This is a genomic window from Paenibacillus sp. cl130 (assembly GCF_900116035.1).
Classification (GTDB): domain Bacteria; phylum Bacillota; class Bacilli; order Paenibacillales; family Paenibacillaceae; genus Paenibacillus; species Paenibacillus polymyxa_B.
The window spans coordinates 363,618-421,288 of sequence record NZ_FOYG01000003.1; the positions used below are offsets into that span (position 1 = coordinate 363,618).

The window sequence follows — 57,671 nt, forward strand, 5'->3', positions numbered from 1 at the left end:
CGGACGAAGTCGAGCGCCATTGATTTTCATTCCGATTTCACAGCAATACACAAGGCCCCTATGAAGCCAGAGCATGGACGGGTACAACTGAGTATTTACGTGGATTGGTCAAGTGTCGAGGTCTTCGGAAATCATGGAGAAACAATCATTTCAGACATGATTTTCCCGGACCTGGAAAGCAGGGGGCTGGAACTCTATGCCATTGGCGGAGAACTAAGGGTCGTATCGCTTCAAATCAATGATCTAGTAAGCATTTGGGGAAATGAGAATGTTTAGACGTTAACTATTGATATCATTCAAATTTTAATTATCTCACGACGGAACTCGTTAAGCATTGGCTTGATTCGACGAAGTGGTTACAGCCCGGTTGCGTGCATCCGTATCTGAAACTTGGTCCTCAAAACCAATTAAAGTAACATTTTTCTGCCTGGACACGTAACACCCGGTCGGCTCACAACCGTATCGGGTGTTTTCATATCCTTGGAAAGTTAGCAGAACTCGAAAGACGACCACGGAGCAATCTCATTAAAAGTGAATAAGGGCGATTGCTCTGCAGTGGTGAAAGGCGTAAGAATCTGTCCGTGCATGCCCTGGTCAATTATCCTCAATTATAATTTCCATAAGAGAGAGAAGATTATAATTGATGGTCTTGAGTTCTTTGAACTTAATAAGAGATACGATATGTTAGAAATCAAGTTTTCATTTCTTGAATATACTCTAGCTGATAGAACGGGAAAGAAAAAGAACGATATTTAGAAGTGATTTCGAGTGTATCAAATGAAGATCAAACATGGAAATTAATAAAACATGATTTTATAAGGTTATATGTTTATAGGATATGGGGTGGCAATACAGTCTCCCAAGTTAGAATAATTCGCCACGTTTAAAATCCCCATTACTGCAAGTTGAAAATGCATCTCATCCATAAGGCTGCTTAGGAAATGGCTTAGCAGTTAATACAGATAATTAACCCTTCCGTATGACCTAGCTCAGGCAAATTGTGCTCCAATATGTGTTATTCCATATCTATTACCTCTATTAGGTAGTATCACCTAAATAAGAGATATTAATTTCTAAGTAGTGTTAGTAGAGCATGTTTTTATGTTTAGATTTTCTAAGAGCAGTATTGGTGATTTGAAGGAGATAAATTAATAGGTTTTCTAATTTAAAAGTGACTTTTCAAGGGGGATAACAGCTTTGGAAGAGATGCTGTACGCAATTAAATAATGGTCAAGAAACATCCAGACAGAATTAGACTTATTTTAAATTTATATACTATATACTATATACAGTATACAAAATATATATAAACACATTATATAGGGTATTTAGGAACGTATTTTTTATTTTGCAATTGGCTTTTACTATAAATCGGACTAAGCTTGAAATAAAAAAGGGCTTATAGCTATGTTTTTTATAGTCTATCTATAAAGAAGAGTTAAACTTGGGGAAACTAACAGAAAGTAACAGACAATTGCATAGTGTTGGAAAAATTTAAACACCTTCAAGATAATACCCTATTTATGAGAGAGATCGGGAATAATCTTGGAGGTGTTGTAGATTAATCACACTGATTCGCTATATATAAAATTTCTCTGAGTGGAAGCACCGCCAAGTAAGGGCTGTGGGAAAGCATCCCTGGCCATACTCGTGATGCCTCGCTCGAACTAACTATGACTTTCAGAGGATGATATTAAGAGTGGTAAAGGTTAGTGGAAAAATCTGGCGTTGACGTAATCCTCGCCAGGTGGCATGGAAAGTTGCAACATATGGTTTGTAGGACGCCTATTAATTGTCTCTTACTTGTCTGAGAAGTCTTATTTTAGCTAAAAAAATCATGTCCGTAGTAAGTGCAGCACAACAAAAATGTTGATGGCTACACAGCCTTACATTGAATTTGATAATTGACGTTCATTTGAGCAAAATGTTAGAATCACATACAATTCAGACAAGCGTAGTGATCAATGGAGACTTGTCTTTTTTTGATGCTTTTTGAACATTGGGGGGATATTCATGTTGATTTCAAGAGTGATCAACAATAATGTGATCACGGCGATGAATGAAGACAACAAGGAATTGGTGATTATGGGTTTAGGGATTGCTTTTCAAAAGAAAAAAGGCGACACCGTTGATAAGTCCAAAATTGAAAAAGTATTTAGCCTTGAGAATAAGGAACTTACCGATAGACTAAAGACGTTATTAAACAAAATATCGTTGGAGGTTATGTCGCTTACAGAAGATATTATTAACTATGCTATGCAGAAAACGAATCGAAAACTGAATGAAAGCATATATATTTCGCTTCCCGATCATATTAATTTTACAATCGAACGTCATCAACAAGGGATAGATATTCATAATGCACTCCTTTGGGAAATAAAACGATTCTATAGATTGGAATTTGGAATCGGCATGGAAGCTCTGTCCATAATTAAAGAGCGTCTTGGTGTGGAACTCCCTGAAGATGAGGCTGGCTTTATTGCCCTCCATATCGTTAATGCTCAAATGAACGAAAATGTACCTGAAGCGGCAAATATCACAAGATTAATTAAAGAAATCCTAAACATTGTTCAATATACATTCAGAATTGATTTGGATGAAGAATCGCTTAACTATTTCAGATTCGTAACTCATCTCAAATTTTTTTCCCAGCGGATGTTTAATAAAATTATGACGGAAAGTAAAGATGAGGAATTGCTAAATATCGTGAAAGAAAAGTATAAGCCATCTTATGAATGTGCCTGGAAAATCAAAGAATACATCAAGCTAAGCTATGATTATCTCTTAAACAAGGACGAATTACTCTATTTGACGATCCATATTGAAAGAGTGGTCAACAGGAGTTGAGATCTTTACACCTGATGTAAGCGTTGACAGATTCCAAAGTACGTGCTAAATTATGTTCATATTCACAAACCGAATAATTCTTTAGGATAAGTAGGATTGTAACTGCTTCGAGCAGGCAAGACCTAAATTCTAACGAACTTACGACTACCGCGGGGCGTAAGTTGGTTGAATTTGGGTCTTTTTTTGTTTCCGTTTTTCATTAAAATCCCGGGGGGATCAGCATGAGCAATCAGAAAATTGCACGAGAAATACTGCCTTTATTAGGTGGAGAAGAAAACGTAAAAGATGTAACTCACTGTGTAACTCGATTGCGTCTTACCCTTAAAGACAATGAGAAAGCAGACAAAGCTGGTATTCAGGCTATACAGGGTGTTATGGGAGCGACAGCCAATGGGGGGCAATTTCAAATTATTGTTGGGGATAAGGTATCCGATGTTCACAGCGAATTTATAAAATTACTGGGTAACCGTCAAGTTGCGGATGATAGTAGTTCTGCATCAGGTTCGAAAGGCTTCAAAGGGATTCTCAATTCCTTCTTTAATGTCATCTCAAGTATTTTTGCTCCAATCATTCCAGCAATCATCGGGGCGGGATTACTTAAAGGGATTATCACATTACTCTCGTCTTTTGAACTCGTATCTTTGGAAAGTAGCACATATAAGTTGCTATCTGTATTCGCTGATGCGGCTTTTTATTTCTTGCCTATCCTTCTTGCTTTTAGTACGGCGAAAAAGTTTAATGCTAACCAATATGTCGCTGGGGCGATTGCGGGTGTTTTGATTCATCCTAACTTAGGTGCTCTTTTGAACGGTGAATCACCTGTCACCCTACTTGGCATCCCGATTACTTCAGTCATATACGCATCGTCTGTATTACCCATTATTCTGGGCGTGTGGTTTATGTCTTATGTGGAAAAGGTTTTAAAACGTATCATTCCTAAGGTTCTTCAGTCTATCTTTTTGCCACTGCTTACATTGTTGATTGTTTCTTCTATCATTCTTATTGCGCTTGGACCTGCTGGTACACTCATAGGAAATGGAATCGCCGTCGGATTTATTTCACTATACATGAACTATGGATGGCTAGCGGGGCTTCTTCTCGGAGGATTTTATCCGCTGATTGTCATCACAGGTATGCATTACGGGTTCTTGCCAGTCATGTTCCAATCCCTTTCTAAGTATGGTGTTGACTATATAATGGGGATTGCAGTTGCAGCCAATTCGGGTCAGGCAGGGGCGACTCTTGCGGTATATTTGAAAACCAAAAACAAAGAATTCAAGGCTGTAGCTGGAACAGCAGCACTGAATGCCATTATCGGGATTACCGAACCTGCTCTTTACGGTGTAACCGTTAAGTTAAAAAAACCGTTGATCGCAGCTGCCATTGCTGGAGGCCTGGGCAGTGCAGTAATGGGATGGTTTAAAGTTGGTGCCACGGGAATTGGTACCGGGCCGATTGCAGGGTTACCATTTTTCTTCGGTTCCACATTCCTGTATTTCTTGATCGGCTGTGCAGTTAGTTTTGTTGTTGGTTTTGTTCTGACACTCATTATTGGATTCGAAGATATTCCAGAGAGAAAAGAAGCTGTAGCCGTCTCTTCGAATAATACAATTACAGGGACGATAGAGAGTGATCCTAGAGCACCCGTAACGGTACAATTTAATAATCCAGATCGTGTTCAACCTATTCTTAGTCCTATTAATGGAGAAGTGGTAGAACTCTCGCAAGTCAGTGATCCTGCCTTTGCAGCTGGTATGATGGGCAAAGGAATTGCAATTAGACCCACTACAGGAAGAGCGGTGTCACCTGTGAAAGGTACGGTCGCGACTGTTTTCAAGAAGAAACACGCCATTGTTGTTGTGGCTGACAGTGGAGCAGAAATATTGATTCATATTGGCATAGATACCGTTAAACTGAATGGTCAACATTTTGAGACTCACGTTGAAGTAGGTCAACATGTTGAGGCTGGCGATCTGTTGGTTGAGTTCGACATAGAACAGATTAAAAAAGCTGGCTATGACACGGTAACTCCTATTATTGTAGCTAATTATAATGACTATGTCGATGTTAATGCAGAATCAATCGGAAGTATTGATGAAAAAGATCCTTTAATGAAGGTAATCGGATAAAGAAAATTTGGAGGGTGAAAAACAATGGATTTTACAAAAAAATCGGTGAATGAAATTAAAACGTCGGGGGATTTATTCCCCCCTGACTTTCTCTGGGGCGGAGCCGTGGCTGCGAATCAGATCGAAGGTGCATATCTGGAGGATGGTAAGGGATTATCTGTCTCAGATGTGTTGTCGGACGGAATATTCGGTCAGATCCTGGATAAGCCTGATGGTGAATATCTCAAACACCAGGCCATTGATTTTTACCATCGTTACCCCGAGGATATCGCATTGTTCGCAGAAATGGGGTTCCGAACACTAAGAACTTCTATAGCGTGGACCCGGATTTTTCCGAATGGAGATGAAGCCATTCCTAACGAAGCAGGTCTGGAATTTTATGATCGGTTATTTGATGAACTGCTCAAATACGGAATTCAACCATTAGTTACACTTTCTCATTATGAAATGCCTCTTGGACTCGTCCATAAGTACGGTGGCTGGTCTAATCGAGAAGTGATTACTCTTTTTGAACGTTTTTCGAGAGTTGTTTTCGATCGGTATGGGGACAAAGTAAAGTATTGGCTGACATTCAACGAAATTAATATGATGCTTCATGGTCCTTTTATTGCAGGAGGAATTTATCCTGATCAGGCAACTGAGCAAGTAACTTATCAGGCTATCCATCACCAATTCGTTGCAAGTGCTTTAGCAGTGAAGGCTTGTCATGAAATTATTCCCGATGCTCAGATCGGGTGCATGATAGCGGGTGGCCCAATGTATCCTCTTACACCTAAACCAGAGGATGTGTTGGAAGCCATGCGTAAAGACAGGGAGAATTTCTTCTTTGCAGATGTGCAAGTCAAAGGTAAATATCCTGGGTATATACTGCGTTATTTCAGAGAATCCAATATTGATCTCGATATCACAGAAGAGGATCTGAAGACACTTAAACACACGGTCGATTTCATTTCTTTTAGCTATTACATGAGTTACTGTGCAACGACAGATCCTGAACTTAATGAGCAATCCAGAGGCAATATTATGAGCGCGGTTAAAAATCCGTACCTTTCAGCTTCCGAGTGGGGTTGGTCAATCGATCCAAAGGGATTGCGCTACACGTTAAATCAGTTCTATGACAGATATGAAAAACCTTTGTTTATTGTCGAGAATGGCCTAGGCGCAATAGATGTCCCGAATGAGAAGGGGATTGTTGAGGATTCCTATCGGATTGATTATATCCGCGAGCATCTTGTGCAAGTCGCAGAAGCGATTCAAGATGGAGTCGAGGTCATGGGATACACTAGTTGGGGATGCATAGACATCGTAAGCAACTCCACCGGAGAGATGCGTAAACGTTATGGCTTCATTTATGTCGATCGTCACGATGATTTATCGGGAACTTTTGAGAGAACACGAAAGAAGAGTTTCAATTGGTACAAAGAAGTCATCGCTACCAATGGAAAAATCATTACAGAGTAGAGGTAAAACAGCCGAAACATGTTCCATAACGAATGGAGGTGTTTCGGCTGTTTCAAATTTAATGTTATGAACATGAATTTAGAGGACTTGCCGAGGGATAACAGGCAAACTAATCATGGTCTCAGTATCTATAAATTTTAGTGTATCTTCATCCACTAACAAACCTTGCGGCGAAACCCAAGCTGCCTCTGCTACGGCTGCATTTTCGAAGATGTATAACGAAACAGCATCATAGGGTGCTTCGTCGGGGACGTAGGCTCCATCTCCCTTCCCCGGTTTTCGAGTAGGATGCTGCCGATAAGAAATAAGCCCCGGAAGCTTGGTAGCAAGAGCTCCATGAGTGAATTCATAATGATAGCGAAACTCTTCAAGTGACATCCCTGGTTTTCTTCGGAACACAAACATGATGCTATGTCCTTTTTCAGGATATACATTTAACTCTTTTATACTTTCCATTATGGTTTAGCCTCCTCGAGTTAGTTTATTTAACATATGGTTATTATAGCAATGGAAATGAACATCCTAATAGTGTCTTAATCTAGAGTTTTATGGTGCAAATCAAGTTTTGTTTAGAATGTGTACTGTTTCACGTTATGTTTTATTCCATAAAACTATTCGTATACTTCGAGCATAAAAGGGGGAAGGAACTCATGGGTGTTCTTCTTATACAAATAGACGAGAATGATTTCATGGAAGTGAAGGAGCTGATCACAAGGAATTATGCAGGAGCTAAAGTCATTACTGTGAATCAGTTGCCCGGGGATACGGATTGGCTTCTAAGTATGACAGAAATACCTGATCTTTTGGATAGACTTATCAATACAGCTGGGGAACCTGCGGTGCAACGCGTTTTACATTATATAAACTGTCACTTTAGAAGATCATTAACGTTGGAGGAGGTATCTTCTGAAGTCCATTTGAATCCAGTCTATTTCAGTCAGTGGTTTAAGCAGAAGACCGATTGTGGGTTTAAAGAATACATTACACATATTAGACTTCAGGAGGTACGACACTGGCTGCTAAATAGCGATCACACCATCAACTGGATCGCTGAGTATGTGGGGTATCAGGATACAGCACATCTATCTAAACTATTCCGAAAACATTTTGGTTTGGCTCCAGGGATGTATAGACAAAAGATAAGAAATGAACGCCAAGCATCAAGATAGTCCATTTTCAAAAAAGTATTTGAGGAAAAGGGTCACCAAGCTCAGGATTCGGCATGGGTCCTCTAACATATTTCATTAAGCATATAGGTGTTCAAGGAAAATAAAGTATTCTTTGGGAGAAGAAGGACGATTAGTAACTATGCAGAATTGTGATACCTCATTTTTCATACTCGTTGAGAACATCGTGTAATACATGATGTTCTCAAATAACTTGTTTTCGCTAATCTTTAAGTTAAAGAACGGGTTATCTCGCTTATGAAGGGTACACCTGATTCCTTTTAAACAATCCCCATACCTGTTCGGCCATGTATTTCGGTGAATGTGGCATGTTATTTATAATCCACCATTCGATTACCCCAATGAATGCAAAGGCCATAAATTGCGTTATCAATAGCTTGTCATACCCCTTATTAAGGTCCTCCATATTGACTTGGTCTTTTATGTTCCCCGTCACGATCTCTAACATATGCTCCCGAAATGCAGGGATTCCTTTATTCGAAAGCATGGAAGCGAAAAACGTATGGTTCTGCTCAAAGTATTGAAAAACAGGTAACAAAGAATGAATAAAATCAACCTTTTCCTGATTTGGATCGGTTGAGATGCAAACGGAGATCATTCTGCTCAAATGCTCATCGATGCATTTGTTAAGAAGATCGTATTTATCGGTGTAGTGAAAATAAATGGTTCCCCTGTTAACATTCGCTCGATCCGCAATCTCATTAATAGTTATTTCTTCAAAATCCTTCTCCGAGATCAAACCTATAAATGCATTAAATATGGCTGCCTTTGTTTTTAGGATTCTACGATCGATTTTAACTCCCATAATGTATAGCCTCCAGAAGATATTTAACAAATTATTCGAATCCGTTGAATATAAAACAAAAATCACTTTTTTAGCGATTGAAGAAATCAACATAATCCATATAATAATAACCAACGGACGTTATATATTCAACAAAAGTTCGATAAAGTTTTGCTGTAACCTAAATGTTCATTGGGTCAAAAGAGCAATCTAACAATAAAATATCGAGGTGATCGACTAATGAACATAACGCTTTTTGGTGGTAGTGGTGCAATTGGGAAAATTTTGACTGAGGTAGCAATTCAAAACGGGGATAACGTTACCCTTTATGCTAGAAATGCGGGGAAAATTGGACAGAAACATGAGAAGCTAAATGTTGTCGAGGGTCAATTATCTAATCAAGACTTGGTGGAACAAGCACTGTCGAATGCCGATGTCGTCATTAGCACATTGGGACCCGCACTTGATACGTCCAGAAAATTAAAAGGTACCCCTGTTGCGGATGGTCATGAGGTTATTGTAAATGCGATGAGAAAGTTAAATAAGAAACGACTCATTACACTTGCTACTCCAACCTTGAAATCTGATAAGGATCGGAATTCGATTGCCACAATTGTACCGGGAATTATGGCCAAGGTGATGTTTCCGAATGGTTATTACGAAATGAAAAAGCTTGAGGAAATCATCAAGCGATCTTCTTTAGACTGGACAGTAGTTCGGATTATTAATCCAAATGTAAGGCATAAGGAAAACGTTCATTATGCTTACTCGCTAGGCGATCAGCCAGCCAAAATGGGGGTATCCCGAGAAAATATCGCTAAATTTATGTATCATGCAGCTTCCGAGCCATCCTTAATTCATCAAATGCCGATTGTATACAACAGTTGAGAAAGGATTCGATCTGTTTATCAAGTGAAGGGAGAGGAACGAAATGAAAGTAGAGATTTGGTCGGATATTGGCTGCCCATTTTGTTATATCGGAAAACAGCGTTTCGAGGACGGGCTGGGGCTGTTTGCATCCAAAGATAAAGTGAATGTGGAGTACCGGAGCTTCCAGCTAGATCCTTATGCCGAGAAATACCCAGCTTACGATGTACACGACTTGTATGTTTCAAAGCATGGTGGCAGCAGAGAAGAAGCCAAGGCCATGCATAAACAATTTGCCCAACAAGCGAAGGGTGATGGAGTGGATTTTCAATTTGACCGAATAATCCCTACTCATTCGCTCGATGCGCATCGATTGATCAAGTTTGCGGGTACCTATGGCAAGAGTGCGGAAGTGTTGGAGCTTCTGTATAAAGCATATTTCACAGATTCCAAGCATATCGGTGACGCGGACACACTGGCTGACATAGCGGCGGAAGCTGGTATGGATCGCGAGAAAACGCTCAACGTGCTGGAAAGCACGCAATATGTGGATGAAGTTCGTGCAGATGGGCGTGAAGCAAGCAGCCTTGGAGCTACAGGTGTACCTTTCTTTGTCATCAACCGCAAATATGCGATTTCAGGCGCACAATCAAGTGAAGTGTTTCTGGAGACGCTGCAAAAAGTATGGGACGAGGAACATCCGCTGATGACGTTAGATACGACTCTAAACCAAGAATCAGGCAATGTTTGCGAGGATGGTTATTGTACGCCAAAAAACAGCTGACGGAGGCGCCATTAAAGTAATCGTAAAACAGCGGCAGTCTAGGACTTTATTTTCTCGTCCATAGCTACCGCTGTTTCTTTTATTGGAGCTCTTTGGGTTTTAAAGCTTGGCGAATCAGTTGATTGAATTGACTCATATGGTGATCAAAACTGAAATGTTCGTCAGTGGCTGTACGTGCAATAAGGCCGTCAATCAGCGCATACAACCAGAGAGAAAGGGTCTCCACATCATAATCTGGATCTACTTGTTTTTCATGAATAGCACTTGTAAGCAGATTTTTGAATGATTCACGCATGATGATATCACTTTGATTGAAGACATGTCGCACGCCCTTATTGCGTGAAGCTTCAGCCAAAATTTCGATCCATAATCTCTGGTCCATAGGATATACGGGATTACTGACACAACTAGTTATAATCGTCAGAATCTGTCCGAGAGGATCTTTTTCGGTTTCTTTAAATTCCATTTTGGCCAAGGCATGGCGCTGTTCTTCTTCCACCAGTGCAATAATAAATGCATCTTTACTTGGAAAGTGGCGGTACAGATTCCCTGCACTCATTCCTGCTTCTTTTGCAATTTCGACAATGCCTGTTTTGTGAAATCCATTGCGTGAAAAACATCGAACAGCAGCCTCGATGAGCAAGCGTCTGCTATCGTCTTTTTGTTTCATTCGTTTCGATTTAGGCGGTTCAGAGTTATTCATTGTACTTCAAATGTACAGGGATACCTTCTTGGCTCTTATCCCTGCAACCTCCTTGTTTCGCGAAATAATGTACATCCATCATACCATGTACATTACCATAGTCTGCATTTGGATTAAAGTGTATTAAAGACTGGACGCTCTTTATTATCAATATCTCCAAGCAGAGGTAAACGAGACAGCATGTTCGCCAAGAAATAAGAGTCCCAAGGGAAATGTTCAGTGATCCCTAGACCGACTACATCATGGGATTTGGCTACATCTTGCAAAACTCGGATAATGGTTTCCATACTTGATCCTTGTGGGAAGCTCTTGGTGTATTCTTCGTATGTTCCCGGATAAGCAACCAGAAGAGAACGGAATTCTTTCATATCCAGAACATCCAGATCAAAATGAATAATAATCTTGGACGGTTTTTTCTCAGCTAGCCATTGGAGCACTTTAGAACTATCCTGCTTAATTTCATCGGGACCTACAATATCTAATTTCATGTTTTTCATGGGCTCTGAGTGAAGAGCATCGATCATGTCGTTCAATCCTACATATAGGATTTGTTCAGGTTTAAAAAGATGAGGCACCTCTGCAACAAATTCCTGATCACCTACCCCAAGCAAATTGGCAAGAACATGAGCATGATGATTTTCAAAGTCTTCAGGGATCGAGACATCAGGGTGAGCATCTACCCATAACAGAGCAACATCTCCATCATATTTCTCATTCAAATAAGAAAAAGGAGCAAGTTCTACACTGCAATCCCCTCCAAGGACAACGATACGTTCAGGGTTATGTTTATGAATTAGACTTTTGGCTGATCTAGCTTGTTGCAATACGGTACTTTTGGCAATTATACCTTGTTCTTTTTCTACATTAGGGTTCAGATCGACGGGTACTTCTTCAAAAGGACCATTAGACTTGGGAGCAAGCCAGTTTAACAAGTGAGCTCCCAGAACGTAAGGAGGGTTGTTCCCTCCTTGCCATTGAGGGAATAACAAACGCAGTGTACGGCTTGTATCCATTTCATTCATAAGATATTTCTCCTTTTATTTAAGTTAGTGATCGTTCATTCACTGAAAATGATACAAGATTACTTTTTATATTGCAAACCCTAAATAACAGGGAATGCCTATTTGAAATTATGCTGATTATACAATGACAATCATTGAGCTTATAAAAGGCAGGCGTTGATGACGGCCATTGCACAGAATGTGAAGAAAATGGCCCGACACCTACATGTCTTTTGTGGCTTAGAAATAGGCTTTCTCAACTTAAAAATTATTCCACATTGGTTGATGATTTTTTGTGACGTTTAATGGGTGAACCAGAGTTATCTTTAATAAATTTTCCACTAAACAGCTTTGTGAAAGATATCTTTCATGATACAGTGGAAAAACGGTGTAGTTTTACCGCCGCCATTTATTTGAAAGTGGAATTATGTACTATAATAAGTAAGCATTTTAAAAACTTTCTTGAATTAAACTGAGGTGCTCAATGAATCGAATTTTACTGGTTGAAGATGATGATAATTTGGTGTTCGGTATTGAATATACTTTAACAAGTGAAGGATATGGCGTTGTTCTTGCGGGTAGCTTGGAAGAAGCCAGAAAGGCATTAAAGACCGACGACGTCGATTTAATTTTGTTGGATATAAATTTACCTGATGGTTCAGGGTATGACCTGTGTAGGGAAATCCGTGCATTATCCCAGGTTCCCATCATTTTTTTGACAGCTTTGGATGAGGAGACAAATGTTGTTGCTGGTCTTGATTTGGGAGCAGATGATTATATGACCAAACCGCTCCGTACCAAAGAACTTCTCTCTAGAATGAAAGCCGTATTAAGGCGCAATCATAAGCCCAAGGATGAACCGAATAGATGGATATCCGACGATATTGAAGTTCGAGTTCTAGAAGGAATTGTTCTTAAAAACAATCAGGAACTTTTATTGACGGGGCTGGAATATCGATTGCTATTGATGTTAATGACTCACCCCAAGCAAATTTGCAGCAGAAGTATCATCCTTAACAGTCTGTGGGATATGTCAGGAGAATTCATTGATAACAACACCCTTTCAGTTCATATCAGAAGGTTAAGAGAGAAGATCGAGGATGTTCCTGCAGTACCGAGATACATCATTACCGTTCGAGGAGTCGGATATAAATGGAATGCAGATATTGTAGGGAGATAAACCATGAATGAATTCGTCCGTAATCCAGAGTGGAAGTCTATTACTGTTAAAGCGATCGTATTACAAGTTATGTTAGCGGTAATCATATTCTTTTATATGAGTTATCAAGTCAGTCAGATCAATAAGGCCGTGGTTAATCAAAATGCTGCATTGATTGGTTATGTTTTGAAGCAAGCTCCTCAACTAGAAAATGAAATTATCCACTTTATCACTCAGGGTGCACAAGAAAATGAAATCGTAGAGGGAAAACGCAGCCTGGCTCAATATGCATATAAGGAAGATATGCCCGTAAACGATCAACCTGTACTCTCGGATAACGCCTTACCCATGAAAACGGCGGCTCAGGTTTTGCTTTATAGTATTCCATTACTGCTGTTATTGGGATGGGAATACCGCAAAATATTTAACAAGATTCGAACCATAACCTTTGCAGCGGAGCAAGTTGTTGAACATCAGTTTGATCAACCGCTTCCGGAGAATGATGAAGGGGACTTTGGCGCATTAGGACGAAACTTTAACGCGATGGCCGAAAGGTTACACAACAGTCTTCGGCAACTCCAACAAGAGAAAATGTTTCTACGCAACTTGCTTTCCGATATTTCGCATCAGCTCAAAACGCCACTAGCAATCCTCATCGTTTTTAATGAAAATTTGCTAAATGATCCTCATATGAAAGAAGAAATGAGAACGAAATTTCTGGATCGAGGCCGTCAACAACTAGAGCGAATGGAATGGCTGATTATCAGTTTGCTGAAGCTGGCACGGGTCGAAGCCGGAGCAATAACGTTCCTGATAGAACGCGTTCGAGTAAGAGAAATGATCGATCATGCTGTACATTCGTTGCGAATGTTATCCGAGCAAAGGAAGCAGAAGATTCACATTCATGGTGGAGAAGATATGTATGTTTGGGCGGATGAAGAATGGCTAACAGAAGCCTTGATTAACTTGATTAAAAATGCACTGGAACATACGCCACTAGAGGGAGGAATTGATGTTATTTTAGAAAAAAATTCATTATTCCAGACAGTAATCATTCGAGATCAAGGAGAAGGCATTTCCCCAGAAGATTTGCCTCACATTTTTGAACGATTCTATAGAGGGAGAAGAACGACAAAGCCGCAAAGTCTTGGCATTGGCTTGTCTTTATCCAAGTCCATTATTGAAGAGCAAGGCGGTATGATCACCGTTGTAAGTCAGTTAGGGCTAGGAACAGAATTTAGAGTTTCGTTTAATAAATGGGATAGTGGAGGAAGCTTACAATAACGTAAGCTTCCTCTTCACTTTATTGTAAGCTTCGATCTTTATAATAACAAACATACAAAGTGAAACATTAGCTCAGGAGGTAAACAGGTGGAAATACTAAAAACTATTAATTTGTGTAAAACCTATGGAAGTGCAGAGGCAAAGGTTGAAGCTTTAAAAAATGTCAATTTCTCTGTTCAACATGGAGAATTTGTTGCCATCGTAGGAGCCAGTGGATCAGGAAAAAGTACCTTAATGCATCTTCTAGGTGGAGTGGACCGCCCGGCTAGTGGACAGGTCATCATCGATGGTACGGATCTTTACTCCAGAAGTGAAGAGGAGCTCGCTGTATTCCGAAGACGGAAAATTGGATTTATTTTTCAATCATACAATCTGATCCCGGTCCTATCTACAGAGGAAAATATCAAGTTACCGATGCTATTAGAGAACAAAAGGGTAGATGAAAATTATGTTCAGGAATTAATGGGTATATTAGGTCTGACCGAGCGGAGACATCATCTTCCATCCGAATTGTCAGGCGGACAACAGCAAAGAACGGCGATTGGCCGTGCGTTAATTAATAAACCGTCGATTATCTTGGCGGATGAACCTACCGGAAATCTGGATAGTAAAAACAGCAGGGATATTATGGACTTACTTATGTTTTCAGTTAAAAAATATAATCAGACGTTAATCATGATCACGCACGATTTGAATATTGCTAAAATCGCAGATCGAGTCGTAAGAATCGAAGACGGAGTCCTTCTACAGGCAAATGAGGTGAGTGAAAGTTGAAAAGCTACACAGATCTTACTGGAAAATATTTAAAGGGACAGAAAAAAAGATCGATGCTTACAATCTTAGGTATAATCTTGTCGGTTACACTGTTTACTTCCATTGGAACAATCGGGATGAGCTATTGGGATAAGTCAGTCAGACAAACCATGCAGGACTTCGGAGATTACCACGTCTCTTTCAATGGTATTTCAGGAGAAGCAATCCCGAAAGTCAAAAACAATGCAGCCGTAAAAAGTGCCGGCGTCATCAGTAGAGAAGGATATGCTGTCCTTAGGGAAACAAAAGAGAAGGAAAAGAAGGAAGATCCGTTTGCCGCACCCTACCGGTACTTGAATGTCAAGGGATATAATGCGAATGCAATGAACATGCTTCAGTCACAGCTAGACTCGGGCAGGTACCCGGAAAATTCGAATGAAATTATCCTTTCATCTTCGAGTCTGAGTTATTTTTTAAAAAAACCAAAGCTTGGCGAAACAATTACGCTAAACCTTGGAATCCGGAAGGTGGCGTCAACTGGTGAAGACAAAAAGATTAACGGACTTGGCGATTATGGTTGGGATCTTGACGAAGCCTTCCAAGCTCAATCCCAAAGAGAATATACTGTTGTAGGCTTTATGAAGCCGTCAAGCAAAGAGAATTGGTCTTCCGGATACATCTTTCCTGCAATTACTTTCAATGATAACAAGAGTATCGATAACTACAAAAATTACTTTATTTACGTCAAAATGAAATCTTTGAAGAACATCAAAGAAAAGACGGAAGCCTTGATGTCCTCTTTACAGCTGAGTAATGTCGAACAAGGTTCCGCTATGCAACTGGATAGGGATAACTTTATTGAAAATGTAAGAATTGAGTACAATAATGAACTGCTTAAATTGTATGGCAAAAGCATTTATGAAGGTGTGAATAACAGCTTAATCCTAACTTTCGCTGCTGTCATTGCGATTATAATGATTTGTACGATTGCAATGATTTATAATATTTTTCATATTTCTGTACTGGAGCGGATTTCACAATTCGGTATGTTAAGATGCATTGGAGCTACACCAGCCCAAATTCGCAAAATTGTGATGCAAGAAGCAACCCTGATAAGCTTGATCGGCATACCCATCGGGATTCTCACAGGAACCCTTTTTATGAAGGTATTGTTTTACAATATCAGCTTGTTAACGTTAGGTTTCTTAAATGATATGAGAATGGTCATTTCCCTACCGATTCTAATCTCTGCCGGTTTATTGGGCTTGCTGAGCGTATACCTTTCCGCTATTGGACCAGCAAAACAAGCAGCTCGCGTATATCCTCTTGAAGCGCTGAAAAATGCGGGAAGCTCGAAGGTTGAAAATATCACAAAGGTCAAAAAGTCTCTGTTTGTTAAAAAGCTGTTTGGCGTCGTAGGGCAATTCGCCAGCAGAAACTTGCAACGGAACAAGAAACGTTTCCGGATTACAGCCTTTTCCATGATTATTAGTATTATTTTATTTATTGTCTTTAGTGGTTTGGTTGATTTCATGCAGCAAATAACACAGCTCTCGGGTGCGCAGTATTCTTATTCGCTTTCCTATGATGGTCCTTCAAGTCGAATAGACGATACTGTGTATCGGGATGTTTCTAAGCTTGATGCTGTTCAACAAGCCTACAAATTTTACAGTAATCAAGTAGATGCAATCATCCCTAAGGATAAGATCAATCCCATATATTATGGATTTCATAAGGATCGATACATCGTTGCCGAAGGGGAAGGGTATCGAACAGATAATAATTTCCTTGTGTCCTACGGAGACAATGGCTTGGATGCTCTGCAATCCAAACTCACGGCCGGGAAGATTGACAAAGAGAAAATGAACCAAGAGAATGGCGTTATCGTCCTACAAAAAATAATGATGATGACAGAAGAAGGCAAACGACTAATTCTCGATCAAACCCAATTTAAGGTTGGAGATCACATCAAAATCCGAACAATTGACGAAAATCATAATGAATATCAAACCGTGACTGTGGTCGGAATTGTCGATCAAGATTTGTTATCGAAGAAATATAGTACAGGTCAAGATCTTTCATTTATTACGACGCCGAAAGTATACTCCAAGATTATGGGTAGCGACACTTATTCCAGAATATTTATCCTCGCTAATCCCGATATATCAAATCATCCTATAACGGACTATCTTAAATCATTAACTGATAAAAACGCTGGTTTTAACTACCATGATCGAGTGGCAGAGGTCGCTCAAGCTAAAAACGATGCAAAGACTTTTAGTATCTTGCTTTACGGTTTTATCGGTGTCATTGTTCTAATTGCTTTCTTGAACATTGTAAATACAGTAAGTACGAATCTAATTCTTCGTACGAAAGAATTTGCAACCCTCAAGGCCATCGGCATGACCCAGAAGGAAGTGAGAAAAATGATTATTTTAGAAGGCGTATTTTATGGACTATTTGCCGCCGTGATCGGAATTATCCTAGGGACGACGCTGAATTATGGAATACAAGTTCTCTTTGCGAGTGCTTTGGATGCAGATTGGGTGTTCCCGTGGTACAGTATCGGCATCGCTTTCGCAGGTTCGATGATTACGACGATCGTCGCAACGATTGGGCCGATGTACAGGTTGAATAAAGTTAGTATCGTAGATGCTCTCCGGAGTGAGAACTAGGATCGGTTGGTTAAAAAGTGTAACACAAAGCCAGCTAAAAATAATGAATTTAAAACAGGCACCCTTTAATCATATGGGGTGCCTGTTAAATCGTTCTTTAAATATTTCAGTAGTGATTCAGCGGGGGACGGTACGGCTATGAGCTGCTAACATCTGCTATAACTAATTAATATGCAAACGTTATGCAACAGTTTTTGGTTCCTGATTGCAACTGGTTTTGCTTCAACGTACAAGAACGGCAAAAACCTTATAAACAAGGGGTAAAACCGATTTATATACATATGTACAAAATACGAGTTTTGTGAATATGTATATAGAGAAACGCATAACAGTACGATTTTCCTGTCGGATGACAAGTGTACATTGACACAAAATCCCCTACTAAAATGACACAAAGTTCCCTACTTTAGTAGTTAAATCATACTTTTGAGTGACTTAGTTCTTTTTCTTCAAGCGAATGAGGTAATTTTTTTTATTTATCAAGCTAAGTAGGTAACTTTGTGTCACTCACCCAGTCAAGTAGGTAACTTTGTGTCACTCACCCAGTCAAGTAGGTAACTTTGTGTCATTCTCCCAGTCAGGTAGGCAATTTAGTGTCACTTACTTGACGCGCTCTACATTACTTATCCATATTATTGACTGCCTTCCTCATTTCCTCATCTGTTAAATGTGTATAGATCATGGTTGTTTGTATTGAGGAATGTCCTAATTGGTTTTTCAATCTAGGCACATCATTGTTCTCTAAATGATAGCGCGTTGCAAATGAATGTCTTAGAGAATGCACGGTTAATGCTGGTTTTCCAAAAGCTGAAGCATACTTTTCGATTAGTTTTTCAATAGATCGCTGCGTTAAACGTCGGCTTTTTCCTTTACGACCTATGGAAGCTGCAATAAACAAAAAGCTTTCGTTTTTTTCTGGGATATATCTGGATTCTCTAATCTGCAGATAATTTTCTAAATCTAGTAACGCTTGCTTGCTGAAATACACGTATTGTTCTTTATTGCCTTTTCGTATAACACGCACCAAAGCTTTGTTCATATCTAAATCTTCAATGTTAATACCTGCTACCTCAGAGAGCCTAAGACCAGAACCTAAAATGAGGGAAACAATAGCTGTATCTCGTTCACGGTTAAATTGATGGAAATTGAAAATACGTTTATTCTCTTTATTGATTTCTCCGAAATCATGAGCTATAAACTGCCTAAATGACTCAAAATCGTCTTCTCTAAGAATTTTCCCATCAATACGATTGGCAATGGTTTCTTGGCTTTCTTTAATCACGTTTAAATCCATTTTGGCCATAACATTGCGCTGGATATATGGTTTTAAGTCATTTGTTTCAGCTTTGTTCTGTAAGTAATCAAATAAGGATTTTAGTGAGGACAATTTACGGTTGATGGTTAGCTTGGCATTGCCTAGTTGATACTCCAAAAAAGATAGGAAATTTTCCACTTCACGAATCGTTAGTTTCTCCAAAGTAGCTAATTTAATGTTTTTACGGCTATCTTCAGTAAAATTTTCTGCAACTAACCAATCAAAAAAAATAATATAGTCATGGCAATAGTTCAGAAGCGTTGTGGGAGAAAGTTTTCGTTTTCTACTATCAATAAATTCCGTAATAAACCACGGAAGATCAGACAATTTTTCATCGATTCGATTCATGTAATGCATTTTCATTTGTTTATCCATATATGTATAACCTCCGTAAATTATTATACTTCAGTTATAAATATTCGTCAAAATTATATTTTACGTAATTATCAAATGAGGTCACAGTAGGTCGAAATACTTCCAAGTAATTAAACTGGTCTCTTCCTTGGTTTAGGTACATTATTATTTTCCTTATGATGTCGCGTTGCAAACGAATACCTAAGAGAATGTACTGTTAGAGACCACCCAGCACCTTAAGTCCACAAACATCTTTGCTTATGGCTATTAACAAATTAATCCCTGACTCGAAAAAATGTTTTTTTGAATATTGTCGCGCCCACATATTCCAGTTCTTAGCATGTAAGCCTAGCCACCATAAATGACGGGCAAAAATTAAGAAACGTATTAGGCCTTCCTCCTCCTGGTTTAAAAAGCGTATAGAGGAGTACCCTGAAATAAGCTCTTTCCAAATTTCAGGGGTCCCCCCTCTCCCAAAAGTGCCCCAGATTGCAGTCGCTAGATCATATATTCTCCACTGCCAACCAACATCTTCAAAATCGATTATCACAGTTTGTCCAAGAGTTGTTTGTATTGCATTTAAGTGGTGTGCATCCCCATGTGAGCATCCAAATAAAGATTCATCGTTATACTTTTCTAATATTACAGCTATTGTGCTTGTTAGTCGTTCAGTCAATAAGAGACTTTCACAATCATTGTAAGAATTTCTTATTGCGTCCAATGAGTTATATAGTAACTCATTAATTGTAATATCTCGGAGCCAACTCGGCTTCTTCATCTTATCCCAAATATTGTGTATATGACCAATTGAAGTGCCTAGTGAGAAGAAATTGGATTTATTAATTTGTAGTGCATGACCTTCAACAAACTCATAAGCCCTTGCCATAAATGCCACTTCATTAATTTGTATTATATTATTCTCTTCTTTGAGGGGACGTGGTACGGGAGCTCCTTCGCGAAATAGTGTTTGTATAGCAAGATATTCACGTTGTAATCTATCCAAAGAGTTGATAGGAAGAATCTTCAAAAGAAAATCTTCACGCGCTGTGATGGCTTTATATACATAACTTCTATTTAATGATAGTGGGAGTAATTCTTGAATTTTCATGTGTGGAAATATAGAATCAAGGTGAAATAACAATGTTTGAGTATTTGAATGATACTTCAATCCATTAACAACTCCATTCTATGACGTTCACAAATCCAAGGAAGTGTTGATAATCGTTGTAGCTGATTTGTACTTTCATGTAGCTTCGGTCCATTTCTCTTTAACTCTAATAAATCTAAATCGTAATTATCTGTTACAAAAGTTGAATTCTCAAAACCATCTTTAATGTTACCCAAAGAAAACTCTCTCAGCCCCACTAGTCCATAGCAAGGATAAATATAACCATCACCATCAATATATAATCTTAAATGATTTGCACACTGGTTAATTGGATTTTCTGGAATTGTGTTCCCAAAATTGCTTGTTTCACTTTTAATCGGATATATCGTAATGTCCATTGAATTAACAGATTCATAACTGAGAAACCCGTATTCCCGTAAAGTTGAAATCGAACCAATAATTCCGATTGGTCGGCGTAAATTTATTAATAATCTCATAAAGTCTTTAATTGATGTTAACTTTGCTAATACAAAGAGATTGTCTGTAGTTACTCCAACTGATGAGAGCAGCGAATCATCGCAAAGTGATTTTAGGTGAGTGTAGTTATGAAATAGCTCGACTATATCTAAGGTTATTGAAAATGCGAAACCATTATTAATACGACCCAACTGCGGTCCGCTTAAGCGAATTCCCTCTTTGCAGAAGCGCAAGTTGTCGCGGGTTCGATAGATCTGGTCGGCCAGCACCGCTTTGGGATAATAACCAAATCTGGCGCGGTAACGCTCTACGGCGTCCTGCAATGTCTGCCCTTCGTTGTAGCTATCCCACGACAGATGCTCGCGGAAAGCGTAGCCGTTCACCACGCTAATCGCCAGCTTCTCTCCGAACTCGACGTTTGCCCTGGCTTTGCCGCGCACGATCGGTCTGACATGTGGCTGTGCGATACTGACAATCCGATCCGATATGCTGTGTGTCCGCTTGTCATACATCGTTTGCTGCTGACGATAAAGCTCTTGAATGACCAGCAGTTCCTTGTACAAACGCCGCGGCAGGCCGCTCGTCATATCGGCGAGTTCGGCGATCATGCGCAGATCACGGGAAACGAACCTGAGCTGCTTGCCGATCGCTTTTCGTATCGCGCGCGGCTTCACGCGCCGCTGCTTGGCAACCGCCAGATAGGCTTTGCGGGCACGCTCTCGGTATGTTCTGGGCTTGCGGGTCTTTCCACGTTCCGGTTCGTGCAGGATGTCGATGATCTTCTCCAGCTTTTCTCTGGCCTGATTCAGTAACGACAAATCCGTCGGGTAGGCGATATCCGCCGGCGCGCAGGTAGCGTCCAGCAGCAGTTCGCCCTCGTTCGTCAGTTCCATCTGCTGTGGCTGCGTTTCTGAAGGCTTACCGGACGCTGCGTCAGTTCCGCTGCCAGGTTCATCGTCGTCCGATGAATCATCCGACACTTGCGCGCTTCTTCCAGAGCGATCCATTCATTCACTTCATCCAGAATTTCGCCACCCAATCGCTTGCGGAAATGCGTCATGAGAGAATGATGAAACGGACGGCGGTACCGATATTCCGGCAGACCGAGGAAGTACTGCAGATACGGGTTCTCCAGAATCTGACGAAGTGTCTCCCGATCATCGGTGCCAAGCCGCTCCTGGATGATGAGTGCGCCGAGCGCGATACGGATCGAAACGGCTTTTTGGCCCTTGAGGCTTTTCTTGAAGTTTTTCGCATACTTCTCTTCGAGCATCCACCACGGAATCATCTGGGCCAGCAGCACCCAGCGGTTATCTTCTGCGAGCTTTCCGCCGAACGGCAGAAAAAAGTCGACGGGCAGGTTCATCTGGTTCTCGGTTCGCTGATACAATCCTGACGCCTCCAAGTGCACGGTTTTTCACGGGGCTGCCCCGTTTTCCTTCGACATAAGAGGCCCTAAACCCTTGTGCCTGTTGGAGTTTTGATTCGTTCAGCAAGCCCTAGGTAAACCGTGTCCTATGGGCATCGGCGCACGTGTTTAGACTCCGATGCCGCGAGGCTCATTGTCAAGGCGAATACGTTGTTTACATGTCTTCGATGTACACGCCCTTGATAATCAAGGATTTTCTAAAAGCGAGTTGAGATAATTAACGAAAATATACGCTAAGTATTAAACGGATTAATGACCCTTTGGCGGCTCAAACATCATATTGTTTAACTGGTTCACAAAAATACCTTCGTTCGGGCCCGGGTTGTTTCGAAATACTTTCGCTTCTTCCACTAGAACCTCGTCCGCATCCGTACCAAGTACCTTCATCGTTTCATCAATGAATGATGCTAGTAGCATAGAGCTCGGATCGTTATTGAAATACGTTTGAACCCCTGGCGGCGCAATTTCCAGGATTTTCACCGATGTGTCTTTAAGCATGTACCGTTGGGATAGCGTATAGGAATGGAGCGCTGCTTTCGTCGTAATACAGAAACATGAAAATAATTCCAATAGGACGTAGGTTCTACTTTCTTGAAATTTTTGATTAGACTGGAAAGAGGCTAAGTCTACAGGTCATTAAAGTCAACCTAAAAACTTAGCCTCTTGATTTCATATTAAATTTTAAATAAACTTCAGTCTTCACATACCATTGTCTGCAAAGTCGATGAGACTACTATTTATTATTGCTGCTACATCCTTTTTGTAATCGTGTATAAAAAAATGATCCCCGTCAAACATATGAATTTTACAACTTTTGGACGTATAATCATGCCATTTTGCAACGTCAAAAATAGTGGCTCCCTTTTCTCTTTTTCCCCACAATACACTTATATCGCAGTCAAGCTTAGCGTTTTTTTCAATGTGCCTGTATGTGTCAGTAATTCTAAAATCCTCTCTGAGTATCGGTAAAAACAACTCCATTAATTCATTGCTTTTCAGAACCTCTTTGGGCGTGCCTCCCAGCTTAAATACCTCATCCACAAACTCCTTATCCGGCAAATCATAGAGTACCTTCTTCTTACTTACAAAACCCGGAGGATATCTGCCGGAAATAAACATATGGACAGGATATGGATGTCCGAGCTCCTTTATTCTATAGGCAAGTTCATATACAAGTACACTGCCCATACTGTGGCCAAACAACGCATAAGGTTGTTCTTCAAGGTTGCTTATGATAATACGGTGTATATCTTCAAGCGCTTCCTCAACACTTCCGTAAAACGGTTCACCAATCCTGCTGCCTCTTCCCGCAAGCTCAATCGGGAAAAGCTCAATCCTATCATGCAAGTATTGTTCCCAATATTTATATACTGCTGCAGAACCTCCTGCATACGGCAGACAAAACAATTTAATCTTATCCATTATATCTACCCCTTATATCTGAACTATTGGTTGATCTCTTCCAATATTTCTTTAATAATAGCCGCATTTTTATCTATATATCCTGTACTTAACATATCAAAATGACTGCCAAATCCGTTATATACTTTGAACTCTCCCGTTGTTGCCTCTCTCCATCCTTCACATAAATCAGCTTCACCTTCATTGTCTTGCTGCTGTGATATAATAAGATGGATATTGGAGTTTATCTGTCCCGAGTTTATAACACTTCTAGTGTATTTATGATAATTTCTCATTCTTTCAATGGCCTTTTCAATAACTGCCTGGTTATCTCCAAACATGCCTTTTATAAGTTTCTCATTTTCTTCTATAAATTCTTTATCCTGTTGCTCAGCAAGTTTCTTAGCATCTTCGCTTTCTTCCTCAATAAGGACAAATGATTTAGCCGAATCCAGAAAGATTATATCGGATACATGATGTCCAGTTTCAATTAATACTTTAGCAACTTCAAATGCCAGATTACCTCCTGCCGAGTAACCAAATAGAATATATGGGCCCTCGGGTTTGACAGAAGTAATTGCCTTCACATACTCCTCCATCCTGCTCTCATTTTCTATAAAGTCAAAGGAATATATGGAATAAGCATTCATTTGTTTTGATAAACTACCATAAGCTATTCCATTTCCTCCTCCTGGAGGGAATGCAAACATAAGACTCTCCATTGCTGAATTAAAATGAATTGCCGGACTTGGTGTAATATAATCATTGGCGTACGTATTGTGTATAAAACGGGCAATTTCCTTTATGGTTGGGGCCATATAAAAGTCTTTTAGTGGTACCTCAACATTTAACTGTTCATAAATTCTGCTTATAAGGGATATTGCCTTCAGTGAGTATCCTCCCAGTTCAAAGAAGTTATCATTCACACCAATTTTTTGTACTCCAAGGGCATCATGCCACAGCAGTGCAAGCTTCTCCTCAACTTCACCGCAAGGCTCTACATACTCTACTGATGTAGCTAAAGTACCGTCATTTTGGGGTAAATTATTCCGATCTATTTTGCCATTGGCTGTCAAAGGCAGCTTTTCCAGCTGAACAAAGTATTGTGGTATCATGTAATCGGGAAGTTCTTTTAAGAGAAGCGCCCTTAAATCTGATATTGTAGATTCACTTTCCCCTGCTATATAAGCACACAAATACTTGTTGCCCTCCTGGTCTGTCTTTGCAATTACCGCAGCTTCTTTTATTGAAGGATGCTTTAATAGCTGCACTTCTATTTCCCCAAGCTCTATCCTAAAGCCCCTAATCTTTACCTGATGGTCTACTCTGCCTATAAATTCGATGTTTCCGTCAGGAAGCCACCTTCCAAGATCACCGGTACGATACATTCTTTCTCCAGAGCTGAAAGGATTAGCTACAAATTTTTCCGTAGTCAATTCAAGTTTGTTCAAATAGCCTTTTGCCAGCCCATCTCCAGATATATATATTTCACCAGTTGTATTAACCGGTAAGATATTCATGTCTTCATTAAGTATATATATCTTATAATTCTGCAATGGCATACCTATAGGTATACTTGTTAGATTTCTCACCTTCTCACGGCTTAAATGGTAATAAGTTGAATCTACGCAGCATTCTGTTGGACCATAAACGTTTGTTATAGTAGGGTTATTATCTTTAAACCGATCATAGAAACCTTGTATACCTTTACATGAAAGTTCTTCCCCTCCGATAATAAACTGCATAACTGAAAGACTTTCGCCAGGCCTGGCAGTATCTGTTAAAAGCTTTATATGTGCTGGTGTTCCGTCTGAAACAGCAATTGAATTCCTGTTATAGTACTTTAGAAGGCCCTCACCATCTAGCCTTGTATCCTCAGGAACTATAAACAGCGTATGGCCAAGGAGAGAAGCCGCAAATATTTGTTTTACAGATGCGTCAAAAAAGTAAGGGGACACAAGGGCAACATTTAAATAATTATCATAATTTTCATAGACAAGCTTTCTTAGTCCATAAACCAAGTTAACTACACTTCGATGCTCTATCATTGAACCCTTCGGAACTCCAGTAGATCCCGATGTATAAATGATATAAGCTAAGTCCTCTGGTTTATTTATTTTATCAAGGTTTTCAGCACTTCCAATGTATATTTCAGGGGAATCAAGCAGTAATATATTACCGTAAAACTCTGCTTTATCCGCTAAATGTGATTGCGTCAACAGCATAGTTGCATTACTATCTTCCAGTAATTTTTTTATTCTTAGTTCAGGAAGTTTGGTTGAAATTGGTAAATAGACACCTCCTGCTTTTAAAATTCCCAGTATTCCAACCTGCATATCTACGGATCTTTCTACCATTATTCCAACTATGCTGTTTTGCTTTACACCATTACTTCTTAGTGCTCTGGCAAGCTGATTTGCCTTTTCATTGAGCTGCCTGTAGGTTAATTGCTTGTCCTCAAACACTACAGCTACATTATCAGGTGTCCTTTCCACTTGGTCTTGGAACAGCTCATGTAGAGTCTTATCCCTAGGGTATTCTGCCTTTGTATCATTAAAACTATTTAGTATTTGCTGTTTTTCATCCTGAGATAGTATATTTATTTCGGACAGCATCTTTTCGGGGTAAGCTGTGATCTCTTCCAGTACATTGATGAAATGGACCCCAAGTTTTTCTATTGTCTCTTTCTTAAACAGACGAGTAGCATACTTTAACCCAAATACAATATTATTCTGGGTCTCTTGGGCGTTTAGGGTCAAATCAAATTTGGACGCCCTGAACTCATTATCATAGGGCATGAACCTTAGCCCATTCATCTTAAATTCTGATGCCTCTTTATTTTGCAAGACAAACATAGTATCAAACAGCGGATTTCTGCTCAAATCCCGCTTAATGCTAAGCTTCTCCACAAGTTCCTCAAATGGGTAATCCTGGTTTTCATAAGCCCTTAGAGCATTTTCTTTTACTACCATCAAAAACTCGCTGAAATTCTTTTTACCTTGAGGGTAATTCCTCATAGCTAGGGTATTGACAAACATGCCTATGATGTCCTGCAAATCTGTATGTGGCCTTCCTGCTATAGGGCTTCCAATTACGACATCTTCCTGTCCGGTGTATTTGAAAAGAAGCACATTGTATGAAGCTAGAAGCACCATATACAGTGTTGCTCCATGATCCACGGCAAGCTTGTTCAGTTTATGTGCAAGTTCCCGGCCTGTTTCAAAACTGACCATATCGCCTTCAAAACTCTGTATAGCCGGCCTTGGGTAGTCTACCGGCATATCAAGTACTGGTATTTCTCCCCTAAATGCCTGGAGCCAGTATTCTTCTTGTTTACTGATTGTGCCGTCAGCAAACAATTTATTCTGCCATACGGAATAGTCCTTGTACTGAATCTGAAGTGCTGGAAGATTCATTCCTTCATACAAGCTTATGAATTCTCTTACCAGTATTTCATCCGACACCCCGTCAGATATGATATGGTGTTTATCAAGCATCATGACATGCCTGTCTTCTCTAATTTTTACGAGCCCTGCTCTTAGTAAAGGAGCCTTGCCAAGGTCAAATGGCCTTATGAATTCATTTGCTGCTTCTGAGGCTTTTTCTTCGCCGGTTTCCATGTACATGATACTAAATTCCACCTCATCATGGACCTTCTGCACCGGTTCACCATCTACCATATGGAAGGAGGTCCGGAAAGCCTCATGCCTTTTTACCAGCTGATCTAAGGCTTTCTCAAAACGTTCTATATCAATACTGCCTTCTAACAACATAAACTCTGGCATATTGTATGCCACCCTTGCTCCTTCAAGCTGATTTAATATATACAGCCTTCTTTGGGAAGACGACATAGGATAGTATTCCATTTCTCCAGTGGGCTGGATAGATTGATAAATACTCTCTTGGGCTTCCTGGATGTACTTGGCAATTTCTGCAATTGTCGGCAGCTTGAATATCTCCTTAAGAGATATATTTACATTGAACTCTTTGTGAATTTTGGCTGCAAAGTTTATTGCTTTTAATGAGTGCCCCCCAAGCACAAAGAAATTATCATTTCTCCCTATTTTCTCAACCCCCAGGATATCCTGCCACAATTGTACAAGCTTCTCTTCCACTTCACCTGAAGGTGCTTCATACTCTACTCCAGTATTTAAATGAGCAGCAGGGTGGGGCAAGTTCTTCCGGTCTATCTTACCATTGGCTGTCAAAGGCATTTCATCCAGCTGCATGAAGTATGCCGGGATCATATACTCGGGCAATTCTTTTGAAAGGCATTCCCTTAGTTCAGTTATTGTCAGTTCATTTTCCCCAACGAAATATGCACACAGATCCTTGTTCTTCTGTTGGTCTTCCTTTACAATAACCACAGCTTCTTTTATTGAAGCATGTCTTAATAGCTGAGCCTCTATTTCTCCAAGTTCTATTCTAAATCCCCTTATCTTTACCTGGTGGTCCATCCTGCCTAAAAATTCTATATTCCCGTCAGGCAGCCATCTTGCCAAGTCCCCAGTACGATACATTCTTTCTCCCTTTATAAACGGGTTAGATACAAATCTTTCTGCAGTAAGCCCCGTCTTGTTTAAATAGCCTTTGGCAAGACCATCCCCAGATATATATAATTCCCCAGCGATACCTATAGGATTTACTTCTAATTTCTTACCAAGTATGCATGCTCTGGTGTTTGGCAAAGGACGGCCTATGGGGATATTATCCAATCTACTAAGCCCCGCCGCAGTAATCAAATATTCCGTAGAATCCACACAGCATTCGGTAGGACCATAAACATTTGTGATGCAAGGTTGCACATCCTCAAATCTGCTTAGGAAGTCTTTTACTGCATCAAATGGAAGAACATCTCCGCCTATAATAAAATGTCTCACTTTTAGGTTATTATCTATAGGAGGAGAATTTAACATCATATTTACGTGTATGGGCGTTCCATCCGAAATATCAATCCTATTTTCACTATAGAAGTCCAGCAGCTTTTTACCGTCTTTCCTTGCTTCCTCCGGTACAATGTACAATGCATGCCCCATTAGCAGTGCTGCGAAAATCTGCTGCACCGAAGCATCAAAAACATAAGGGGCAATGAGGCAAACATTCAACGGTGATTCATATTTGCTATATATTCTCTGGAACAGACCCTCTACCAGGTTTAATACACTCTTATTATCAATGCAAACACCTTTAGGGTTTCCCGTTGAGCCAGAGGTATAGATGATGTACGCTGTATCACCAGGCTTATTTATACATTTTATATTCACATCGTTTATAAAATTATAATCATAATCAGATAAATCAATAATCTCACCATCGAAATCATCACGATCCATAAGATGATTTTGGGTGAGTAAAATTTTGGCCTTGCTGTCCTCCATCATATACCTTTTTCTTTCCAATGGATAATTAGGATCTACAGGAAGGTACGCCCCCCCAGCCTTGATTACTGACATTATACCTATAACCATTTCAGGCGAGCGGTCCACCATTATGCCTACAATATCATCAGGCTTTACTCCCTTTTCTCTTAATGCCCTGGCCAATTGGTTTGCCTTTTGATTCAGTTCTCGGTAGGTTAATTGTTTACCTTCAAAAACCACTGCAATATGATCAGGAGTCTTTTTCACTTGCTCCTCAAACATTTGGTGTATGGTTTTATCCAGGGGATATTCGAGAGCAGTATCGTTAAAGCTGTATAATACTTGCTGTTTTTCTTCCTGTGATAACATTTCGATTTCATAAAGCCTTTTTTCGGGGTATGCTGCAATTTCTTCCAGCAAATTGATGTAATGAGCCCCAAGTCTTTCAACTGTTTCTTTCTTAAACAGTCTTGTACAGTATTCGAGTTCAAAGGCTATACCATCCTCAGTCTCAAATGCATTTAAGGTGATGTCAAATTTTGATATTCTGCCTTCTATCCCTTTGTTGTACGGCTTGAAGCTTAGATCAGACGTTATGAGCTCTGCTTTTCCAACATTGTATATGGCAAACATGGTATCAAAGAGGGGATTCCTGCTCATATCCCTCCTTATGTCCAGCTTATCCACTAATTCTTCAAACTGATAGTCCTGATTGTCGTATGCTTTCAAAGCATTTTCTTTAACTTCTTTCAAGAATTCAATAAAAGTCTTTTCTCCTTGCGGGTGGTTTCTCATGGCCAGAGTGTTTACAAACATACCTATGATGTCTTGAAGGTCAGCATGAGGCCTTCCAGCTATAGGACTTCCCACAATAATATCTTCCTGTCCAGTGTATCTAGATAACAGCACATTGTATGCAGCAAGAAGCGTCATATATAATGTAGCTCCATTGTCTGATCCAAGCTTGTTAAGTCTAACCGCAAGCTCGCTATCAGCTTCAAAGCTGATGTAGTCTCCTTCAAAGCTTTGTACTGCGGGTCTTGGGTAGTCGGTGGATAAATCCAGCACAGGGATCTCTCCCTGAAAGGTCTGGAGCCAGAATTCCTCCTGCTTACTTATGGCAGCTCCTGCAAACAATTCCCTCTGCCAAACTGAGTAGTCCTTGTACTGTATACGCAGTGGAGGAAGTATTTTCCCTTCATATAAGCTTATAAACTCTCTTACCAGTATGTCGTTGGACACTCCATCCGATATGATATGATGCATGTCAAACACCATAATATGTCTGGCTTCTCCAATCTTTACAAGTCCAACTCTTAATAGTGGAGCCTTTCCAAGGTCAAAGGGCCTTATGAATTTCTCCACTATTTCGGGAACCTTCTCTTCACTGGTTTCCAGGTACATGATACTTAGGTCCGCCTTGTCATGGACTTTCTGAGACAGCTCTTCCTCGATCATATGGAAGGAGGTTCGAAAGCTCTCATGCCTTTCTATCAGACTATGAAAAGCCTGCTCAAAACGTGCTTTATCAACAGTACCTTCCAGCAATATTATGCCAGGTATATTGTAGGCGATTCCAGCTCCTTCAAGCTGGTTTAATATATATAGTCTTTTCTGGGCGGATGACATGGGATAATATTCCATATCCCCAGCACGTTGAATGGACTGATATAGGCTCTCCTTTGAGTCTTCAATGTAGCTGGCAATTTCTAAGATGGTTGGTGTCTTGAATATTTCCTTAAGAGGTATGTCTACATTGAACTCTTTGTGAATTCTTGCTACAAGGCTTGTTGCCTTTAACGAGTGTCCTCCGAGCATAAAGAAGTTATCATTTCTTCCTACCTTCTCTATTCCAAGGATGTCCTGCCACAGCAGCGCAAGCCTTTCCTCCACTTCACCTGAAGGCGCTGCATACTCTGTTCCTGTATTTATTCTTCCATCAGGCAGCGGCAGCGCCTTTCTGTCCAATTTTCCATTTATGGTTAACGGTACTTTTGCTATCCTCATAAAATAGGATGGAATCATATAATCGGGCAGCTCTTTAGATATAAGCTCCCTTATTTCGGTCACTGTCACTTCTCGGTCAGACACTATATAAGCGCAAAGATACCTGCCTACACTTGAATCCTCCCGGTCAATGACCACCGCCTCATTTATATCAGCATGCTTCAAAAGGGCTGCTTCTATTTCCTCAAGCTCGATTCTATACCCTCTTATTTTAACCTGGTGGTCTTTTCTGCCGGCAAATGCAATATTCCCGTCAGGAAGCCACTTTGCAAGATCTCCTGTTTTATACATCAGTTCTCCAGGCATAAATGGGTTCGGTACAAACTTTTCCCTGGTAAGTTCCGGTTTTTTCAAGTATCCTCTCGCCAATCCTGCCCCGGAAACACAGAGTTCACCCTCAACACCTATGGGCTTAAGATTATTGTTTTCATCAACTATAAACACCCGGGTATTGGTAATAGGTTTACCAATAGGTACCGACTTATCGGCCGTCTCACAATCATCTGCTTTCCATACCGTTGCACATACGGTTGTCTCAGTAGGTCCATAAGCATTTATATATGAAATCCTGTTGCTCCATTTCTTTAAAAGTTCGGGAGTGGAAGCCGAACCTGCTGCAATTACCTTCTTTAAGGAAGTTACTTTTTCCGGGTCCAGATTTGCCAGATACGGAGGTGGTAAAGTAGCAATAGTTATCTCATTTTCATTTAGGTATTCTTCAAATCTTCGATAGTCATTGATAATATCGCTTGAAGATATATATAGTGTTGCTCCTGCCAATAGTCCCATAAATATTTCCCAAACTGCAGCGTCGAATGAAATTGATGCAAATTGAATAATCCTATCGCTTTCACTTACATTTAAGCGGGTCTTGAAAAACGCCTCCAGATTTGCTACCCCTTTATGTTCTACCATAACCCCTTTAGGTTTTCCTGTAGACCCAGATGTATAAATGATATATGCCAAATTTTGCGGTGAACATACCACTTCCAGGTTCATAGGGTTTCCGGCATAAAGGCTTTCATCTTCTATGTCTATATACTTCCCGTAAAACTCCACTTTCTCCAGGAATTGCTTTTGGGAAATCAGCACCCCTATCTCGCTGTCCTCGAGTAAATATTCGATTCTTGCCTTAGGGTAGTCAGGATCTATAGGCATATATGCCCCTCCGGCTTTAAGTATGCCAAATATACCTATGACCATCTCCAGTGAGCGTTCTACCATAATACCCACTATGCTGTCTGGTTTAACTCCCTTATCCCTCAACACTCTTGCAAGCTGATTTGACTTCTCATTGAGTTCCCTATAGGTTAGCTGCTTACCCTCAAACACCACTGCCGCATTGTCAGGTGTCTTCACCGCTTGTTCCTCAAATAGTTGGTGAATGGTCTTTTCCCTGTGGTATTCCTCCGTTGTATTATTGAAGCAGTGTACTATTTCTTTCTTTTCCACTTCGGTGAGTATATCAATATTCCTAATATGCATATCGGGATTATCGGTTACAATTTCTATTACCGACTGAAAATGTCCCTTGATTTTTTCTATGAAATTACCATCATATACCAGTGAGTTGTAACTGAATTTAATAGATAATTCCTTACCGCCATCAACGAGTATCCCAAAATCATAATTCGTCTGCTCGAATATTTCCATTCCAACTACATTTAAAATGCCATTACTGGATGAAGCATTAACCGCTTCATCCATAGGGTAATTTTCAAAAGCCATGACATGATGTATCAAGGCATCTTTCAAGCATGTTTTTGACTGCACATCCGCCAGAGGATAGAAACTGTACCGGTCAGATTCAAGCACCGATTGCTGCATCTCTTTGATCAGTTCGGTAAAAGTTTTATCCTCATCACAACTCACCCTTACTGCAACGGTATTTATAAATAAACCCACCATGCTCTCAATTCCCTGTATTTCATGAGGCCTTCCCGATACCACCTCACCAAACACCACATCATCGGTATTGTTATACCGCTGTAATAATATCCCCCATATGGTCTTTATAATGGTACTCATGGTTGTATTGTTTTTGGCTGCAAACTTCTCAAGATCGCTAGTTATTTGTTCAGATATTTTAAACTCCGTTTCTTCAATCCTGAAATCATCACTTGCAGACCTGCCGTTTTGGGGAAGGACTGTCTGATGCTCGTAACCTTTAAGATAGGTTTCCCAGTAATCTGCGGCCTCGTTCTGATTTCTGCCTTCCAACCATTTGATATAGCGGCTGTAAGGATATACCTTTCCTGACTCCGGCTCCCGGCTATTCATCAGGGCTTCATAGTTTTCCATAAATTCTCTAAATATATTTGCGAGACTCCACCCATCAATAATGATGTGATGAAAGCTCCATACCATGTTATAAGATTGGTAGCCTGTTTTAATTACACTTAATCTTGTTAAAATATCCCTTGATAAGTCAAAGCCCTTTTTTCTGTCTTTAACCCTGTATTCTTCTATATACCTATCCCTTAGTTCTTCGGCAAGGGAGGTAATATCCTCATAGCTGACAGACAGCTTTCTTTCCTTCATGACTACTTGTAAGGGCTTGGCTACATTTTCATACAAAAAAATTGTTCTCAAAGCGTCATACTTTTCAATAATGATATTAACGCTCTTTTCAACACAATCAATGTCCAGGATGCCTTTTATAGAAAGTGATATCTGCTCAAAGTAGGCGTCTGAATTTTTATCCATCATATAGTGGTACAATATCCCTTGCTGCATAGGAGTGAGCCGGTACATATCTTTTATGTTTTGTTTCTTCAAATCACTCATAAGTACTCCTCCTTAAATACAAACTCTTTTTATTCGAAGTTATTCAATACGTCTTCAAACTCATCCATATTCAGATCGTCTACTGTAAAATCACTGAGTGTAGCTTCTGAATAGTCCATTTCTGCACAATGGGTTATTATGTTTACTAAATGCTTTTTAAAACTCACCGCTACCCCTTCAATAGTACTCTTCTCATACTCGCCCTGGTTGTAGCTAAAGTTTAATTCCAGCTTCCCGCCTTCTACAGTTCCGCCGTTAATATCAATACAATACTCACTTTTATAGTTTGGTCCTGTAGACTCTCCGGCAGGAATATCAGACACTCCAAATAAATTGTCTACATTATCCTGGTTGAATTGACCGAGGTAATTGAAGCTTATTTCAGGGTTTAGATTAAAGTTTAAATCGGCTTTGTTTTCCGGCAAGGTAAGATATTTTAGTATGCCGTAACCTATCCCTTTGTTAGGTATCTGCCTGATGTTTTCTTTTACCGATTTGATCATGCGGGAAATATCGAGTTGTCCGCTGACATCTAACACCACGGGATACTGGGTGGTGAACCATCCCACGGTCCTGCTTATGTCAATGTCTTTAATGATTTCCTCCCTGCCGTGCCCCTCCAGACTGATCAGAACCTTATCATTTCCGGTCCATTCCCTCACTGCTAATCCCAAGGCGGTAAGCAATATGTCGTTTACTTCTGTGTTATAAGCATGGTTTACCCGCTTTAGCATCTTCTCAGTCTCTTCAATACTCAGCTCGATCTTGACGCTATTGTTATTCATATACCTTCTTTCTTCAATCTCTCGGTCTTTTGGAAGCGGTATTGTTTCAGTTTTTTCCAAATTGGTCCAGTAATTTATTTCTTTTAATAGTTCAGGGCTATTGGCATACTCATCAAGCCTCTGTGCCCAATCTTTGAAAGAGTCGGTCTTGTTGCTGAATTTTATTTCATCATTGTTTAGCGCCTGTCTGTATCCTATGTCCAAATCTTCCAGTATGATTCTCCACGATACCCCATCAACTACAAGGTGGTGAATAGCTATTAGCAGGTGGTCCCCTTCTTTAGTCTTAAACAGACCAACCTTAACTAAAGGACCGTTATACAAGTCCATGCTCCTCTGAATCCTCGACGCTTCCAGCTCTATTTTTTCCCGGTAATTATAGCTGTCCCTAAGGTCTACAATTTCCAATGAAAAATGTTCACCTTCAAGGTTTTTGTTGTATTGGAGTATATTTTGATCCTCTATTTTTACCACTGTTCTAAAAATATCGTGGTGCTCTACAAGCTTTGACAATACTTTTCGAATAATAGCTTCTTCAAATCCGTTACGCCCATATATCATTATTTCCTGATTAAAATGATGGATATCCTTGCTGTCTTGTTTATACAACCATCTTTGTATAGGTGTTATCGGTACTATGCCTTCTACCGGGCCTTGATGAATTCTTCGGCTTGTAGATTGTATATATTCGACGAGTTCCTCAATTACAGGATGTTTGAATAAGTCCCGCATTTCAAGCTTTAGCCCATGGACGTTAAGACGCGACATTACCTGTATGGCTTTTATTGAGTCTCCTCCAAGGCTGAAGAAATTATCTTTTACCCCGATGTTTTCAGTTTTTAGTACGTCTTCCCATACTTTGGCCAGTATTTCTTCTCTTTCGTTTCTAGGAACTACATGCTCTACTCCGGTATTAATATTCCCCTGTGGTTCAGGCAATGCTTTCCGATCAATTTTACCGTTGGCATTAAATGGCAGCTGTTCCAGCTGCATGAAATATGCTGGTACCATGTAGTCAGGTAGTTCGTTTAAGAGATGCTCCCTTAGCTCGGAAATGGTCAATTCATTTTCCCCTACAATATATGCACACAGGTACTTCTTCCCTTGCTGCTCTTCCTTTGCAATAACCACTGCTTCCTTAATAGCAGTGTGCTTCACCAGATGTGCTTCAATTTCTCCAAGCTCTATTCTAAAGCCTCTTATCTTTACCTGGTGGTCGATCCTGCCCATGAATTCGATGTTCCCATCAGGAAGCCGCCTTACTAAGTCCCCTGTGCGGTACACTTTTTCGCCGGGAATAAACGGGTTAGGTACAAATTTTTCTGCTGTCAGTTCAGGTCTATTCAAATAGCCCCTTGCAAGACCGCTTCCACCTATCACAAGTTCACCGGCCACTCCTACAGGAGTTAATTGGTTGTGCTTGTCCAGTATATAAAGGTATACATTCTGTAAAGCTTTCCCTATAGGTACTGTTATAAGTTCTTCTGCTATTTTCTTTGTTATACTGTAACCCGCTGCATATATCGTGGACTCTGTAGGCCCATAGATATTTTCCAGAGATGTGTTCTCTGAGACATCGAAAAGCTCATGGACAAGCTTTTTGGGCAGCGCTTCTCCAGCAGCAAAAATATACCTGAGAGTTGATGGCAGTTTTATACCATTATCTTTTAAAGTATGTACCATTATATTCAGCATTGATGGTACAAAGTTTACATGGGTTATCTTATGCTTGTTTATTACCTCTACTAACTCCATAGCTTCCTTTTCCACACCTTGGCGTGATATTACAAGCTTTCCTCCGTTGAGGAACCAGCCAAATATCTCAGCTACGGATACGTCAAAGGTATAAGTTGTTTTAAATAGAAAAGCGTCTTCCGCTTTAAGCGGATACATGGCCTGGAGGGCTGTAATTATGTTTACAACGCTAGTATGCTCAATCATTCCACCTTTGGGCTTCCCTGTCGAACCTGATGTATAAATGACGTACGCAAGGTCCGAGGGTTTGTTTACATTTTCAAGCTTTGAGTTCTCTTCATTTAAATATTCTTCCTCCAGATATATAATATCCGCATCAATCTGCTTATTTTCCATAAAGGTCCTGGAGGTCAAAAGGATCTGGGAACCACTATCGTCCAACAAATACTTTATCCTTGTATCAGGATAATTAGGATCTATCGGCAGATACGCCCCTCCAGCTTTCAATATGGCAAATATCCCCACAATCATCTCAAATGAACGTTCGGCCATAATTCCTACAATACGGTCAGGCTTTACCCCTTTGTTCCTCAATACTCTGGCCAAATGATTTGCCTTTCCGTTCAATTCCCTGTAAGTCAAGTGCTTGTCTTCATATACCACAGCTATGTTGTCAGGTGTCCTTTCCACCTGCTCAGCAAACAGCTCATGTATGGTTTTGTCCTGCGGATAGTCTTTCTTAGTATCATTAAAGTCTATCAGCAACTGCTTTCTTTCTTCATGACTTAATATAATAAGCTTGTCAACTGACCCTTTGGGGTTATGGATAAACATATTTAAAATATTAATAAAATAGTCTATACACTCTTCTGCCTGTTTTCTTTCCAATACTTTGTCCGAGTAGATCAAGCTTATATTAAGATCATCGAATGTATTACTTACTGTAAAGTCAAGACTTGTATTGGTTGCTTCATATTCATCAACTGAAATTCTATCTTTAACATCACCGATTTCTTTGTTTATTATCTCGTTATATATATGAAAATCCACATAATTGAATATGGTATCAAATAAAGGATTTTCCTCTTTGTTTTCTTTTCCGCCCAGGATATTTATGATCTCAAATAAAGGCAGTCTTCCATAAAGCTTTAAGTTTATTAATTTCTTTTCTGCAACTTTTATCAATTCCTCCCATATATCGATTTTATCAAAACACATTTTGACGGGAACCGTATTTAAGAAGCACCCCAGCATCTTATCTCCATCTTCGCATACAGGTCTGTTATTTTCTACCAAACCTACGACAAAGTCATCCTCGTATGAAAGCATATTGAGCATATAAGTGTATGCAGCAAAGCAAAGTGTCTTTAAGCTTACATCATATCTTCTGGCAGTACTTCTTAAATCACCTAAAAATTCCTGACTTAAATGGCGTGTTACATGGTCTACTTTATAAGATTTTTTTGTTTTTCCATGAATATTTGCAGGCATATTCAACCTTTTATATTCACTTAATTCCTCTCTCCAATAATTAATTACTTCCTGGTTGTCCTTAATTGTCATTTGGTCTGCTATATAATCTTTATAGCTGCATTTAAGCCGTGTTGGTATATAATCTTTTTCTTGCTTAAGCTTAGAGTATAGGTTTGAAACTTCCGTAATCAATGAAGCAACACTCCAGCCATCCAGGATAGCATGGTGGAATATCAGAACCAGACAAATATGGTTTGCGTCAAGTTTGAATATTCTTATCCTCCAAAGGGGCTTTGATATATCAAACGGATTCGCTCTGTCATTTTCCAAATATTTGTTTATATACTCAACCTGCCCTGTCCTGCTAAAATTCATGATATCTATCTGCTCAATATCAAGACTACTGCCCTTGTAAACAATTTGCACAGGAGTTTCAAAATCCTCTAAATTAAAAACCGTCCTTAAAATATCATGTTTTGACGTCATTAGAAGCATCGCTTCTTTAAATGCTGGGAAATCAAAGTCTTTGTCATTCAGATGAAATGCAAATTGGTCATGATAAACTGCATTTTCATAGTCTTTTTTGGAATGATAAATCATACCCAGCTCTATGTGACTCATCGGATATATATCTTCCATGTCCGAAGGTAACTTTTCTGAGAGAGTTTCATTCATCAATATTCGCTGTTTAAATAACTCCAGTTCTTCCCTTGCTTTACCCATCTTACTGTTAAAAGCTTCCGTATCTTTTACTTTTAAGAATGCAGACAATCTCTCAATATCAGGATTCATGTATATATCCCTGATTTGGATGTTTATATCCAACTTTTTGCATATTGTGCTGACTAATGATATTGCACGTATAGAATCTCCGCCTATTTTAAAGAAGTTGTCCCTTATTCCTACCTGTTTTGCTCCAAGCACTTCCTGCCATATTTCAACCAGTTTCTCTTCCACTTCATTCCGCGGCGCTACATATTCTGTTCCCGTACTCATACTTCCGTCAGGCTCGGGCAATGCTTTCCTGTCTATTTTTCCATTAGGGGTCAATGGCAGCTTTTCCATCTGCATAAAGTAAGAAGGGATCATGTAGTCCGGGAGCTCTTTTGACAAGTGTTCCCTCATCCCCTGTACGGTTATTTCTTGATCCGGTACGACGTACGCACAAAGATACTTATTTCCGTCAGCTCCTTCTTTGTCCAATACCACTGCTTCTTTTATTGTTTCATGCTTTAATAACCGGTTCTCTATTTCACCCAGTTCTATCCTGTAGCCTCTTATCTTTACCTGATGGTCGATCCTGCCCAGATATTCTAGGTTGCCGTCAGGCAGCCACCTTGCCAGGTCACCTGTCCTGTACATCCTTTCACCCGGTGCGAATGGGTTTGCTGCGAATTTTTCTTCTGTAAGTTCCGGTCTGTTCAAGTACCCTCTTGCCAGTCCATCCCCTGCTATACATAGTTCTCCCGCTACTCCTATCGGCTGCAGGCCCTTTTCCTTACTCACAACATACAACTTAATGTTATCTATGGGCTTTCCTATAGGTACAAGCTCCAATTCTTCTTCCGTAGAGCAGCCAAAGTAGGATACATCTACTGTTGCTTCTGTTGGTCCGTACAGGTTATGCAGGCTTGTTCCTTTTTCTTTGTACAGCAGCTTGTTGAACTTTTCTACTTGCTTCAGGTTCAGTGCTTCTCCACTGGCAAATACCTGCTTTAAGCTTGCTATTTCCTCTATTATCCCCTTTTCCTCTACATACTCTAAAAATACACTCAACATGGATGGTACAAAGTGCATTGTGGTAACTTTATTTTTTTCGATTGCCTTCACGATTTCTTCCGGATTTTTTTCTCCTCCCGGTATCAGCAGGCAGACTTTGGCCCCAGTAAAGCTCCACCACAATAATTCCCATACCGATACGTCAAAGGTATAGGGAGTTTTCTGCAGGATCACATCACCTTCAGCTATCGGGTATTGCTTCTGCATCCAGTTGATCCGGTTGATTACGGAGTAGTTCTCTATCATTACCCCTTTGGGTTTGCCGGTAGAACCGGATGTATATATTACATAAGCCAAGTTTTCAGGTTTACTAATTAACTTTGGATTTGATACATCCCCAGTAAATAGTTCCTGATTTTCTATGCTAATAAATTCAGCATTTCTGTAACTACCTTTAGCATTTATAAATTTATCCTGTATCAGAATAATTTGGCTGCCACTGTCATCAAGCATAAACTGGATCCTGTCTTCAGGGTATTCAGGAGCTATGGGTAAATAAGCCCCCCCAGCTTTTAGGACAGCCATGATCCCTATGATCATTTCCGGGGAACGTTCTACCATAATTCCCACTACACTATCAGGTTTTATTCCCTTTTCTCTTAATTTTCTGGCCAGTTGGTTTGCCTTTTCGTTTACCTCCCTATAAGTCAGCTGTTTATCTTCAAACACTACAGCAATATTATTGGGTGTCTTTTCTACCTGCTCTTCAAACAGTTGATGTATAGTCTTATCCTTAGGATACCGGACCTTTGTATCGTTAAAGTCATATAGTATTTTCTGCTTTTCTTCCTGTGAAAGCATATCAATTTCTGACAACCTTTTTCCAGGATAAACCGTTATCTCTTCCAGAACATTAAGGTAATGGGCTGCAAACCTTTCTACAGTCTCTTTCTTGAACAGCCTTGTGGCATATTCCAAATCAAATGCAATACCTTCCTGGGTTTCCCGAGCATTTAATGTCAAGTCAAATTTGGATATTCTAAATTCATTTGTATAGGGTATAAACTTAAGCCTATCTATCTTCAATTCTGATGAGCCGGTATTTTGCAATACAAACATAGTATCAAAAAGAGGATTCCTGCTCATATCCCTCTTTACATTAAGCTTTTCCACCAGTTCTTCAAACTGGTAGTCCTGATTTTCATAAGCCCTTATAGAGTTTTCCCTTACTTCCTTTAGAAACTCAGCAAAGGTCTTTTCTCCCTGGGGATAGTTCCTCATGGCTAAAGTATTTACAAACATACCTATTATGTCTTGTAAATCTGTATGAGGTCTTCCAGCTATAGGGCTTCCCACTATAATATCTTCCTGCCCCGTATACTTAGACAGCAGTATGTTGTATGAAGCAAGCAATGTCATGTAAAGAGTAGCCCCATTATCCCTTGCAAGCTTAATAAGTTTTCCCGTAAGCTCACTGCCTGCTTCAAAACGGATAAAACCTCCGTCAAAGCTTTGAACCGCAGGCCTTTGGTAATCTACTGGCATATTCAGCACAGGAATTTCTCCATTAAATTCCTGGAGCCAGTATTCCTCCTGCTTCTTTATTTTGTCCCCAGCAAATAGTTCCTTCTGCCAAACAGAATAGTCCTTGTACTGTATACGGAGGGAAGAAGGGTTATTTCCTCCATACATATCCATGAACTCATGTACCAGTATATCCATGGACGTACCGTCAGATATGATATGGTGCATGTCAAACATCATGACATGCTTGTCTTTTCCCGTTTTCACAAGGCCTACTCTTAGCAGCGGAGCAATTCCAAGATCAAACGGCTTTATAAATTCTTTTACGATTTCCCCCACTTTTTCTTCGTCAGATTCTAGATACACTACACTAAAACCCACAGGATCATTGATCTTCTGGACGGGTTCACCCTCTATGAAATGGAAAGATGTTCGAAGGGTCTCATGCCTATTTATAAGCTGTTGGAAGGTCTTCTGAAAAAGCTCCAGATCAATACTGCCTTCAACCAGCAAGCTGCCTGGCATATTGTATGCTGTCCCTGCTCCTTCAAACTGATTTAATATATACAGCCTTCTTTGGGCTGATGACATAGGGTAGTATTCCATCTCTTTAGCAGTTTGGATGGATTGATATATACTCTCCTTTGCTTCCTTCATATACCTTGCTATTACCGCTATAATTGGAGCCTTAAATATTTCCTTAAGAGGCATGTCTATATTGAACTCTTTGTGAATTCTCGCTACAAGGCTTGTAGCCTTTAAAGAGTGTCCACCTAACATAAAGAAGTTGTCATTTCTTCCTATCTTCTTAATTCCAAGGATGTCTTGCCAAATCAGTGCAAGCTTCTCTTCAAATTCGCCTATAGGCGCTTCATACTCTATTCCCGTATTTATATTACCTTCGGGTTCAGGCAATGCCTTCCTGTCTATCTTGCCATTAGCTGTCAATGGCATTTTTTCAAGCTGCACAAAGTATGATGGTACCATGTATTCGGGCAGTTCTTTTAAGAGATGCTCCCTTAGTTCTGATATTGTCAGCTCATTTTCTCCCGCTATATATGCACACAGGTATTTACTGCCCTGATGGTCTTCCTTTGCAATCACCAAAGATTCCTCAATTGAAGGATGCTTTAGCAGTTGTGCTTCTATTTCACCAAGCTCTATCCTAAAGCCTCTTATCTTTACCTGGTGGTCTATTCTACCCAGGTATTCCATTTCTCCATCAGATAATAACCGGACCAGGTCTCCAGATCTATATAACCTCTCTTCCGGCTTGTACGGATTTTGAACGAACTTTTCCTTTGTAAGCTCCGGTCTTCCAAGATATCCTCTGCAAACTCCGTCTCCTCCTACACAAAGCTCTCCGGCTACTCCAATGGGAACAACTTTCATGTTCTTATCCATTACATATGTTGTAAGGGTTGGTATAGGCCTTCCTATGCTGCTCACATTAGATCTAATTTCTTCCTCTTCTATCTCTTTATATGTGACATGCACTGTTGTCTCGGTTATTCCATACATATTGATGAGTCTAGTCTGCGGGTACTTCTTTCTCCATTCCTTCAACAATGCAGGCTTTAATGCTTCCCCTCCGAATATGACATATCTTATCTTAAGTTCTTTTTCTTCATATGATACTTCTTCATTGGCTATATTATAGAAGGCTGAAGGTGTCTGATTTAATACGGTCACCTTCTCATTCCTTAGAAGTCTCAGATACTCTACATTGCTGCGTGCTGTCATTTTAGGAACTACCACCAATCTGCCCCCATATAACAACGCCCCGTACATCTCCCATACGGAAAAATCGAAACTCATAGAATGAAACATAGTCCATACATCATTTTCGTTAAAATCAAACTGCATTTTACTGTTAAATAACAGCCTTACTATGTTTCTATGCTCTATCATTGCCCCTTTGGGTTTACCTGTAGAGCCTGAGGTATATATTAAGTAAGCTAGATCGGAAGGTTTATTTACCTCCGATAAGTTATATTGTTCATCTGAATATTCCTGCTCATCTTCTAAATTTATTACTGTACCTATTGATGTATATTTGTCTATAAAATGTGATTGGGTCAACAGGATCACTGCCCGGCTGTCTTCCAGCATATGACTTATTCTTTCCTCAGGATAATCTGGATCTATGGGAAGATATGCCCCTCCTGCTTTTAATACCCCTAGGATTGCTACTATCATCTCAAGTGAGCGTTCTGCCAGAATACCTACGATACTGTCCGGTTTGACTCCTTTAGCCCTTAATACATGGGCCAACCCATTTGATTTTTTATTGAGTTCACTAAATGTAAGCTTTTTACCCTCAAATACCACAGCTACATGATCAGGGTTCTTCTCTGCCTGCTCTTCAAAAAGCTGATGGATAGTCTTGTTTTTAGGATACTGTGCCTCTGTAGCGTTAAAGGTATATAGGATTTGCTGTTTTTCTTCCTGTAACAGTACATCAATTTCCCACAACCTTTTTTCAGGGCATGCCGTTATCTCTTCAAGAACGGTAATGTAATGGGTTCCAAACCTTTTTATTGTCTCCTTCTTAAACAGCCTGGTACAATATTCAAGGTTAAATGTTATACCTTCTTGACCCTCTACCACTTCAAGCATAAGGTCAAATTTTGCCTTTCTGCCTTCCAGCCAGTTGTTGTATTGTTTGAAGTTTATACCCGATGCTGCAAATTCTGTCTTGTTTGAAGTGCGCAGTGCAAACATAGTGTCAAAAAGAGGATTCCTGCTCATGTCCCTCATGAGATTAAGTTTTTCTACAAGTTCTTCAAACTGGTAGTTCTGATTTTCAAAAGCCAAAAACGCATTTTCCCTTACTTCCTGCAAGAATTGGACGAAGGTCTTTTCTCCCTCAGGATAGTTCCTTATGGCCAAGGTATTTATAAACATACCAATGATACCCTGCAGGTCAGCATGGGGCCTTCCGGCTACAGGACTTCCAACTATGATGTCTTCCTGTCCAGTGTATCTGGACAGGAGTACGTTATATGCAGCCATCAGTACCATGTATAAGGTAGCTCCATTATCTGTTGCAAGCTTATTTAGTTTGACTGAAAGTTCAGGGTTTATTTCAAAGCTTACAGCATCTCCTTCAAAACTTTGTACCGCCGGTCTTGGATAGTCAGTAGGCATATCCAGTACCGGTATATCACCCTTAAATGTCTGGAGCCAGTATTCTTCCTGCTTCTTTATTGAGTCTCCGGCAAACATCTCCTTCTGCCATACAGAAAAATCCTTGTACTGTATCCGTAGTGGCAAAAGGGTCTTCCCTTGGTACAAATCCAAAAACTCACTCATAAGTATATTGACTGATATACCATCTGATACTATGTGGTGCATGTCAAACATCATAACACGCCTGTCTTCGTTCGTTTTTACAAGTCCTACTCTCAGTAATGGAACTTGGCTAAGATCAAAGGGCGTTATGAATTCTTTGACTATTTCTGCTGCTTTTTCTTCATCCAGTTCCAGGTACGTAATACTGAAATCCACGTAATCATGAACCTTTTGTACTGGTTCACCCTCAACCATATGAAATGATGTGCGCAGAGCCTCATGTCTTTTTACTAGCTCCTTGAATGCCTGTTCGAAGCGTACTGCATCAATGTTTCCTTCCAGCAGTACGACGCCTGGCATGTTATATGCAGTACCTGCTCCTTCAAGCTCGTTTAGTATATACAGCCTTTTCTGGGCAGATGACATAGGGTAAAATTCCTGCTCTCTGGCAGAAGGTATTCCAGAAAAGGCATTTGGCGTATATTTTGAAACATCTTTTCCTTTTTCTTTTAGCATCGTCTCAAATAGCTTTCTTTTTTCTGGAGAAAGAGATTCTATTCTTTTCATCAAATTATCCATAACTTCGTCCCTCTTCTCTATTTCATCTCTTTTAATTCCTATTTATAGATTTTCAATCATGCTTAAAATTTCTTCGATTTCCACTGTATCGTTAAGTCTATTTTTAATACTTTTTGCTATTGCCGAAATTGTAGGACCCATAAACACTTCTTTTAATGCAAATTCTATGTCAAATTCTTTATGAACCCTTGATACAAGATTGGTTGCCTTTAATGAGTCTCCTCCTAATTCAAAGAAGTTATCATTTACTCCAATCTTCTGGACTCCAAGGATTTGGCTCCATATCAGTACAAGCTTCTCCTCAATTTCACCGAATGGTGCAGCATAGTCTACCCCTGTATTAATATTTCCATCAGGGGCAGGCAGGGCATTTCTATCTACCTTGCCATTCGCTGATAAAGGCAGTTTTTCCAACTGTACAAAATATGAAGGGATCATGTAGTCTGGCAGATCTTTGGAGAGATACTCCCTTAATTCCGGTATTGTCAATTCACTTTCTCCAACTATATATGCACAGATGTACTTGTTCCCTTGGGGGTCTTCCCTTGTTGCTGCCACAACTTCTTTTATTGAAGAATGTTTTAGAAGCTGAGCTTCTATTTCTCCAAGCTCTATTCGGTATCCGCGGATCTTAACCTGATGGTCTATTCTGCCCAGGAATTCGATATTCCCGTCAGGCAGCCATCTTCCCAGGTCTCCTGTTTTGTACAGCCTTATCCCCTTTTCTTCTCTGAAAGGATCTTCAAGGAATACATGGGCTGTTTTTTCAGGGTCATTTAAATAACCCCTTCCTACACCTGTTCCAGAGACGCAGATCTCTCCTTTTACTCCGATAGGGCACAGGTTCATGTTTTTATCTGTTATATATAGATTCATATTTTGTATAGGCTTGCCTACAGGAATGTTCTCTCCTTCATGAGCAGCTTCCATAGTATATAGAGTAATATCGTCCGCTGCCTCTGCAGGTCCGTAGGCATTAACTACTTTAGTATTTGGACATAGGTCAAACCATTTCCTTACTATGCCGGATTTTACGGTTTCTCCCGTTATCAGCAAGTAATGAAGTTTTTCCGGTTTATTCCCTGTATTTTCCACATACTCAAGCATTAAAGCAAGGTATGAAGGTACCACCTCAAGGACCGTTATGCCATCTTCTATGATCCGATTCGTAAACCTTGCAACATCCTTTACTATTTCATCTGGATAGATGATAATTTGAGCTCCTATGGTTAGGGCTGCAAAGAACTGCCATACAGATACATCAAAGTATTGAGGCGAGTTCTGGGATATTATGCTGTTGTTAGTTATACAAAGTTCCTTTATTTCCGCATGGATGTGGTTTATCATGCCAAGATGCTCTATCATAGCTCCCTTTGGTACACCAGTTGAACCAGATGTATATATAACATAGGCCAAACTATTTATGTCTATATCTAGATCTAGGTTTTCGCCACTTTCAGCCTCAATCTCTTTTTCACACTGGTCAAGGTATATAATTCGGCCTTTATAGTTCTCACTAAGCTGCTGGGTCACATAATCTGATAAGGTCAACACATAGGCAGCTTTAGATTCCTTAAATATATCAAGCACCCTTTGTGTAGGGTATTTTGGATTTACAGGTATGTAAGCCCCCCCTGCTTTCCATATACCAAGTACCGATTCTACAAATAAGGGTCCCCTCTCCAGCATGACAACTACGGCTTCTTCTCTACCAGTGCCAGCCTTTAGCATGTACCTTGCTATCCTGTTTGCCCTTTGGTTGATCTGGCCATATGTAAATCTACGGCCTTCATACGCTACTGCTATATTGTCTGGACGTACTTTCGTCTGCTGCTCAAACAGGTGGTGTACCGTCAGGTGATGTTCAAATTCAACCTTCGTATCGTTAAAGCCGTATATTATTCGCTCCTTTTCTTCTTGGGATAACATATTGATTTCTGATAGTTTTTTTTCAGGGTTTGAGGTTATCTCTTCAAGGATATTAAAGTAATGCTGAACAAGCCTTTCTACCGTCTCCTTCTTAAACAGACGTGTAGCATATTCCATCCATAATATTATATTATGACCATCTGGTATCAACTGGAATGTTAGGTCAAATTTTGATGTTTTACTTTCAACCGGATATTTGGAATACTTTAATTCACCACGATGTTCCATAATATGCTCATCAGAAGGAACAATATTAAACATAACAGTAAATAAAGGATTTCTGCTTGAATCTCTCTTTACGTTAAGTTTTGTCACAAACTGATCAAACCTGTATTCCTGATTTTCATATGCTTCTAAGGAGCTTTCTTTTACTTCTTCCAAGAACTCAGTAAAGGCCTTATTTCCCTCTGGGAAATTCCTTAATGCCAGGGTATTTATAAACATCCCCAGTATTCTTTCAGTATCAAAATGAGTTCTTGCCGCTATAGGAGTACCAATAATTATGTCTTCCTGTCCTGAGTATTTATACATTAGTGTATTTAATGCCGCAAGAAGTATCATATACACGGTGGCTCCTGTTTGGGAGGAAAGTACATTTAATTTATCCATCAAATGACTGTCTAAATCAAATAGCAACCTATTTCCTTCAAAGCTTTGAAGGACAGGCCTAGGATAATCTGTAGGCATATCAAGGATAGGAATTTCACCCTTGAACCTATTAAGCCAGTATTCTTCCTGCTTTTTGTAAACCTCAGTGCTAAACAAGCCATTCTGCCACTGGGCAAAATCCTTATATTGCACCTCCATTGCCGGAAGGCTTTCACCACTTAATATAGAAACTATTTCATCAAAAGTCCTGATTATTGAAGTTCCATCCGAGACTATATGATGTACATCAAGCAAAAGTATTTGCCTGCTAGCATGGATTTCTATAAGACCTACTCTTATTAAGGGTGCTTTGCTTAAATCGAACGGTCTTACAAATTCATCGATTATTTTCTCTACTCCGTCTTCCTCAGACTCAAAATATTCTATAGTAAAATCAACTTCATCTTGTATCCTTTGCACAAGCTCCCCATCAATCATCTCAAAGGATGTCCTAAATGCTTCATGCCTTTGTATCAATGTTTTTAATGCTTCCCCAAGGGCAACCCTTTCAATCCCACCTTCAAATAAAATTCCCACAGGTATGTTATACCCAATGTTGTTACCCTCAAGATTATTAATGATATACATCATCTTTTGTGCAGATGAGGTTTCATAGTACTCTTTTTCAGAAACTTTAGGTATTCTTTCAAACTCAGCCTTACCCATATTTAGGGAATCCTGTTCTGAAATCTTTCCCGATTCGTATAGCTTTGATATCATTTGCTCGGAAAGATCGTATATGCTGGAACCCTTAAGAAGTTCTACTATGGAAACAGGTGTTTTAAAGGCAACCTCCATCCTGTTTTTTATTTCGGTGGCCATTAATGAATCCATCCCAAAAACAGTTAGTGGTTGTTTGGTACTTAGATCCTCAGGATTATAACGCAAAACCTTCGCTACTATTGTTTTAATATGCATTTCAACGATATTCTGCCTGCTCTGTATTGGAGATGAAATAATATCCTCCAGGATATCAACATCCACCTTTGATTTATTTATATTCTCTTGTTGTCCTGACTCATCTTGCAAAAGAGTTTTAAGCACATGTGGAGAACTCATGGGTGAGAACCATTTTTCCCCAAACGTTTGCCACGAGAGTATAGGTAGAACCACAGACTGTGCAACAGCTTCTCCAACAAGGTGCTCCATAGCCCTAATTCCCTTTTCTACCGTTACAGATTCTATGGATTTTTGTATATAATACTCCGGATCACGTTCCATAAACCTTGCAGCCATTCCAACCTCTGACCATGGTCCCCAATTGATACTCAGTGCAGGAAGTCCTCTCGATAAACGGTAATGTGCAAGTGAGTCCAAAAAGGCATTCCCAGTTGCATATGCTCCCTGGCCTGGTGAACCAAATACAGAAGCAACTGAAGAAAATAAAATAAAGAAGTCAATAGGCCGTCCCTCTGTCATACGGTGAAGGTTCCATGCACCATTTACCTTAGGCGAAAGGACCCTATAAAAAGTCTCATCTTTACTAACCTCAAGAAATTGATCATCCGTAATACCAGCAGAATGTACAACACCTCGAATAGGAGGCCTTTCTTCCTTATCAAAATCTTTAAAAAATCCAGCAAGCTTTTCCTCATCAGTTACATCCACTGATCCAATATATACTGTTGCCCCCTGGGACTCCAGCTTACGAACAAACTCAATCCTCTCTGCAAGGCTGCTGCCTGGCTCTACATTGTTCCATTCAGAACGTTTTGGAAATTCTCCGCGTCCAAGCAGTACCAGATGTCTTGCTCCCTTGGCAACCATCCACTGGGCTGTAATCATACCTATGCCACCAAAAGCACCTGTAATAACATAACTTCCATCGGGGCGAAGATGTACGGGTACTTGATGCTGCATATCAATCCGCAGTTTATCGATTCTTGCTGCAAGTCTATTCCCATTACGGAAAGCAATTTGGTTCTCTCCATTACCTAAGACTTCTTTTAACAGCATTTCCATTTCACCCGCATTGGCCTCTATGTCAAGGTCTACAAGGCCTCCCCAATTTGAAGGCAACTCATGGTAACCTATGACGGTGCCAAGGCCCCATACCAACGACTGTAAGAATGCAGAATTTGGAGTAGCCCTGTTGATCATTTGGGCTCCTCTTGTAATAACCCACAGCTTAAAATTTAATCCCAGATTTGTGGTTGCTTGTACCAGGTGTTTTAATACAAACAGGTTTTCAAAACAAGCTTTTTCTATAGCTGTATTACTAACTTCCTGGATCTCAAGGATATTGAGGCTCCACATATATACAATACCTGTTAGCTTCGTTTTAATTTTTGAGAATTCATCAAACAACGCTCTAAGATCCTCAATGCTTCGAGGGTTTATATATATCTCACGCTCTTCATACTGCCAACCAAAATTCTCACCAGGATATACCATAAAGCATTCTTCTCCCCTTTTTTCAAGGAGATTTGCCAGTTCTTTTCCTGCTGCTTTATGATCCACAAAAATAAGCCATGCTCCAGAGTTAGCAGCAGCTGTGCGGGTATCAACTTCTTCACTTTTTAGAAGCTCCCAGTTTATCTCATAAAGATAATCCTTAACTCTTCCAGCATCAGACCCTCCACTATTTCCAAGTTCCTTAGTTCTTATGCCCAGTATTTCGGCGATTAGATTTCCGTCCTCACTATATAGACGGATGTTGGCGTTCAAATTATTATCTTTCCTATCTACCATCTGCGTATGACAAAGCATGACAGGCTCCGGCCTTCCATAAAGCTGCACCCTGTCTATTCCTACAGGTAGGAATGATTGGCCTTCGTTATTTTCATCTTCATTAAGTGGTGCAACTGCCGCAATGGTAACCTGGAAACAGGCGTCCAATACCGCCGGGTGAAGACCGTAGATAGAGCTATCAATCTCCAGTATTTTAGGGATCTCGATCCTGCCAAGAGCTTCGTTATCACCTTTCCATATCTTGTCTATACCTTGGAAATAAGGACCATAATGGAAACCCATTTGATAGAAGGTTTTATAACATACTTCTTTTCCATATTCTTTGGTACAATTGCCAAGTATTTGAATCAACTCATCTTTAGCAGTGATCTTTATGTTTTGCCGTTTTCTTATTGTGCCGGATGCATTGCATGTCCAAGTCTTATCTTGTCCCGGTATCCTGCTTGAAATCTCGAATTTTGCGGTTTTTGGATCCAAAACCACCTGCACCACAGGTGATACTCCTTGATTTAAAAATAAAGCATTTTCAAACTTTATATCTTCAACTGTATAAAAACCCTCTCCAAAATAGCTTCTGGCACAAGCCATTCCCAGCTCTACATACCCTGCTCCGGGGAAAACTTCTATACCTTGTATTTTATGATCAGAAAGATACGTCATATAGGTAGTATTAAGTTCAATCTCCCATATAGGGCTGGAAGTTTTCAAACGGCGTCCTAAAAACTTGTGCTTATTTTTTCCCTGCCTAAATTCACTTGATTCCTGCGTTTCCATCCAGTATTTATCCCATTGCCATGGATAAAGAGGGAGACTTACAAACTCACCTTGGTACCGGTAAATCTTGTTCCAATCTATAGGGTATCCCAGTGCATATAGATTCCCTAAGTTCTCCAGTATTGAAACCTGTTCGTTTTCATTTCTTTTTATAGAGAACAACTTCTTACCTTCAACGTTTTTAGCTGACAGACAATCAGAAATAGAAGCTGCTAAAACAGGGTGAGGGCCCACCTCAATAAATAAGTTATAATTCAACGAAATCATTTCATACATTGCTGCTTCAAAACGTACCGGCTCTCTTACATTTTTATACCAGTAATGTCCATCACACTCTGTACCCGTCAGCATTTTCCCTGTAACCGTGGAATATATCGGTATCCCGGCAGGCTGGGACTTTATTCCTTTTAATGCCTCCAATAGCTCCTGCTCATATGGTTCCATTTGGTAACTGTGATACGCTACATTGACCTTTAAAAGCCGCGCAAAAACCCCCTTATCCTGCAACTGTTTTTGGATCTGCTCAAGGGCATCAGGATCACCTGACAAAGTTACCGAATTTGGGCTATTGATTGCTGCCATTGAAACACCTTTTATGTTCTCATCCAGCAGGGCCACAACTTCTTTTTCTGGTAAACCTACCGCCAGCATTGTGCCCTTGTTTACTGCTTTTTGCTGTGCACGGCTTCTGTGAATACTTACCAACATGGCATCTTCAAGGCTGTAAATTCCTGCAACATATGTAGAAGCCACTTCTCCAACACTGTGTCCTACCACCGCATGGGGTATAATACCCAAGGATTTCCATACTTCAGTCAAACCCACCTGAACAGCAAAATTGGCAGGTTGAGCAAACTGGGGCTGGTCCAGACGTGAATTCTCCTCATCGGCGAGAAGTTCCTCCAGTAGAGACCATCCAGCATACTGACGTGTAAGTTTATCGCATTTTTCTATCATATTTCTAAACACAGGGTCTTTTTCAAGGAGCTGTCTGCCCATAGCCCACCATATGGGCCCCATACCTGTATATACAAAAACAGCTTTATTGTACTTTCCTGCCTCAACATTTCCCGCAGACATCCCCTGGCGTGCTTGTCCTTTAATATACGCTTCCAGGTTTCCTGCAAGTTCTTCCTTTGAAGATGCCGAAACCGCTAGTCTATAGTCATGATGGGTGCGCTTTTTGCTCATCATGCTTCCAATATCATATAAAGAAATACTTTCTCCACTTCCATTAATAAAATCAACATACTTTTGCGCATAGTTTTTTAGCGCCTTTTCTGAGCGCGCAGATATGGGAATCATATATGGCCATCCGGTATTTACATTAACTTCAGGAGTACCCTCTTTTTGGAGATCTGTAGCTTCCTCCAAGAGGATATGGGCATTTGTTCCTCCAAAACCGAATGAATTTATGCCAACCAATGCGGGTTGCGGCAAAGGCTCCAGGGTCTGAGGAATTCGTATACATAAATCGTCAAAGGGAATTTTAGGGTTTGGATTCTTAAAGTGCAGATGTGGAGGTATTTGCTTATGCTTTATGATTAGTGAAGCTTTTATCAGTGCGGCAACTCCTGCAGCGGCCTCAAGGTGGGCAATGTTTGTCTTAACAGATCCGACAATACACTTTTTATCTTTTGGCCTGTCTGTTGAAACCACTCGTGCTATTGCATTAGCCTCAATAGGGTCTCCAACCGGAGTGCCGGTGCCGTGAGCTTCAATATATGTTATATCTGAAGGTGATATTCCTGCCTTTTTGTATACCTCCTTCATTAAGTTTTCCTGAGCCTGCCCGTTTGGAACAGTAATCCCGTCTGTGTGGCCGTCCTGGTTTACACCCGATCCACTTATTACGGCATAAATCCTATCTCCGTCTTCGATAGCATCTGACAGGCGTTTTAAAACCACAACGCCGGCTCCTTCTCCTCTTGCATAACCGTTTGCACTGGAATCGAAAGTTTTGCACCGTCCATCGGGAGATAAAAAACCACCCTTACTTTCCGCTATGGTATACTCAGGTGTAGCTATAACACTTACTCCGCCTGCTATTGCGAGATTACATTCATTATTCAATAAACTCCCGCATGCAAGGTGTGTTGCAACCAAAGAGCCCGAACACGCTGTATCTACAGACAAACTTGGACCTCTGAAATCATATATATATGAAATCCTGTTGGACAACATTGTCATCATCATACCCGTTGCCGAATGTGTATCTAAACTTTCAACCGATTCGTTTTTAAATTGTATTGCTTGATAGTCAAGGGTGAAGCCCGCTACAAAGACACCGGTATTGGTTCCTGCTAGCTTGGCCGGATCCAAGCCTCCATCTTCCATTGCTTCCCATGATGTCTCCAGCATCAGTCTTTGCTGTGGATCAAGAAAGGCCGCTTCCCTTGGAGAAATACCAAAAAACAAAGGGTCAAACTCATCTATTTTATCTAAAAATCCACCATGACAGGTGTAATGCTTGCCTGGCTTTGATTTGTCAGGATCATAAAACTTTTCTAAATCCCAGCGGCCTTCGGGTAAATCGGAAGTCATATCTTTTCCCGCAGTCAATGCTTCCCAGAACTCCTCAGGCCCCCTTATTCCTCCTGGCAAACGGCATCCTATTCCTATAATGGCGATTTTATCCATAACTTTCGACCTCCAATACTTTATTTATATTCTCTTGAATAGCTTGTCTGATAATTGAACAACCCTGCTGCAAAAGTTCAAGCTCGATGGTTAACGGAGGCATAAGTTTTATAACACTGTCTTTTCTTCCTGCGCTTTCGATGATTAAACCGTTTTGGTAACATTCCTCTACTACTTTTTGCGTGATTCGCTCATCCTCCACATTGGAAAAATCAATACCCCAAATCAAACCTGCACCCCGAATGGTCAGGCCCTTATGTAATGACAAAATCTGCTTGGTTAAATATTCTCTTACAAATGCTTCCTTATATTTCACAGACTGTTCCAAATTATTCATTTCCCAATATTCCAACGCAGCTGTAGCTCCAATGAAAGCAAGCTGGTTTCCCCGGAACGTACCGTTATGCTCACCAGGCTTCCAGACATCAAGTTCCGGTTTCATCAGCAGAATAGACATGGGAAGGCCATACCCGCTGATTGACTTGGAAAGCAGTACAATATCAGGGATCATCCCGGCATGTTCAAATGAAAAGAACGGTCCGGTGCGTCCGCAGCCAACCTGAATGTCATCGCAAATCAGTAGAATACCGTGTCTGTCGCTAAGTTCCCTCAGCCTGAGCATCCATTCGGGTGAAGCTATATTTACGCCGCCTTCCGCCTGAATGGTTTCAAATATAATAGCCGCCGGTTTTTCGATTCCCGAGTGACCGTCGTTTAGAACGGCTTCCATGTATTCAATAGTATCGAATGAGTCAATTGGACTCTCGGAGTATGGGAAAAAGGTAACATCGGATAATGCTATGCCGGAGGAAGATCTTTTCTGAATGTTGCTGGTAACAGCCAGACTCCCCAGCGACATTCCGTGAAATCCTCCCATAAACGCAAATATACCAGTCCGTTTAGTGATCTTTCGGGCAAGCTTCAGCGATGCTTCTACAGCGTTTGTACCTGTAGGCCCGCAAAATTGAATTTTATAGTTTAACTTTCGGGGTTCCAATATGATCTGCGAGAATTTTTCGATAAATTCACGTTTCGCTTTTGTGTACATATCAAGCCCATGAGTAATACTGTCCGATTCAAGATAAGCGAGTATCTTTTGTTTGATGTATTCGTTGTTATGTCCATAATTTAAAGCTCCTGCTCCTGCAAAAAAATCAACAAATTTCTTTCCGGATTCTGAATAAATCAGTGCACCTTTAGCCCGGTCAAACACATCGTAGAAGTTTCTACAATATGCTCTTACGTTGGATTCATACTGCTCAAAAATTTCCATACTCATAATTCCTCCCTTAAACTGAAGTTAGTGTTTAAACACTAACTTCAGTTTATTTTTCCGGCCCAATCCACATCCATGTTCTCTCCCGGCTTGTGGTGGATGTGCATCGTTGCCTTTGTCCTCCCCCGCCCACTCCCGGTATTACTTACAAAACTGGGTGTACATGTACGGTAGGATTGTAAAACCTGCAAGGGTGGAAAATAAATAACATCTTAGTTCTTACCGCCATAGCCCTTATAAGTAGCGTAAACTGCATCTGCATATTGATTGGCCAGAATAGGACGGCCATAAGAGTCTGTAGCTCCCGGATACCAGTTATCTCCTCCGTTATAGTGTAATAAGCCATTATATATGTTGCCGAATCTAGTAATCTTTTCATTTAAAATCAGTCCGCCCAAGCATACCTGATCTTGTTCACTGCCGTGATTATAAGCACGGCCAAATTTTGAGCTGAATTGAGATAAATAAGCATTACGTGTGTTTGGTTCTACCTGCATCAATCCGTCGCCGGCTGATGGACTGCCTGGTAAGCCTGCTCCAAAGCTGCTTTCCTTTTTGATCACAGCACTCAGCAATAAAGCAAAATCTCCGCCTTTACCGAATTTATCGCCCGCATTCATTGTGTATGTCCATATGTGGCTTGGAACTTCGGAAGGCTTTGTTACTGAAGGACCTGTTGGTGGCGTTGTTGGCGGTGTTGTAGGTGGCGTAGTTCCGCTGCCGCCTTTCTTCCATAAAGCAGGAACATTGGATGGTTCCCAGCCTACAAGGGAAGTATGTGCCTGAAGACAGGTATAAGTACTTCCACTATATGTTACTGTATCATTTACCGCATATGCAGTATTTGGACGTTCATACAATATTTATACCATAACGAACATTGTTCGTAAAGAACAATGTTCGTTATGTGTTAGAACACCTACATGTTCTAACTTTAGAACTCTCATCTTTTTCGCGCCTCCAAAAGGCGGAATTTAGGAGAAGAGGATATCTTGTTGTCGTGTGAAAGTATATCGCAACGCTCCACTACCCGCCGGATATATATCGCTAGCTCCAGAAGTTTGGGCTTACCGGACGCGCTGGGGTTATGGCGGCAGCCGCAGGACCGATCGATGAGGATCGGACGGATTGACGCGGCATCAATGCGTCAAAGTCAAGAGGCCGCTGAAGAGCTTTCGTAAGCTTTTTTCTGTTGCGGACGGAACCACGAGGCAGCAAGAGCGAGTAGAGAAGTCCCTATTAGTGCGATGATGACCCAGCGGTAACCGTGAATGACGAAAGCAAAATCAACGGCAGAAATCACATTGTTCTTTCCGGAATACAGCACGTTCTTCAGGTGGGCTGGCAGCGCTGCGCCGACGATGGTTAAAGAAAGAGCCGTACTCAGCACTTGACCCAAGTTATATAGCATGGACCGCAGTCCATTCGCCACCCCGCGGCTTTGCTCCGGAACGCTTGACATGATCTCCGTCGTATTGGGGGTAAGGAATAAACCGGTCCCGACCCCGATTAACAACATGCCGCAAGCGGTGACCCCGTAAGAGAAATTTCCACCGACCACGAATAGGAGTAGTAGTAGTCCTGCTATAGAAATAAGAATTCCAAGTGAGGCCAGAACTCGAATGGCCGCCTTCTTAGTCAACATGCCAGCAATCGGAGAAATGACCAACATCCCTATCGTAATTGGAAGGATCCTTAGACCGGCATTAAGCGCGTTTTGGTGGAAGGCAAATTGGTAATAGAGAGCGAAGAGCAGAGCAACCGCCGTACGGGCAAAAGAATTAAAGAATGTAGCGATGTTCCCCATACTGAACGTCCAGCTTTCAAAAAGGCTTAAATCTAGTAGAGGTGATGCTGAACGATGCTCATGCCATAAAAATATAGTAGTAAATATGGCGAATATCGCAAAACCTCCGATCACCTGCTTGTCTCCCCAGCCCAGTTCTCCCCCCTTGGATAAAGCAATGATTAGACCCGCTAAAGCGACAAAGATCATGATGCCTCCATATCCGTCCACTTTTTTATGGAGCTGCGCTAGGGGCTTCACCCTTAGAATCCAGAGCCCCCAGATGAGAGCAATGATCCCGAAGGGAACATTAGACCAGAACACCCACCTCCAGCCTCAGGCGGTCGTGACCACGCCGCCGACGACCGGGCCAAGCACCTGCGCGACGGAAGCGGACAATAAATTCAGACCGAGACCGGTGCCCAGCTGCGATTGGGGAAACGCATCGGTAATCAGCGGTGTTGTGTTCGTCACTACGAGCGCTCCTCCGGCAGCCTGTACGATCCGAAGAAGGATTAGTACCTCTACATTAAAAGCATAACCGAGTAGTAAACTGGATACGGTAAAGATGGCCATTCCTATTAAATACATTCGGCTTCTTCCGAAAATATCCGAAATTTGTCCGAAGATTAAAATCAGGATAGTGTTTACCAGCATATAGGAAAGTAAAATCCAGCTGGAAGCTGCCGCATTCGCATGAAATTGCTGGCTTAATTCCGGCAATGCGACATTAAGCGTTCCGATATTGACCAGAACCAGGAACGCTCCGAGACTGGTTACAGATAAGACATACCAGGGGTACATCCTATCGGACTTGGGACTTCTCTTTTGGGTCATAGAGACCAACCTCCTGAAATAAAAAAACGACCCCTGGAACCTGATAAATCCAAGGGCACATCTCCTTTGGGTTCAAACTTCAGCAAAGGCAGAAATGATTTCCTGTGTTGTCCGAACACGCCCGATGCGTGGAAAAATAAAATTTTTCA

Annotated in this window: 25 protein-coding genes and 4 pseudogenes (2 of these 29 cut by a window edge); 12 read left to right on the forward strand and 17 right to left on the reverse strand. The window is 40.5% G+C overall.

Annotation, left to right across the window (positions count from 1 at the left end; all coding sequences use genetic code 11):
- The 4 genes from BM358_RS10840 to BM358_RS10855 form a co-directional block, all read left to right on the forward strand.
- Positions 1-276, forward strand: the final stretch of a protein-coding gene (locus BM358_RS10840; RefSeq protein ID WP_256253357.1) for a glycoside hydrolase family 32 protein. It extends 1,293 nt beyond the left edge of the window; the window shows 276 of its 1,569 coding nt (coding positions 1,294-1,569); the start codon falls outside the window, past its left edge; it ends in the stop codon at positions 274-276.
- A 1,737-nt stretch (positions 277-2,013) separates the two neighbouring features.
- A complete protein-coding gene (licT, locus tag BM358_RS10845; protein ID WP_023988677.1) occupies positions 2,014-2,847 on the forward strand; it encodes a BglG family transcription antiterminator LicT in 834 nt (277 codons plus the stop codon).
- Between the two features lie 221 nt (positions 2,848-3,068).
- A complete protein-coding gene (locus BM358_RS10850) occupies positions 3,069-4,976 on the forward strand; it encodes a beta-glucoside-specific PTS transporter subunit IIABC (RefSeq protein WP_028541252.1) in 1,908 nt (635 codons plus the stop codon).
- A 24-nt stretch (positions 4,977-5,000) separates the two neighbouring features.
- Complete coding sequence (locus BM358_RS10855; RefSeq protein ID WP_048481502.1) at positions 5,001-6,437, forward strand: glycoside hydrolase family 1 protein; 1,437 nt, start codon at positions 5,001-5,003, stop codon at positions 6,435-6,437.
- Positions 6,438-6,515: 78 nt separating this feature from the next.
- On the opposite strand, the gene BM358_RS10860 is transcribed toward BM358_RS10855, so the two are convergent.
- Entirely contained in the window at positions 6,516-6,893 is a 378-nt protein-coding gene (locus BM358_RS10860) for an EthD domain-containing protein (RefSeq protein ID WP_023988680.1), read from the reverse strand.
- Positions 6,894-7,087: 194 nt separating this feature from the next.
- Here BM358_RS10860 and BM358_RS10865 point away from each other — a divergent pair, with 194 nt between their 5' ends.
- The gene (locus tag BM358_RS10865; protein WP_023988681.1) at positions 7,088-7,606 is read left to right on the forward strand and encodes a helix-turn-helix transcriptional regulator; all 519 of its coding nucleotides are present in this window, start codon (positions 7,088-7,090) and stop codon (positions 7,604-7,606) included.
- Positions 7,607-7,859: 253 nt separating this feature from the next.
- Here BM358_RS10865 and BM358_RS10870 read toward each other — a convergent pair whose 3' ends face one another.
- Positions 7,860-8,429 (reverse strand): TetR/AcrR family transcriptional regulator, encoded by a 570-nt coding sequence (locus BM358_RS10870; protein ID WP_177235816.1) that lies wholly within the window; start codon positions 8,427-8,429, stop codon positions 7,860-7,862.
- A 219-nt stretch (positions 8,430-8,648) separates the two neighbouring features.
- Between BM358_RS10870 and BM358_RS10875 the strand changes: the two genes are divergently transcribed.
- Together BM358_RS10875 and BM358_RS10880 are read left to right on the forward strand one after the other, a co-directional pair.
- Positions 8,649-9,296 (forward strand): NAD(P)-dependent oxidoreductase, encoded by a 648-nt coding sequence (locus BM358_RS10875; protein ID WP_028541251.1) that lies wholly within the window; start codon positions 8,649-8,651, stop codon positions 9,294-9,296.
- A 43-nt stretch (positions 9,297-9,339) separates the two neighbouring features.
- The gene (locus BM358_RS10880; protein ID WP_028541250.1) at positions 9,340-10,059 is read left to right on the forward strand and encodes a DsbA family oxidoreductase; all 720 of its coding nucleotides are present in this window, start codon (positions 9,340-9,342) and stop codon (positions 10,057-10,059) included.
- A gap of 79 nt (positions 10,060-10,138) precedes the next feature.
- Here the strand turns inward: BM358_RS10880 and BM358_RS10885 are convergent, their stop codons facing one another.
- Positions 10,139-10,729: a TetR/AcrR family transcriptional regulator gene (locus BM358_RS10885; RefSeq protein WP_177235817.1), complete on the reverse strand. Its 591-nt coding sequence runs from the start codon at positions 10,727-10,729 to the stop codon at positions 10,139-10,141.
- A 146-nt stretch (positions 10,730-10,875) separates the two neighbouring features.
- Complete coding sequence (locus BM358_RS10890; protein ID WP_028541248.1) at positions 10,876-11,784, reverse strand: arginase family protein; 909 nt, start codon at positions 11,782-11,784, stop codon at positions 10,876-10,878.
- 463 nt (positions 11,785-12,247) lie between these two features.
- On the opposite strand from BM358_RS10890, the gene BM358_RS10895 reads away from it, so the two are divergent.
- The 4 genes from BM358_RS10895 to BM358_RS10910 all read left to right on the forward strand — a co-directional run bounded on the left by BM358_RS10895 (position 12,248) and on the right by BM358_RS10910 (position 17,634).
- Positions 12,248-12,943 (forward strand): response regulator transcription factor, encoded by a 696-nt coding sequence (locus tag BM358_RS10895; RefSeq protein WP_023988687.1) that lies wholly within the window; start codon positions 12,248-12,250, stop codon positions 12,941-12,943.
- Between the two features lie 3 nt (positions 12,944-12,946).
- Positions 12,947-14,206 (forward strand): HAMP domain-containing sensor histidine kinase, encoded by a 1,260-nt coding sequence (locus BM358_RS10900; RefSeq protein WP_023988688.1) that lies wholly within the window; start codon positions 12,947-12,949, stop codon positions 14,204-14,206.
- An 87-nt stretch (positions 14,207-14,293) separates the two neighbouring features.
- Positions 14,294-14,980: an ABC transporter ATP-binding protein gene (locus tag BM358_RS10905; RefSeq protein ID WP_028541247.1), complete on the forward strand. Its 687-nt coding sequence runs from the start codon at positions 14,294-14,296 to the stop codon at positions 14,978-14,980.
- Complete coding sequence (locus tag BM358_RS10910) at positions 14,977-17,634, forward strand: ABC transporter permease (protein ID WP_028541246.1); 2,658 nt, start codon at positions 14,977-14,979, stop codon at positions 17,632-17,634. The genes BM358_RS10905 and BM358_RS10910 overlap by 4 nt, the downstream gene beginning before the upstream one ends.
- Positions 17,635-18,253: 619 nt before the next feature.
- Here BM358_RS10910 and xerS read toward each other — a convergent pair.
- From xerS to BM358_RS26805, 10 genes and pseudogenes are all read right to left on the reverse strand, one after another.
- Positions 18,254-19,324, reverse strand: a complete 1,071-nt coding sequence (gene xerS, locus BM358_RS10915; protein ID WP_023988768.1) for a tyrosine recombinase XerS — start codon at positions 19,322-19,324, stop codon at positions 18,254-18,256.
- 196 nt (positions 19,325-19,520) lie between these two features.
- Positions 19,521-20,471, reverse strand: coding sequence for a phosphotransferase enzyme family protein (locus BM358_RS10920; RefSeq protein WP_023988769.1), 951 nt, complete (start codon positions 20,469-20,471; stop codon positions 19,521-19,523).
- A 599-nt stretch (positions 20,472-21,070) separates the two neighbouring features.
- A pseudogene (locus tag BM358_RS26800) lies at positions 21,071-22,278 on the reverse strand (IS5 family transposase); the annotation flags it as partial.
- 288 nt (positions 22,279-22,566) lie between these two features.
- A complete protein-coding gene (locus BM358_RS10935) occupies positions 22,567-22,887 on the reverse strand; it encodes a short-chain dehydrogenase (RefSeq protein ID WP_023988770.1) in 321 nt (106 codons plus the stop codon).
- Positions 22,888-23,016: 129 nt separating this feature from the next.
- Positions 23,017-23,739: a thioesterase II family protein gene (locus BM358_RS10940; RefSeq protein ID WP_023988771.1), complete on the reverse strand. Its 723-nt coding sequence runs from the start codon at positions 23,737-23,739 to the stop codon at positions 23,017-23,019.
- 23 nt (positions 23,740-23,762) lie between these two features.
- Positions 23,763-33,872: a non-ribosomal peptide synthetase gene (locus tag BM358_RS10945; protein WP_049828387.1), complete on the reverse strand. Its 10,110-nt coding sequence runs from the start codon at positions 33,870-33,872 to the stop codon at positions 23,763-23,765.
- Between the two features lie 29 nt (positions 33,873-33,901).
- A complete protein-coding gene (locus tag BM358_RS10950; protein WP_091002021.1) occupies positions 33,902-44,941 on the reverse strand; it encodes a non-ribosomal peptide synthetase in 11,040 nt (3,679 codons plus the stop codon).
- Between the two features lie 42 nt (positions 44,942-44,983).
- On the reverse strand, positions 44,984-53,623 hold the full coding sequence (locus BM358_RS10955; protein WP_023988774.1) for a hybrid non-ribosomal peptide synthetase/type I polyketide synthase: 8,640 nt from the start codon (positions 53,621-53,623) through the stop codon (positions 44,984-44,986).
- Positions 53,616-54,896, reverse strand: a complete 1,281-nt coding sequence (ectB, locus tag BM358_RS10960) for a diaminobutyrate--2-oxoglutarate transaminase (RefSeq protein WP_028541582.1) — start codon at positions 54,894-54,896, stop codon at positions 53,616-53,618. The genes BM358_RS10955 and ectB overlap by 8 nt, the downstream gene beginning before the upstream one ends.
- A gap of 215 nt (positions 54,897-55,111) precedes the next feature.
- A complete protein-coding gene (locus tag BM358_RS26805; RefSeq protein WP_230486250.1) occupies positions 55,112-55,519 on the reverse strand; it encodes a transglycosylase SLT domain-containing protein in 408 nt (135 codons plus the stop codon).
- Between the two features lie 13 nt (positions 55,520-55,532).
- On the opposite strand from BM358_RS26805, the gene BM358_RS26810 reads away from it, so the two are divergent.
- The gene (locus BM358_RS26810) at positions 55,533-55,685 is read left to right on the forward strand and encodes a hypothetical protein (protein WP_231517198.1); all 153 of its coding nucleotides are present in this window, start codon (positions 55,533-55,535) and stop codon (positions 55,683-55,685) included.
- Here the strand turns inward: BM358_RS26810 and BM358_RS27160 are convergent.
- From BM358_RS27160 to BM358_RS10980, 3 pseudogenes are all read right to left on the reverse strand, one after another.
- Positions 55,685-55,759 (reverse strand): annotated as a pseudogene (locus BM358_RS27160) (carbohydrate-binding protein); the annotation flags it as partial. The gene BM358_RS26810 and the pseudogene BM358_RS27160 sit on opposite strands and share 1 nt — an antisense overlap.
- A 293-nt stretch (positions 55,760-56,052) precedes the next feature.
- Positions 56,053-57,522: pseudogene (locus BM358_RS10970) on the reverse strand (MFS transporter).
- A 72-nt stretch (positions 57,523-57,594) separates the two neighbouring features.
- Positions 57,595-57,671, reverse strand: a pseudogene (locus BM358_RS10980) (isochorismatase family protein) (its annotated part continues 277 nt past the right edge of the window); the annotation flags it as partial.

Excerpts from the sequence above, each read along its gene's own strand:
- BM358_RS10950 (WP_091002021.1), bottom strand. The coding sequence starts at position 44,941 with ATGGATAATTTGATGAAAAGAATAGAATCTCTTTCTCCAGAAAAAAGA.
- BM358_RS10890 (WP_028541248.1), bottom strand. The coding sequence starts at position 11,784 with ATGAATGAAATGGATACAAGCCGTACACTGCGTTTGTTATTCCCTCAA.
- xerS (WP_023988768.1), bottom strand. The coding sequence starts at position 19,324 with ATGGATAAACAAATGAAAATGCATTACATGAATCGAATCGATGAAAAA.
- BM358_RS10885 (WP_177235817.1), bottom strand. The coding sequence starts at position 10,729 with ATGAAACAAAAAGACGATAGCAGACGCTTGCTCATCGAGGCTGCTGTT.
- BM358_RS10880 (WP_028541250.1), top strand. The coding sequence starts at position 9,340 with ATGAAAGTAGAGATTTGGTCGGATATTGGCTGCCCATTTTGTTATATC.
- licT (WP_023988677.1), top strand. The coding sequence starts at position 2,014 with ATGTTGATTTCAAGAGTGATCAACAATAATGTGATCACGGCGATGAAT.
- BM358_RS26810 (WP_231517198.1), top strand. The coding sequence starts at position 55,533 with ATGTGGCTTGGAACTTCGGAAGGCTTTGTTACTGAAGGACCTGTTGGT.
- BM358_RS10855 (WP_048481502.1), top strand. The coding sequence starts at position 5,001 with ATGGATTTTACAAAAAAATCGGTGAATGAAATTAAAACGTCGGGGGAT.
- BM358_RS10945 (WP_049828387.1), bottom strand. The coding sequence starts at position 33,872 with ATGAGTGATTTGAAGAAACAAAACATAAAAGATATGTACCGGCTCACT.
- BM358_RS10870 (WP_177235816.1), bottom strand. The coding sequence starts at position 8,429 with ATGGGAGTTAAAATCGATCGTAGAATCCTAAAAACAAAGGCAGCCATA.
- BM358_RS10850 (WP_028541252.1), top strand. The coding sequence starts at position 3,069 with ATGAGCAATCAGAAAATTGCACGAGAAATACTGCCTTTATTAGGTGGA.
- BM358_RS26805 (WP_230486250.1), bottom strand. The coding sequence starts at position 55,519 with ATGAATGCGGGCGATAAATTCGGTAAAGGCGGAGATTTTGCTTTATTG.
- ectB (WP_028541582.1), bottom strand. The coding sequence starts at position 54,896 with ATGGAAATTTTTGAGCAGTATGAATCCAACGTAAGAGCATATTGTAGA.
- BM358_RS10955 (WP_023988774.1), bottom strand. The coding sequence starts at position 53,623 with ATGGATAAAATCGCCATTATAGGAATAGGATGCCGTTTGCCAGGAGGA.
- BM358_RS10860 (WP_023988680.1), bottom strand. The coding sequence starts at position 6,893 with ATGGAAAGTATAAAAGAGTTAAATGTATATCCTGAAAAAGGACATAGC.
- BM358_RS10900 (WP_023988688.1), top strand. The coding sequence starts at position 12,947 with ATGAATGAATTCGTCCGTAATCCAGAGTGGAAGTCTATTACTGTTAAA.
- BM358_RS10875 (WP_028541251.1), top strand. The coding sequence starts at position 8,649 with ATGAACATAACGCTTTTTGGTGGTAGTGGTGCAATTGGGAAAATTTTG.
- BM358_RS10940 (WP_023988771.1), bottom strand. The coding sequence starts at position 23,739 with ATGGATAAGATTAAATTGTTTTGTCTGCCGTATGCAGGAGGTTCTGCA.
- BM358_RS10865 (WP_023988681.1), top strand. The coding sequence starts at position 7,088 with ATGGGTGTTCTTCTTATACAAATAGACGAGAATGATTTCATGGAAGTG.
- BM358_RS10895 (WP_023988687.1), top strand. The coding sequence starts at position 12,248 with ATGAATCGAATTTTACTGGTTGAAGATGATGATAATTTGGTGTTCGGT.